This is a genomic window from Oceanobacillus alkalisoli (assembly GCF_021556485.1).
Lineage (GTDB): Bacteria > Bacillota > Bacilli > Bacillales > Amphibacillaceae > Oceanobacillus > Oceanobacillus alkalisoli.
Window position 1 is genome coordinate 1 of the sequence record NZ_JAKGBW010000024.1, and the last position, 53768, is coordinate 53768.

Here is a 53768-nt window from a genome sequence, read left to right on the forward strand (position 1 = left end):
GAATTTTATAATGAAGAACGATACCAAACGAAATTAAACAGCCTAACACCGTTAGAATATCGGTACCAGGCTGCGGCATAGATTTTTATTTTTTTACTGTCCACTTGACAGGGCGCAGTTCACAGAGCATTTGTCCCACTTCCGTTCATCTTTCTTCATTTTCTGCCCATACTTTAAAATCTACCGCCGTCTCCAATTCCCGAAGAATCTTACTATCATGGAATGAAGTAGTCGCTTTAACCGTATAGTATCCCGGAGGAAAATCGCATCTATCTTTAAAATCCTCGATAAACTCCACATGTTGCTCATCCTCAAGTTCAAAAGAAAAGACTCCTTGCTTTAAATACTTCTCCCGATACGCCTCTCCTCCCGCAAGCTCTGTCTCAATTCCAATCTCCTGCACAGCAAACGGAACCACATAATCCCGCACCTGTTCCTTAATCTCAAATAATATCGCTGACGAAGCGTGCGTAATCTTAATCTCTCCTTTTCCGGTATAAGTAATCTCTCCATACAGTTCGATCTTTTCGCCTGCTTCATATTCCTCCTTAGCGCTTACAAGCTGGAATACAAAAGTATCCTCCACTGTTTCATCAAACGTTTGTTTAACTTTATAGTCCTTTACATCTTCATTCGTCACTTCATTTACCGCCCCACAGCCTGCGAGTATAAAAAGGAAGCAGAATAGCACAACTCTCACTTTCATCCAGCAAGCCCTCCTCTGTAAAAATAAAACACGCTACATAATAAGACGTTTACAAAGCGAATTAAGTTTCATTTCCCGCTGCGTTATATAGTAACCAACAACAAACATTTATGTTAAAGTAAGAAGAGATATCTTTTACAAGAAGAAAGGATTTTACAAATGAGTAAAACAGTAGTACTAGCTGAAAAACCTTCTGTCGGCCGTGACATCGCCCGTGTTCTCCAATGTAATAAAAAAGGTAACGGTTACCTGGAAGGTTCCAAATATATTGTAACTTGGGCCCTCGGTCATTTGATTACGCTCGCTGATCCGGAAGTGTATGATGATAAATATAAAACATGGAAACTCGACGATCTTCCAATGCTTCCACCCCATTTGAAATTAGTCGTCATTAAGAAAACTAGTAAACAATTTCAATCCGTTAAAAGCCAGTTGAACCGGAAAGATGTGAAAGACATTGTCGTTGCAACAGATCCAGATATATCTCTATAAATGTATATGTGCATAATAAATAATTCTATCCTTATTGGGATATTAGATAGGTATCTTGTGATAGCCTGATTTGCACATAAATAAAAAATGCACGTAAATCTAGATGGTTAATCTAATTATGTGCATTTTTTATTTTAATTCTAGACCCACTTTAAATCCTATTTATAAAAATGTTCTTTAACATTAATTTGTGTAGTTCGATATCCATATTTTGAGAATTTATATCTAATGTAAAGTGAAACCTGATTATCATGAGTCGACAAAATTATTTGCTGTCTTTCAAAGTCATTCCTTAATAGTTCCACGAAGGATGCCATGTTCATCTCGTCCATTGTTTGTACCGGGTCGTCGATAAGAAGAGTATTAATCCCACTGTTATTATATACTTTGTTTAATGCCAAGGTAAAAGCGAGTACTGTAGCAGTTAATTGCCCCGAACTAAAGCTATGTACTATATCATGATCTGTCTTTTGTGGTGGCACGAATCGTATTGCTTTAATCTTAGATTCTTTGCCCTCTTTGATTTGCTCATGAATAAAAACACCAATTCCACGTTGGTAATTTTGAATTATTTTACCGGTATAAATAAAGAAAGGAATTTCTATTTCTTTAATCATTTTTGAACGATAATTTTCTATTTTATTATTATAAATTTGTATAGCTCTATCAATTGCGTCAAACGCTTTTTTTATTACTTTATATTTCTCTTTTAGATCGTTATATTTTTGATACTGCAAATTTGATTGTAAAAAGTATAAATAGTTTAGATAAGCCTTTTTCAAATTAAACTTTGTAACATCGACTTCTGCTAGTAGCTCATCATTTTTCTCAAATGTGTTATTATATATATCTTTTAGTTCATCATACTTTTCGAAATCAAAGTCGCCTGTACTTTTTAAACTTTCCCTAAGTTTTTCTCTAACTAATTCAATTCTTGTCGGTAAATCATCAAAGGTTTTTAGCTCACTATATGCAATTTCTTCAATGTTAATAGATAAGCTATCGAAAAATTCCTTTGCTTTTGTTTTATTAAAACCTTTTTCAAATCTACTTCTTAAGATTTCGTATTTCTCACTATCAATTAAATTAATAGTAAACGTTTTTATATCTTCAATTAATTTGTCCATTACATTGGTATATAATTCATTAATAAGTTTTGAAGCCTCATTTGAAGCCTCATCTTGTTTTTCTTGAAATAGTTTAGTTTGAATAGATATTTGATTGGTTAATTCAACATTATCTTCCCATTCTTTTCCGCATAGTGGGCAAGAATCATTAGGAACCTCTTGAGCCATAATAAGCCTCTCAAAATTATTTTTTAATTGTTCTCTAGTATTAAGAAGACTAGTAATCATGGTGGACAGTTGATTGGAGTTTTTGTTTAAGTTCCTTATTATTGTTAATTTATCTTTTAACCCTTCCAGAGTTATCGGAAAATCAAAGTATTTATGAAGAACATTCCAATTGATATTTTGATTCAGAATATCCCGTTGTTCAATTAAGGTAAGATAATTATTTAATTTTTTCTTCAGTTCATGCTCTTTCCTGAATTCTTCCATTTTTTCGTAGAAGTGATAAAGCAGTAACGCATCCTTGATTCTCTCATCATTATTGATTAAAGCGTTAACGCTTTCATTAAAATACATAGCTTTAAATGAATCTATATTTCGAATCAAATATTCAAAGGCGTCTATTCGATTGAAATAGACATCCTTCTGGTTGAGGTCTAAGGGTTTAACATCAAGCTGATCCCACGTCTCTTTTTTACTTACTGTTTGTGGAAGAAGTCGGAAATACTCTACTTTATCTTGTTTTTTATTTACCGTATTGAAATCCAAATTCTTTTCTAATTGTTTTATTTCTGTGTCCATTGATCCCAAGTTTCTAGACATTTTATTCTTTGCTTTCACTAATTTCGTTCGCTCGTTCTCTTCCTTTTCAATATTGAAAAGCTTGCTAATCATCTTCATTCTATCGTCTTCATTACGCTTTAAAAAATGAGCACTTTCTTCTTGTTCAATATAGTTATACAATCCATAGGCGTTTTGAAAATCTTCTAATCCTAGAATTTCCTCAACTGATTCAATCTCATTATCCTTTGTTAATTTCTCGTCAATATTATTTAATAAATGTATAGTCGAAGGGAAGACATCAGGTCTTTTTTTAATTCTAGTTAATTCAATATGATTAATTTTTCTCCCTATAATTTTACTTTCTTGAGAATCCTCTTTATTGAGTTTAATTTTAATAATTATTGGGTTATACTGGTTTTTTGCGAATAAATAATCGTCATAACCTTTATTCCCATCAGTGATTTTGATATTCGCTATCCTTCTGATTTCTCCTGTTAAAACCAATTCAATGGCATCAAAAATTGATGTTTTTCCGAATCCGTTTGGTCCATCTAGGACAGTTAAATCCTTATCCTTTAAATCCAGATAGCACTTTTCAATAGATTTAAAGTTTTTAATATATATTTCTTTTATTTTATAGCCCATCCATATTAACCTCCAGTACGTTCAGGATTTCATTCCACTCTATATCTTCATCCCGCATTTCTAGAATCTTATTAACTATATTTTTATCTTCGGCAGTTATCTCACTCTCAATTTCTTTAGAAATGTTAGGAAGTTCCTCCTTATTAACTACCAACTTTAAAAATGGAAGTTTAATATATATTTTTGAAATTAAATCATAAAGTTTTGCATTAGCTGATTCGCCTATATCCCTATCTTCTTTAAAAGAACTAAATAACTGTTTATTAGTTATCATTGTATCTAATTGTTTAATAATATTTTCTTCCGAATTTAATTTTCCTTTCAATATATTACTTTGTTCAATGGTAAAGGGAAGCATATATTTCTTGAAATGAAAGGGATCTTCTTCAAAGTCGTAAATCTTTCGATTAAATTCATCAGTGTACTGTATAACTTTCCTCTCTACAACTAATAGTAGAGAAAGATTCTTATCCACACCGGGATACTCTTGAGTGTAAAGAATTTCATCTAGAATATCATCAAATATTCTTTCTAACTGTTTTAATTCCAATTTTTCTTCCTTTATAGCCATCGTTAAATAAAAATCGAACTTATCTCTTCTTATTCTCTTCGAGAAAAACGCTTGATAATACTCATTAGATCTAACAATCTGATTATCTATTTGGAATCCAGAATCAATAAATATTTTCCTTATAATCTCAATCACCCTAGAGTTCCTCCTTCAACTTTTCAATTTCCAAAAAGTAAATCTTTTTTAAGTCAGTTATAGTACTTTTACGGTCAATTTCTGTAATTACATCTGAACTCCTATCCGACTGAACCCTGGTAATATTTCCTTCGAAAACGTTATTAATAGAGCTATTGATATAGCCATCTATATCAAATAACATATTAAACATTTCATCATTTGTGTTGAGGTTTCTATAAATTTCTCTGCCTAATCTATTATGGGCATTTTTGCCTTTACTATTTATTGTTGAAAGGGCATAAAATTCTCTTCCTGCCTGAATAACGTAAGCAGAGTCAAGATCCGTGGTAACATTTATTTTTTTAGCAAATGAAATAAGAGCGTGTATAAAACTATCGCGTACCCCATCAGGCTGCATGATTCTTCTTAATTCACTAATGTTTATCTCTTTTTTACTTTCAGATATTAAATGAGGGGTTAATTTTCTACATAATAAATAGAAATCCTCTGGCGTGAATTCTTTCAAATTTTTTAAATGTGTCCTCCAAGTTTCATGAGACTCATCATCTTCAACCCCGTAGTCAATACAATACTCATTGAATGCATCAACAATCTCATGAATTAGCAAACTTGAGATTGTTTTGTTATCAAATCGGAAAACGCTCTCATTAAGTAGAATGTCAAGAAACGTCTCAAAACTTACAAGTACTTTTTGAGTCCCAAGCATCTTCAAATGATCTTTATGAATCATTTCTTCGATTAGATTTATGAAGTTTGAATACATGAAGTATTCGTTCTCAACAGTGGCACCAAGTTTTCGAAACTGTAGATCTGTACACTTTATGTAAAATTTCCTTATCTCATCTAGAATCATTTCTTTAATATCATTAATTTTTATAACACGTTCAAACTGAACTGGGCCTGAATTACACGATATTTTTAATTTCTTATAAAAGTCATCAAAATTATCGTCTTCAAATATCAACTGTTTATAAGTCGCCAACTCTTTCTTCTTGTTGGATACATTATAATTTTTTAGTCCTTTACGTAGTTCCTCTTTATCAAATGTTTTAATTTCCACAGCAGTATGCAAGTTTACTTCTTCTACAGTTGGATATTTTGCAAGCTTTCCTAAAAGGTTTATAGTAGCTTCATTATACGAACCAATAGTGTTAGTCTCCGGTTTTGCTTTGACTTGATGTAAAGAGACATGGTTACCGTCCTTAATAATTGAAAAGTCCTCCAGGTATTCTATCTCTAATTCATATTTTTTTATTTCTTCTACCCTTGGATAATAATGATTCAAATATTTTAAGACAGTGTATATTGCAACTTTACCTTGGTATATAAAGCCACTCCAGCTTGAAGATGCTTTATCAATATCGACTTCATCAATTGCATGGCTTTTAATATCTATGCTCACCTTAACGCCTCCTATTACTCCACTCTATTACTCTATGTTTTTTAATTCAAAGATTACTTATAATACCCTCATATACACTTTATCACAGTTAATTGAATGATTCATAAAACTTCTGTTACTAATAGAATTTGATGAAAAAAACAAAAAAGCCCTAAGTATAGGGCTTAAAACAATTACTTCTTCCACTTCGCTAGTGCATCTGCAAAAGGATTATTTTTAAATCCATCATCTTGTTTTTTGATATATTTATTAATTTCCTTTTTCGATACACGAGTATTTTGTGTTTTCTTCTTACGTTTCTGGAAAGTTTCAAGCTTTTCATTATGACCACAAACACATCTGAATGTTTGTCCTTTACCTTCTCCATATAGTTTCAATCGCTTTTTACAATTCGGGCAGCGTGCATTCGTATTTTTATAAATGTTTTTCTTATAATTACAAGACTGATCTTTACAACGTAACATTTTACCGTGTCGATTTTCTATTTCTAACATTAGTTCATCACAACGAGGACACTTTGTTCCTGTTATATTATCATGCTTAAATGTTGCTTCCATATTTTTAATTTGTTGTACAATGTCTTTAGTATATACTTTAATTTCCGTGATAAATTGTTCTTTTTTCAATTGCCCTTTTTCAATTTGGATAAGTTTTTTCTCCCATTCAGCAGTTAGTGCTGGGGATCTTAAATCCTCAGGAGCAAGCTCTAGTAATTGTTTGCCTGTTTTTGTTAAATAAAGGTACTTACCTCGTAACTCCATGTATTGACCATTAATAAGCTTTTCAATAATATCCGCACGAGTCGCAACTGTCCCAATTCCTCCAACGGCTTGAAGTGTTTTAGTGACTTGCTTTTTCACATTCTCCATATATTTTGTTGGATTTTCCATTGCTTTTAGTAAAGTGCCTTCTGTTAATCGTTCTGGTGGAGTTGTTTCACCTTCAGTCATTATACACGTAACATCTAATTTCTCTCCTTTTTGGAGCTCTTTTGCAACTTTTGTTTTCTTTTCCCCATAAATTTCTTTCCACCCAAGTTGTATGGTTGTATTTTCTTTTGTGGAAAACTTTTCACCTTGTACTTCCACAGTTACACGTGTTTCCTCATAGTCAAATGGATCTGATAATACTGCTAAAAAGCGCTTGACGACTAAATCATAAACCTTTCGTTCATTGCTTCCTAAAGCATCCAAATTCACTGGCTCTTCTGTAGGGATAATCGCATGGTGATCACTAACTTCCTTATCATTCACAACAGACTTAGGCAATTGAAACTTTTTGTGTATGATTTTCTTTGCATACGAAGCATATTCACCTACACCACATGCATCAATCCGGTCTTTTAGAGTTGGAATAATATCTGTAGTAATCACGCGTGAGTCCGTTCGCGGATATGTCAATACTTTATGTCGCTCATATAATTGTTGCATCGCACGTAAAGTCTGTTTCCCTGAGAAACCAAAAATACGATTTGCATCCCTTTGCAACTCTGTTAAATCATATAATTGAGGCGCAAATTGTTTCTTTTGCTTTTTCTCCACTATTTGTACAGTAGCTACTTTATCTTTTAGCTTTTGATGGAGTAGTTTTGCTTTTTCCTTTTTGAAAATCCGTGAATTGTTTTTTGCGTCATGCCATCCAAGTGTCATGCCATTTTTTGTTTTTAATTGTAGGCCATAATATTTTTTTGGACGGAAATTTCGAATTTCTTCTTCGCGTTTGGCGATGATTCCAAGTGTTGGTGTTTGTACACGTCCTGCAGATAATTGTGCATTAAATTTAGTTGTTAATGCCCTTGTAGCATTTAAACCAACATACCAATCTGCCTCCGCCCGTGCCACGGCTGCAGCATATAAGTTTTCATATTGTTTCCCTGGTTTTAAATTCTTAAATCCCTCACGAATGGCTTTGTCCGTTACAGAAGAAATCCAAAGTCGTTTAATAGGTTTATTTACTTTAGCATTTTCAATAATCCAACGAGCAACTAATTCTCCCTCACGTGCAGCATCTGTAGCAATAATTATATCCCTAACATCAGAACGATTTAATTGATTCTTAATTAAGTTGAATTGTTTGCTAGTTTTCTTTATAGTCGTTAGCTTTAACTTAGGGGGGATCATCGGTAGTTCGTCTAGTTTCCATGTTTTGTATTTGATATCGTAAGATTCCGGATCAGCAAGAGTAACTAAATGGCCAAGTGCCCAAGTTACGATATATTCATTACTTTCAAAATAACCATTACCTTTTTTATGACAGTTTAGAACCCGAGCAATATCTCTAGCAACGGATGGTTTTTCAGCTAATATAAGACTTTTTTTCATTACTATTTAAACATCCTTTCAGTGAACATCAGCAATAAGTATAGCATAGTTCACATCAGTAACACTTACTATGAGGATTTGATAGATACTGGCCTAAAATTATTCAAAGAACAAATGGAAGATCACAATGTATTATTCCAAAAAGATGATAAAGAAGTTTATATAAAAAAATGTTAGAAAGAATAATTGAAGAAAAGACAGTTAGTCCGTAATTAAGCTTGGAATTTATTAATCATTATGTTTTCTTATATAAAATTTTAAGTCCAGTTCCTCAATTTTATTAGCAATCACTACCCTACCTGAGTTATAGATATCGGAATAATATTCATCGTCTATAATGCTACTTATTAATTCTAACTTTCCCAAAAGCAGATATGTTTTCAGGATGTTAATTTCGTCATATTGATTTTTATAAAAATAGTCAACATTTTGTGCAAATTCCCTCGAAACTTTCCCAAACATTTTATCTAAATTACTTCTATCAATTTTAAAATCAAATATACTTTTGTTGTTCTTATAAAATCTTTGATCTTTAGATATCAGTTCTAAATTACTGTCTAGAATCTTTTTTAAATAATAGTAGTAAGCAACAACTTCTGAACCTCTTTTAAGTGAGGATATCGTATAGGAACTAAATTCTGTTTCATCAAAATAGTATAGGGCATTATAAAAGGTATATAGCTCTTCTATTTCACTTAACATGTCCACATTTAAATACAATTTTGCTTCATTGCTTTCTCTAAAGTATGTTTTCAATTGCTCTGGTATATTCGCTTTGTGAATAAGATCATTCAATTCTTCACTCAACATTATCACCTCAAACTTTTTTAATCTAATGTTATCATAAAACACAGTTTTTGTAGACTATAGTCCGTAGACTGTTCGTCACATTTCTTTGAAAATTGTACCTAAAAGGAATGTGAGATATTGCTATGGATATTGAAAGAGCTTTTGGTGAAGTATTGAGAAAAGAAAGGAAAAATAACTCCCTTTCTCAAGAAGAATTAGCACATTTTAGTGATTTAGACCGCACTTATATAAGTATGCTTGAGAGGGGCAAGAGGCAACCGAGTTTAAAAACAATATTTATGTTAGCATCAACATTAAACACACTGCCTAGTGAGATAATGGTTAAGGTAGAAAGTTTATTGAATAAAAAATATTAAGGTAAAGCATATAATAGTAGAAATAGAAGATTACTGTATTCCATTCTCTACTGTAGCTTTTGATCAAAATTCCCTGACAACCCTAAATTTTACGGTAAATAAAGAGAATCCATTTTGAAAAAAGATTGATCAAAATGGATTCTTCTCCAATAGATTTAAGTTTGGTTTTCATAAAAAAGATTGACTATTTCGGAAAGCGAGTCTTCAACTAAAGTACCATATAGTGGAATAGGAATGAGACTCTATTAGCCGTCTTTGTTGAGACATTATTTACGTACTCATTAGAAGCCCACGCTAGTACTACAGTAATTGGATTCTGCTAATACTTTTTATGCAACTGGCACCCAATATTCAGACCAGTAATTTTCCTTTAAATATTCTTTTCCATTTGACTCGTCTATAGTATCGATTAATTTCCTTAAAATAATAAATTGAGCTGCAACTGAGTTCACCGCGTTTAATAAGTTTCCTTTTGTGACATTTTTAATCCTATCGTGTTTAATAGCTTGGTAATCTTTCCACCACTTCAAATTAGCATAAGGTTTTGTTACATCAATATTTTCAAAAGGGAAAATTACAATGCTATCATCGTTTATAGTACTTATACCAGTAGCAAGACCGTAATCATTGCCTATATACTTTTTAATTATTCGGGCATAATCTTTCATTTTAAAATATTTACCTTCACTTTGAATACCATAATTATAGCAAAGCCGTTTAAACAATGAATCTAGTTCTGAACAAGATATCAATATAATAGATGCAAACTCATCAGAATAAGCATCTTTATTTTTATTAGAATGAGTTACATACTGATTAGTTTTTAATAACATTTTTTCAATGGACAGATAATATTGCCAGTGCATTTCAAATACAGATCTATTCAAAGGTATTATCCTTTCTACATTTAGTGGTACTTTATTCTACCATTAATTGCTGATAAAATTTTGTATCGCTTGATATAATTCTTTTTCAAGCTCCTAGAAACCTTGTCCTACTTGGATAACAATTGGACAACAAATAACGAATCTAGCTTTCGCAAAAACTCTGTTTATCGCGCTAATTTCCCTTTATTCTTTTGTAGTTGATAGTTATATCTAACTCACATTATTTCTTTATAATCAGTTTATGCATAAGAATGTAATCCAGCTAAAATCAAGTTAACCACGATTAGATTGAACAGAATAATACCAAAACCAATTACAGCGAGCCAGCCAGACTTTTCCCCATGCCAGCCTCTTGATAATCGTAAATGTAAGAAGGCAGCATAGAAAAACCAAGTGATGAGAGCCCATACCTCTTTCGGATCCCATCCCCAGAATCTGCCCCAGGCGATTTGAGCCCAGATAGCTGCAAAAACCAAACCGCCTAACGTAAAGATTGGAAAACCAATCGCAACCGACCGGTACATGATTTCATCTAGAAGATCTGCCTTAACCCCCCGTAATAATGGCTGTAGTGCCGCCCCTACCCGCTTTCTCAAAGTTAGTACCGTTAAACCATAGATAATGGTTCCAGTTATCACAGACCATATAACCGTATTAAACTTTCTTCCGGCGTCAGCTCCCTGCATCCATGCCGGTGCCTCAAACCAAGGCTCCCTTACGCCATCCGTTAGTAACTCCCCATTATTCGGAGCTGCAATTGGAGGCAGACGGTATTCCGTTTCTAAAATTTGGGTACCATCCTGGTATTCAAATGTTGCTTCGTAATCCATGATACTGAATATTGTGCTACTCACAATAAAACCAATAAAGAGGAAAATTGAGTATAAAACCAATTCAAGCCAAGTATTTTTCTTCGTGCGCTTTCTTTGGTCAATTTGCTTAATGAGATACATCAAACCGGCAACAAAGCTGATAAATAAGATTCCCTGACCTACCGCTACTGTTGAAACATGGATGTAAAGCCAGTTTGAATTGAGTGTTGGTACGAGTGGTGCCAATTCGGAAGGAAACATGCTTGCATAAGCAATCATTATCATAGCTAAAGGCAAAGCAAATAACCCTAGAAAACTGAGTCGATACATGAAATAGATAATAATGAATGCCAAGACCATTGCCATTCCAAGAAATGTAACAAATTCAAACATATTTCCGAGTGGTGCATGTCCACTTGCCATCCATCTAGTAATAAAATAACCTAATTGGGCTAAAAATCCGATTATCGTTATTGTGATGCCGATTTTACCTGCAATTTCTTTTCCATTCCTTTTACTACGCTTGTCGCGAATTGTTGCTCCAAAAAAAAGCGTCGCAATCAAATACAAAATAAAAGCAACAAAAAGCAGATTGCTACTGAGATTGACTAGATCCAACCAGAACACCCTCCTAAAAAGTTGGTGAGGCTAGAAAAACAGAAAGACTACTTGTCCAGCTCTTGCCTATCTTCCACCATCTTTATATTTGTTTTTTCAATCGCTTTCTCTATATCTTTTGAAAGGCCAAACCAGTTTTTATTCGTATGGGCTGCAAGCAACAGTCCATTATTTTTCGGATGAATCCAAACTCTACGGTGTTGCCAATACATTCCTTGAATCACACCTATCATAAATATTGCGGCGCCAAGTCCGAAGAAGATGAGTGTACGGTCCACTCGTAATGTTAACCCACTGACAAAATGGGTTTCAAAATCCTGTATTCCAATCTTATATTCGTTTTCTCCTGTGGCATCAACATTCCTGCCAATTCCTATGAAACTAACTTCCGGGGACGAAGATTCCGGCGGATATACTAAGAAAACAAAAGCCGGGTTTCTTGGAAAATTAGTTTCGGAAGCTGGTTCACCATCATCGTCTAAATAATAGTCAGGATAATACTGTTCCATCTCTATCCGAAAGCCATTGTCCAATATGTACTCTGATTCTGGTTCAAATAAATCAACGGTAAAGGAGTCGACTGCTGTGGCGTCTTCATCATCGGTTTCATGAATTTTGAAGGTCATGCTGCTAAACTCATTTGGTTGATAACCTGATTGATATAGCGTATATCCGTCAAACTTGGCAGGCTGATTCATTCGAATCGGATATTCCAAGATCTTTTCCAATTCTGATTCAGCACCAGGTAAGCCGGTATTTGTATCTTTATAAATAACAGCATCTGTTTGGAAATTGCTCTCAACCATCCCCGATTGTTCAATCGCATCTTTAAATCGTTCATCTTCCGGATTATGATAATCGACGTAAAATTTTTTATTTTCAATGTAGTATTCCCCTTTTGTTCCTGGAATAACGGTGGTTTCTCCTTCCCGCACCCAGACATATTCATCCGTAAACATGATTGGTGTTGAACGTAAAATTGCTGCCAATAGAATAATAATCAGACCAATATGGTTAACATATGGTCCCCATCTGGAAAACCTGCCCTTCTCAGCAAGAATGTGTCCATTTTGTTCTGTAATTTTATAGCGTTGTTTTCTTAAACGTTCTTTTACTTGTTCAATTTCTGTTTCGGATACTGCCTCTGTTTCACTGTACAAGCGCTGTCTGTTAAGAAATGTCTCGTGCCTTTTCGGCTTCTGAATCTTTAACGCTTTATACAACGGAATAAAACGGTCCAAACTACAAATGACCAATGAAACCCCGATTAATCCTAACAAGAGTAAATACCACCAAGAACTGTACATCTCATGAAATCCAAGTTCGTAGTAAATTTTTCCGATAATGCCGAATTGGGCTTCATAGTAAACCGCTGGATCTCTGGATTCAGCGTTCTGAGGTATAAACTGCTGTTGCGGAAAGAGTGTTCCAATCATGGAAGCAACTAGTGCAATTACAATTAGCCAAACTCCCACTTTGACAGAAGAGAAAAAGCTCCAAACTTTATCGATAATTGACTTTCGATAGGTTTGCGAACGACGTGCAGAGCCTTCATATCGCATATTCAATAATAGTTTCTTATCATTTCCATCAATATGCTGATTACCCTCAATCGGTTTTCCACATGCTTCACAAAGAACCGTTCCCTCCGGGTTTACATGTCCACATTCACATTTAATCTTATTCATTACATCCCCTCACGATCAGCAAATTTCTTTTTTCATTCCTGTGGTACAATATTCTGCAAGTACCCTTCAAGACTTTCCAGTGTTAATGCCCCACTCACATATTCCACAATTTCACCTTCAGAATTTATAAAAAATGTACTTGGAATTGGTCCTACTTTATAAAGGTCTCTAATTTCCCCTGTTGAGTCGTGGGGTATTGGAAATGTCAGATTATATTTATCTATAAACCGGTCTACAACCAGTTCTGTACTATCTAAGCTAACTGCAACAATTTCAACGCCCAGATCTTTATATTTGGGATAAAGTTCTTGCATATATGGCATCTCCGCTTCACACGGTTTACACCAAGTGGCCCAGAAGTTAAGCATAACTCCCTTTCCTTTTAAATCACTTAGCCGGATAGTTTCGGCCTCATTATTTTTATTAATCTGCGTTAATTGGAAATCGGGTGCCTGATCTCCTACTCGATAGACTGTATTATCCGCCTGCAGGTTGGAGACAATTGCAAATACAATTGCACCCAACAAAACTAATAAGATAACTGTCCTATAGATCAACCGGTTTCTTTTTTTATTTCTCTTTTTTTGTTTTTTCTGTTCCAAATTCACCTATTTTCACTCCTCAAATTTTTAAAAAAGGTTAGACACCTAAAATCCTGTAAATCCTCCAAACACAGGAATTAATAATTCAATAATCACTGTCATCCAATCAAAAAATAATACAATACCCATGATAATCATTAAAATACCACCAATTACCATGAAACGGTTTGCATGCTTTTTAAGAAATGTCATCCTATCAAGGAAAAATGACATGATTAAAAACGGAATGGAAAAACCTAAGACATAAAATGCCATATATAATAGTCCCATCCCCGGGTTTGCGACTCCCATTGCAATTACTCCTGCAAGAATTGGTCCAGTGCAAGGAGTCCAGCCGGCAGCAAAGCCCAGTCCAATTAAAACTGAACCCAGATACCCTGAAGGTCTCTTTCGGAATTGAACTTTTCTATCCTTCAGCAAAAAGTTAAAATTCAAGATGCCTGTAAGAACTAGCCCGAAGAACACCAATATAATCGCGCCAAGCTGTCTTAATAGATCCTGATATGCTAGAAAGAATTCTCCGATAAACGAGGTCGATAACCCAATTGCCAAAAAGATAATCGAAAACCCCAATAAAAAAAGAACGGTATGTATTAAAGCCTTTCTTCTTAAAATTCCACGATCGTTCTTCAATTCATCCACAGTCATTCCTGTAATATAGGAAAGAAATGCAGGATAAAGAGGAAGCGAGCAAGGAGATATGAATGATAGTAAACCAGCTCCAAATGCTAGTAATAGCGTAACTTCTCCCAAATAATATTCACCTACTTTTTTTATCATTATGCTTTAGTATAGGCAAACTTTGTGTAGAATTTGTGGAGTTCCAGGATAGTAACCAAACGTTCAAAAAGTGTCCAAAAATAGTTGAATTTATTAGGGATTTATAGCGCTTTGTTGTCTTAAATCCAACCCGTTTATAAACCTTCATAGATTCTACATAATTTCAGTCTAAAATGGATAAATAAAAGAGGTTAATAATAATACAGAAGAAAAACTATATAAATCGTTAATAGAGTATACGTATGGAGGAACAGTTATGGGAAAAAACTATTCTATAAGTGAAGAATCGCATCAAGAAAAAGTCAAAAATACTACTTGTATTTTATCGACAGAATACAAAATTACAATACCAAAATTAATTAGAGAGACATTAAATTTGGTAAATGGCGATGAAGTTATAATTAGCTTGATATCTAAAAAGCTAACTATACGGAAACTATACGAAGATACAGCGGAAAATAAAATGGTTTTAAACGATAGAGGTGCTGTACAGATACCTCAAGAATTTATAAAACTTCAATCTTTAGAAAAGGGGGATGTTTTTAATGTTTACTTGGCTGACAGTAGTATTATCTTAAGGAAAAAGACAAATGATTGATGCTAGGCGTCTCTAGAATCTGAATAGCAACCACATTAAAAAGGAGTGCGGCAGCCTTTTTTAACTATTGTCGAAAATATTATCTAAAATAATAGATATTTGTTGACAGATTTTCTATCCAGATTTCAACCATAGGACTGATAGCGTTTATTCATCAAAAGGTTTCACTAATATGTCATACTTCTATTTATGAAAAGAGAGTATAATGAAATCATTCAAACGAATGTTTGATGGTAAAATAAAAATCACCTACGACTAGTAAGGTATAAGGAGGAGCCATAGATGAGAAATATTAAAGTAATCCTTGCCCTAATTCTTGTCATTTTTCTTGCTGCATGCGGAGGAAAAGAAATTGAGACGAACATGTCGGAAGAAGTAGCCGATTTTGAATTTATGACACAAGATTATGAAAAGTTAGGCTTAAAAGATTTAGAAGGTGAATGGTGGGTTGCTGATTTTGTTTTTACAAAATGTGTAACCGTATGCCTGCCCATGACCACGAATATGTCTCAGTTACAGGATTTACTAGTTGAAGAAGGTCTGAATGATGTTCATTTAGTATCTTTCACAGTAGACCCTGAGAATGATACTCCGGAAGTATTGAAAAATTATGCAGAATCATATGATGCAGATTTAAGCAAATGGAGTTTTTTGACAGGCTATGATTTTGAAACCATCAAAGAACTTTCCGTAGGATCCTTTCGCTCTGAGTTAGAGGAAAACCCTGGAACAGATCAAATAACACATGGTGTTCGGTTCTTTCTAGTTAGTCCTGATGGAGAAGTTATAAAAAACTATTATGGAATTGATATGAAAGAGGTTGAAACCATAGTCGATGACTTAAAGAAAGTTTTATAAAGCTAAGGGAGTTCATATTAATGTCAAAAACTAAATTAATCGTTTTTATTGGTACGTTAATTGTTGTGTTAGTTATTGCCAGCTTGTTTATACCTAAAGAAACAAAGCCATCTCCTGATACGAGAATAATTCTAGAGCATACCTATAAAACCTATATTGCACCTGGTCCCGGGTGTTTTGAAGGATCCAACCCAACACCGACTAACTATCTGCAAGATTCAAGACTGGAAGAAGCGCTAAGATTAAATTATAAACCACATGATTCTTGTACTGAAGAAGCCCTAGAAAGTGAGAAGGATTCACTACTTATTAGTTTATTAAAGGACATTGGAGTTTTAAAGAAAAAGTGGGATAATTGGTGAGTTTGCAATTTCCTATTTATATCTTAAGAAAATGGAGGATTATATATTTATGAAAAAGACATTTATCTATTTATTGGCATTGATTCTTCTCACCCTTACAGCATGTAGTGGAAACGAAGAGGAAAGAGTTGAAGATACTGATGAATTAAAGAGTTTGGAGGTTGATTTTGAAATTCCTGAAACGGCTAAAGCAGGCGAGAAAATCCTACTAAAAGCAACTGTTACATATGGTGATGAAAAAGTAAAAGATGCTGATGATGTCAGTTTTGAATATTGGGAAGAAGATAAGGAAGACGATAGCATAATAATTGAGTCAATAAATAATGGTGACGGAACATATACAGCAGAAATAGCATTGGAAAATGAAGGAGATTTTTCAATATATGCACATACAACAGCAAGAGGCTTGCATACTATGCCCTTAAAGTCCATAACAGTTGACTAATGTGGAAGATTTCTTGTGAATGCAACAATATTCCATAAGCACCTTATCCCCTGTGGAATACTCTTGTATAATAACTGAGTAGAGCAGGAGAGTGGAACGAGATAGAGAGATTGACTTCCTATCCCCAAATTTTTGGTTTTCCACCTTTCCGATTCAGTCTTAAGACAATTCTCCTTTCCTGCTCAACTCATTAAACCGTAAGCCAGACTGCCAACAATTAACTTTGAGTAGAGTTTCAAGTCAAGTATTAATGTCATTTTAAAACATTGGCTGTATTAATGAAACTCAAATTATTAATAATGATATGTTTTGACGACGTTTTTTTGTAAAAACCTAGTACTGTTCACTTAGCTCATCGTGTATGAGTTTAATGTTATACTTCAAAAACTTAATATAAGTGTCCACCTCTTCTCCCGACTGACCAATTTCATCGGAATAAATCGGTTTCTCAGAAATAGGAATGTCACTTTCATTAGAAACTGTTTCCATTGGACGCCTGTCTACGTTGGACTCAATGAAAAGAACAGGAACTTTGTGTTCCTCAAGATAGCCGACAAGCGATTTAATTTGTTCAGGTGAACCGTTTTCCTCCGTATCAATTTCCCAGATGAAAGCTTCTTCTAAACCATAACGTGAAGCCATATACTGGAATGCTCTTTCGCTGGTTACAAGAATACGGTTTTCATCCGGAATGTCTTTAATTTTATCTTCGTATTCTTGAACCACCCCTTCTAACCTACTTATATATTCATCCCCTCTTTTCTTATAATAATCGGTGCGTTCGGGATCCACTTCCACAAAAGCATCACGCATGTCTTCAGCCATTTTGATTCCTACAGCCGGGTCAATAAATGCATGCGGATTAATTTCTTCTTCTGTTCCTTCTTCACCGCTTAAATACATTGGCTCTACACGATTCGTTAAATTGAATACATTTTCTTCCTTCTGACCAACTGAATCAATCATTCTATAAAACCAGCCATTTTTACCTCCTTCAAGGTTTAAACCGTTATAAAAGAGCACATCAGCATCAGTTGCTTTTTTGATATCCTCTGGAAGAGGTTCATATTCGTGAGGATCTGTTCCAGTTGGTACAAGGTTGTGTACGTCAACGGCATCACCACCAATTTCCCTTGCCATATCAGCGATAATCGTGAACGATGTGACAACTTGTAACGATTCGTTCTCACTTCTTGTATTGTTTGTTCCATCTCCCAAATCATTATTTGTCGTTCCACAGGCGGCGAGAACAAACATTGCCATACTTGCAAGAACCCATTTCCATACAATCTTCATTATCTCTATACTCCTTTATTGATATAATAATATTATTCATTCACCGACAAAAAGAGTGACCAATTATTTGTTACTTTTTCAAGTAGTTCTTCGCTTATTATTTTTCAACATGCGCCAAAAAACCCCTTGTTTGGGCGAAAAAGCAAACGCAAGTATAAATAGGACTGTAGCCACTAGCGCAATCACTGGTCCAGATGGCAAGTTATAAATAAAGCTGAAGTACAAACCAATTACTGCTGATAATGCACCAAAGAACGAAGAAAGTACAACCATCATTGATAAACGGTTGGTTAACAAATACGCAGTAGACGCCGGTGTGACCAGCAAGGAAACAACTAGAATAACGCCAACAGTTTGTAGGGAGGCAACTGTAACGAGTGTCAGAAGAACCATAATGCCATAATGTATAAAACGAGTTTTTAGTCCGTAGACCGCTGCCATAGTTTCGTCAAAACTGGAAACGAGCAGTTCCTTGAAAAAGAGAACGACTACAACAATTACGATGCACCCAACTATAATTGTTAGCCACATATCTGAAGTTCGGACTGACAAGACGTTTCCAAACAATATTTGTGTTAAATCGGTTGCACTACGAGCCATAGTAATTAGAATGATTCCTAAGGCAAAAGCAGCCGAAAACATAATTCCAATTGAGGCGTCACTTTTTATGCGACTATGTTGATTTATAAAGCCTATTCCGACGGCGGTCAACACACCAGTTACGACCGCACCGTAAAAATAATTGATGCCGAGCATATAGGAAATTGCTACGCCAGGCAGAACAGCATGAGAGATAGCGTCTCCCATTAATGCCATGCCACGCAAAATAATGAAACTTCCGATCACGCCACATATAATACCGACCATAACAGACGTTATAAGGGCCTTCTGCAAAAATTCATATACAAATATATCCTGCAAAAACGCCATTACACTTGCCCCCCAAAGTTTTCCGTCATTAGAAATGGTGTTTGAAATGCCCTCTGCATAATTTCTGGCTGGAATATTTGGTTAACAGGACCTACCCCAATTAACTCCTTATTAATCAAGATTAGCTCTTCGAAGTAATTTTCCACTTTCATTAAATCATGATGGACAACGAAGACTGTTTTACCTTCATTCCGTAATGATCTAAGAATATTGATAATTACCTTTTCACTTGATACGTCTATCCCAACAAACGGTTCATCAAGGAAAAAATAAGTTGCTTTCTGAGCAAGAGCCCGTGCCAGAAACACTCGTTGCTGTTGACCACCGGACAATTCGCCAATCTGATGATGCGCAAATTTCTCCATTCCAACTTTTGCAAGGCAGGTCATAGCCCACTCTCTGTCCTCTTCTTTTGGACGCCGTAATAGACCAAGCTTCGGATACGTCCCAAGCAATACGGTATCTTTAACAATGATTGGAAAGTTCCAATCTATGTTTGAACGCTGCGGGACATAAGCGATTCTTTTCCGAACAGCATCTAGTGGCTGACTTTCAAACGTCATTTTGCCACTGTCGCGCGGAATGAGGTCGAGTACCGCTTTCATCAGTGTCGACTTCCCCGCTCCGTTTGGACCTAAAATACCGATTAATTTGCCGGTTTCTAATGAGAAATTAACATTTTTTATAACCTTCTTACCATAATAAGAGACATTCAAATTTTCTACGTCTATTGTTGGCCGCATGACTTTTTCCTCCTTATTCATTAATCAGTTTATTTTTTTGCCATTAGGACGTTTTTATAACTTAAGCTATAAAAGTTTACCAAGGGAAACATTGGGGTAAAAAATTAATTCATGGTATGTCGTAACGAACAAAAGTTTATATAATGCAACTTTTTATTTATTATAGTACATGGGAATGTTTTTTGTAAGTCCAAAAGAAGAATTTCCGATTCTAATGCTTCGTGTCTCTAAAAACTGCAGTCCCAAATATTCAATTAAGATTAGTACAGTCAAGGGACTGGGACATAATGAATTTGAGATAGGAAGTTCAGACAAATTTTAACGAAAGGCTCACTTCCCACTCAAGAAGTATAATATGTCTTTTGCGGGTGACTGGTGAGCCTCTATAGGAGATAGGCATCCTGCGAATTCTCACCGAGGCCTTTCTTCCATAAGTCTTCGATTTTTTCAATATCTCATAGAACAGATCGGTCATTATGTCCCAACTCTAATCCGGCTTGTTATTTGAAATTATCACCATATCGTATAGTGTTTTATGAGATTTTGGAGAATGGCTCATACAGAAGTAACAATTTAATGAAAATAAACATCACTTCTAGTTTCATTCCTTGTTCCTTGTAATCGATTATCAATCAGTTAGTTGTTAATAATCGAAGTCCATTGAGTATAACGACCAAAGTACTTCCTTCATGAATAATTACACTGATTGCTATATCTGTAAGTCCCAGAGAACTAACTACAACTAAAAAGGCAACAACTGCCATTGAGAATATTATATTTTGCCAAATTACACGGTTCATTTTCGAGGAAATTTTATGGGATTTCACTAATTTAGATATGTCATTCTGCATTAAAACCAGGTCAGAAACGTCTACCGCAACATCCGTACCATCTCCCATAGCAATACCGACATTTGCATTTACAAGGGCTGGTGCATCATTCACACCATCTCCCACCATTGCCGTCACTCCATATTTTTGTTTTTGTTGATTTATAATATTAGATTTATCTTCAGGCATTACATTAGCAACAACTTCGTCAAGACCTAGCTGCTCGGCAACTGCTTTCCCTGTCATCTCAGAGTCACCGGTAATTAGAGTGGTGTGTATACCAAGTTTCTTAAAGTAATCAATGGTTGCTTTCGCTTGCTCTCTCGGAACATCCATAAGGGCTATCAGCCCAATGACTTCTTCATCTTCTGCTACGTATACAACAGTCTTTCCTTCTGAAGCCCACTCATTGTTTAAATCGATATACTCATCGGAAACATCATCAAAAGAAGTAGGTTTACCTATACGATAATTTTTTCCGTTAAAGTCACCTGTTAGACCTTTCCCAATCTGGTTTGTGACTTCGATATCTATCTTATTTTTTGCTTCAAATTTTTCCAAAATAGCATTTGCTAGTGGGTGATTTGATTCTTTTTCTAGAGCCACTATGATATCGATAATATTTTCTTCATTCACAGAATCAGCAAAATAATAATTTGTTACTTCAGGTTTTCCGTTAGTAAGGGTTCCTGTTTTGTCGAAGGCAATCGCATCTATGTCCGCTAACTGCGATAAGTAAGTACTTCCTTTGGAAAGCACTCCTTGTTTTGCAAGGTTAGATGTTGTTGACAGAGTCACTGAAACAGTACTTGCTGCGAGGGCACAAGGTGAAGCTGCAACTAAAAGGACTAAACCTCTATAAATACTCTGTGACCATGTCCAATCAAGTAAAAAAGGAGCAAGTAACATTACTAATGGTATAACGATCAAAACTAAATTAACATATTTAGGCTCGAACTTTTGTATAACACTTGCAGCTTTTGTTTGATTATCTTGGTTTTGATTAACCAGTTGTAAAATTTTGGAGAAGACCGTATCTTTACTTTCTTTCGTGACTTCCATCGTAAAAGTACCTGTTCCATTAATCGTGCTCCCAAAAACTCCATCTCCCTTAGACTTCTCTTTGGGAATACTTTCCCCATTTATAGAAGATTCATCAATGGAGGTAGTGCCAGATAGTATAATTCCATCAATCGGCACTTGGTCACCATTTAATACCTGAAGATGATCACCAATCTTTAATTCGCTTACATCAACGGTTTGTGTATTTCCGTCAGGCATAATCCGTCTTGCTGTAGTTGGATTCATTTCGAGCAATTTAGTGATTTCTCTTTTACTTCTTCCTTCAGCGTAATCTTCAAGAAAATGGGCACCAGAAAAAATGAGAATTAATAGTGTTCCTTCCCAAAAGTTCCCCATAAGAGAAGCGCCAATTGCTGCTAGCCCCATTAAGATATGAGAGTTGGGGGTGAATCGCCTTTTTATTTTAGTATTTTCAATCGTCTCTCCAATACCTTCAAGGATAATGACATGGTATCCAGCTGCGATTGTAGCTATTGAAAATAATATATTTTTCAGTAATAAATTTCCATTATCTAAAAATAATGCAATTATAGCCAATCCTAAGCCGATAAAATATAAAATAATTGGCATTTTCCCATGGTCATGGTTATGCTCATGGCTGTGACTTTCTTGTGAATGATGCTCTTTAATCTCTCCCATTTTATCACCTTCCTAAAAATCTGATTTATCACCGGATACACCCGCTTAATCTCCGTACTCCCGACCGTCACCTGAAAACCTTTGTATTAGCAAATCCTAATGATGACAAGCATGTTCTATTGTCTGTTTCAGCATATGCATTACATGTTCATCGTCATGTGAGTAATATAATGTTGTACCATCTCTACGATATTTCACTAAACGTAAATTTTTAAGAAAACGCAATTGATGTGATACGGTCGATTGTTTAAGATGTAAGGTTTCCGCAATTCCGTTCACTGAGAGCTCTTTATCGAACAATAAATTAAGTATTCGAATTCTTGTTGGATCACCTAATGCTTTAAAGGTTTGAGATACTATAAATAAAGTTTCTTCATCCAAGTCCCTTCCGTGTATTTCTGACTGCTCCTCTTTATTTTCCATAATAATTCCCCTTTTAATTTCATTATATAAAAATTCAACACTTACAAATTAGTATATGCATATATCAGTATATGCTCATATATTAACTACTTTACAAATGATTGTCAAATAACACATAAATATAACTGAATATTATTCTGTTCTTTACAACATAAACTAAAAATACACCTATTAAAAGGAGTGATTGTATGGCGATGTCGTGGATAATTAGTGCAGTTGCCTCCGCACTAGGTATTAGTGTCGGTGGTGGTATAGCCTGGATAATGAAAGGGTTACAGACAGGATTCAGCTTCATCTATTCGTTGTGTGCCGGACTTATAGTGGGGTTATTATTTCTAGAAATGATTCCAGAAAATATTGAGTTAGGTGGTTTTGTAAATCTCGCTATTGGAAGTTCAATTGGTATCATTTTATTTCAATACATTCATCAATTAATGGATAAAATTACAATTATCACAGCTAGTCACCAAAAGGATATTTTTGTCCGCTCAGGGGTGCTTCTAACTCTAAGTATTGCTATTCACAATTTCCCCGTTGGTATTGCTCTTGGTCCGACGCTAGGTACGGATATGGGAGAGCTGTTATTAACAACATTAGTGTTACATAACATACCAGAAGGAATGATTGTTTTTACTCCTTTGTTTCTTGCAGGATTTGGCATACTTACTTATTTGTTTATCACGGCAATTATTACATTTCCAATTGCTTTAGGGACATTGCTTGGGCAATTATTTAATATAGAATTACCTTCTCTGCTAGCCTTTATGATAAACCTCTCCATTGCTATCATTTTTATGGTTGCAATAAAAGAGATCTTTGGGGAAGCAGTTAGAAATTCAAATTTATTGTATTCCTTTGTATTTGGATTGTTGGGTTTTGGAATTATATATTTATATCTAATTTCAGTATAAAAAGGTTGATTTTGTAGCTATTATCGTCAAAAAACATAATATAAGAAAGATAAAATGAAAATGTAATCATCCAATTTATCTTTCCCTATTATGTTTGACAAAAAGTAGTTTAAGCTTCTGCTTCATTTTTATTCAACAGATTTTTGTGGTCTAATCAGTAACATAAATATTATTATCAGTGTAAATGCCGTTAATGCCAAAAATGGGATTGTAATGAACCCGAACCAATTAATATATTGCGTGTTACAAGGTACACCACTCGCGCAAGGCTTTATTGCCGCAAAACCAGGTACCTTCTGTTGCAGATAGTGGAAAAGCGAGATAAACCAACCTATTATCGCCATTGGAAGCACATATTTCTTCACCAAAAAATCATTATTAAAAGTTGCTATCCCTAGCATAAGTGCCAAAGGATACATTAATATACGCTGATACCAGCATAGCTCACAAGGTATGAATCCTCGTATTTCACTAAAATATAAACTACCTAGGGTTGCGACGACAGAAACAATCCACGAAAAATATAGAAGTAGTTGTTTTCTCTTCAGTGCATTCATAAATCTATTATCCTTCCAATTCTTGATCAATAAGATTCTTGATAGCCTCATAATCAAATGGATCTTCCAGCATGATGTCGTTTATCATAATGCTAGGCGTCAGTTGAACGTTAAACTCTTCTACCAACTCGACGTCCTTATTAACTTTTTCTATTTCAGACTGTTCTTCTAAGGCCAATTCCAATTCCTCTAAATCAATGTTTTGTATTCCATCTGCTACCTCAAGAACCTTTTCAACCGTTACCCATTGGCTATCATGATTTTCACTTGGCTGTTCTGCAAACAAGGCATTATGGAAATCCCAGTAAACTTCAGGGTTTTGTTCCAGGACAGATTCAGCTGCCAAAGAGGCTAATGTCGATTCTTTCCCGTGAAACGGCGTATTAATAAAAGAAAACTTCACTTTCCCGGTTTCGACGTAATCATTTATCAATTGTGGGTAAATTTTTTCTCCCCACGCTTTACATGCCGGGCATTTAAAGTCTCCGAATTCCACTACCGTTACAGGTGCATCATTTTCTCCTAAAACAGGTTGTTCCTTCACTGGTGGTTGTTCCGCATGCGTTTCCCCTACTTCTGAATTATTTTTATTGGTTAATACAACCAAAGCAACTCCTAATAGAATGATTACTGTAGTTATAATTACTACTATTTTCATTGTAGAGTTTTTACTTTTCATAAAGCATCTCTTCCCATCGTAATTTTTAATAAGGCATCCATCAAATTAAATTACATAGATGAATAATTTCTTTATTGAGGCATCTAGTTAACAAACAGTTAAAACTCAAACAGACTAAAATAAAACTAACAATAAGGATCAATAATAGATACAACTTTTCTCCTAACATTTTTATCCACCTTGCTGTAATCCTACCCGTGGAAATATCCTTATTTATTTTTCCTTCCCTTCAAGACTATCACATATAAAACTCCCAAAATTAAACCTGGCAACCCCGTCCAAAAACAGATGTGCACTAAAGTTGTCAAATAATCCTTAATCGACCCCTCACTCCACAATGTTGCGCAAAAGGTCAAACAAGCTATTCCAAAGATGATCAAGGTCAAAGCTAAAGCCCATTCAATTTTTTTCATATTTATCCCTTCTCCACTCTGGGGAAGCTTAACTCAAATCTTGTTCCTTTGTTCTTTTCGCTACTTACGGTCACCGTCCCATGTTGGATCTCCACTAAGTTCTTAACAATTGCTAAACCCAATCCGGTTCCACCATAATCTCTTGAACGTGATTTTTCTACGCGATGGAATCGCTCAAAGATAAGCGGAAGTTCTTCTTCAGGAATCCCAATACCAGTATCCTCAATAACTACATGTACGTTATCTTTATCCCCCCATGCTCTAATGTAAATAGAGCCCTCAGTCGTATATCTTATTGCATTTACAAATAAATTAATAAAAATCTGTTCCATCCGGTTTCCATCCGCAGAAATAATTAAATCGTCCTTATCCATGCCAACAACAAGGTTTAATCCTTTTTTCTCAATTTCTAATTCGATTTTTAAAATGGATGTCTCTAAAATCTCAATGATATTAATTGCTTCCACCTGGAGATTTATCCGGCCTTCCTCCATTTTTGATAAATCAAACAAATCATTAATTAATCTTAGAATGTGATCTGATTCGTTTTCAATAATGTTCAGATATTGCTGTTTCTCTTCTTCGGTTTTATAAAGGTTATTTCTTAATGCATTTGCATATCCTTTCAAATACGTGATAGGCGTTCGTAATTCATGCGAGATATTTGCAAATAGTTCGCTCCGTTTCGTTCGATATTCATTTGTTTCCACCGCTAGATAATTTATTGCTTTGCCTAAAGAACCTAATTCATCATTTGGTAATGTGTTGACACGCACATTCAAATTCCCTCTCGCTATCTCTCTCGTCGCCCGCTCCATTTCCAACAGTGGCAGTGACATTTTTCTAGAAAGGAAAAATGTAATTCCGAGACCTACAAAAAAAGCTCCTACCGCTGATAAGATTAATAAGTCCCTGACTTTGCGAACTGGTTCACGGGCGTTATCTACAGAGGTTAGAACAAAAAAGGCCCCCTCAAAAGTATTGGAGATGATAATAGGGTGACCGTATCCAAGGTAGACATTGTCGTTCTCTCCATCCTCGATATTTTTTTGAATAGGCTCACCTTTTGATAATTGTCCTAGTTCATTTTTCGTTAAGGGAATCGGAATTCCAGTGTGAGCTATCACTTCACCGCTATCATCCGTTATATAGATCTCTTTATTTGTGAAATAAGCTAGATTAATAAACATATTTATCATTGTATCATCATCAAGGGAAGTCATTGAACCCGCATATTTATGAGATAGCTCAGCAATCTCTTCTATCATTTGATTGTAGTAGAAATTGGAAAAGATTTTATCTGCCACAAAACTCAATGGTAATAATACTGCTAAGATTAGACACATCATAATAACGCCTAGCTTCATGACAATTTTACTCATGTTAGGTTTTATCCTCATCTTTATTATAGAATCTGTAACCCACTCCCCAAACTGTTTTTATCGGGTTATAGGGAAGTCCGGCCTTACGAAGTTTTTCACGGATATTTTTGACGTGTGTATCAATTGCTCTAGAATCTCGATATTCATTTACAGACCAGATTAAATCCAATATAATTTCACGAGTAAACACCCTTTTTGGCTGGCTGGCGATCAAATGAAGAATATCAAATTCCTTTGGCGTCAATTCGATTGGTTTATCCTTTACCTTTACCGTTCTACTATCAAATTCAATCGAGAGATCCGCATAATTTAATGTTGAAGTATCTATTTCTTCCTGGTTCATCTTTTGTCGGCGTATCATGGCTACTACTCTGGCAACGAGTTCTTCTGGGGCAAATGGTTTCGTCAAGTAATCATCAGCCCCGATATTCAGTCCATGAACCCGGTCTTTAATATCACTTCGGGCAGTTAACATTAGGATGGGCATATTTTTAGTCGCCCTAACCGTCCTACATACTTCCCAACCGTTAATATCTGGTAACATGATATCCAATATGATTAAGTTGTAATTTTCTTTATTAACCATCTCTAGGGCTTCCTGTCCACTCTTCGCTTCGTCAATATCGACATCCACTCTAGACAAATGAATCTTTATTAAGTTTCTCATATTCCATTCATCATCAACAAGCAAAATTTTATCTTTCATCTGCAAACCTCATTTAATTTTTATGGGTACACCATTAATAGTATAAGCCATATCACATTTATAATAATCGCATTTATTCCAATCAATGGATTCCATTAATATAATGGTTCGGCGTTCTAACGCATATTCATCTATAATAAGCTCAAGCAAAACCAACCAATAGCTTCCTCCAATAATTTTCGTCTACTAATAATTTTGTAGAAAGTGTGAAGGTTTAACTAGATTCAATGAATAAGGTTTTTATTTGAATTAAAAGTTCAAGAAAAAAACCAAGAACTAGAGGATAACTCTAGGTCTTGGTATGTTACATATTTCCTGGTTATTCTTTTACTCGCATTAGTCGCAAACTATTCAATGCTACCAAAATAGTAGCTCCCATATCTGAAAGGATTGCAATCCAAAGCGTTAACCAGCCTGGAATAACTAATAGTAAGGCAATTATTTTAATCCCAATTGCAAACGTGATGTTTGCTTTAATGATATTTAATGTTTTACGACTAAGCCTCACTGCAAATGGTAACTTACTTAAGTCATCCCCCATTAAAGCAATATCAGCAGTTTCGATGGCAGTATCCGTTCCAGCTCCACCCATTGCTATTCCAACAGTAGATGCAGCTAATGCTGGAGCATCATTGACACCATCGCCAATCATGGCCACATTGCCATATTCTGACTTCATTTTTTTAATATAATCTAATTTATCCTCTGGCATCAATTCGGCTTGAATATCTGTTACACCAACACCCGCACCAATTGCCTCTGCAGTACCTTTATTATCACCCGTCAGCATCGTTGTTTGCTTGATTCCTAACTGGTGAAGTTTTTGAACGACACCTTTACTTGTTTCGCGTACTTCATCGGCAACCGCAATCACGCCAAGGATTGTTTGTTTCGTTCCGATAAGCATGGCGGTTTTCCCTTGGTTTTGTAACACTTTTACCTTGTTTTCAAACTCACGGCTAAAGTCAGTTACATTTAATTCTTTAAAAAGCCTTGGACTTCCAATATAATAGACTGTTCCATTTACAGTCCCTTGGATACCTCGTCCTGTAATAGAAGTGAAGTCCTCCACTCTAACATCTGAATAAGAAATATTTTCTTCTTGAGCCTTCTTCATAATTGCTGAAGCAAGCGGATGCTGTGAGCGATATTCTAAAGCTGTGATGATTGAAAATAGCTCTTTTTCTTCCACTTGATCATTTAATACTTTATAATCTGTCACTACTGGTACACCCTTTGTTAGTGTTCCAGTCTTATCAAAAGCAACCGCCTTAACAGAACCCAATTCTTCCAGATAGATACCGCCTTTGACTAATACCCCTTTTTTGGCAGCATTACCAATTGCCGAAACAATGGAGATTGGTGTAGAAATAACCAATGCACAAGGACATCCGACTACAAGAACTGCTAATCCTTGGTATACCCATGTTCCCCAATCTCCGCCAAAGAATAATGGTGGTACGATGGCGACTAGGGCTGCAATAACCATAATAGCCGGGGTATAATATTTTGCGAATTTATCTACAAATGCTTGAGCAGGAGCACGCTCTCCCTGTGCTTCTTCGACAAGATGGATAACTTTAGAGATTGTACTATCTTCCACATATTTTGTTACCTTTACCTCAAGTAAACCTTCTTCATTAAGCGTACCTGCAAACACTTCATCATCTTTCGTCTTAGCAACAGGAACGGATTCACCGGTAATAGCTGCCTGATTAACAGCTGACAAACCATTCACAACGACCCCATCCATGGCGATTTTTTCACCCGGTTTGACTAGCATGATATCCCCAACAACGATATCATCTACATGGATGGTAATTTCTTGTCCATTTCTTCGAATAAGCGCCTCTTTCGGAGCAATCTGCATCAACGATCGAATAGATTGTCTCGCCCTATCCATAGAAAATCTTTCTAGTGCTTCACTAATTGCGAAGAGAATAACAACAATGGCCGCCTCTGCCCACTCACCGATAATCGCTGCTCCAATAACAGCCACGGTCATTAAAGTTTTCATATCGAAATCAAAACGTATCAGGTTTTGAAAACCCACTTTAAATAGGGAATATCCCCCGATTACAATCGAAGCTACAAAGAGTAATATTGTTACAAGGTTATCTTCTCCATTCACAAAATGCGAAAGGTAACCAAAAACAATGAGTAACGAAGCGTATATTAACTCACTGTGTTTCTTGTAAAATGGTATTTTTTCTTCTTTTTGAACTTGATTGTCTTCTCTTGTTTGTTGTACGGTTTGGCTTGCTAACTTTTCAGGGAATACTTTTAGATTCTCAAAGGCCCCAGCTTCTTCTAGCTCTTCTACCGTTGTGTTTCCATACACGTCAATTTTAGAAGCGCCAAAGTTTACATTAGCATCCTGAACCCCTGGAATTTCTTTCACATTCTTTTCAAATTTACCAGCACAGTTTGCGCAAGAAAAACCTTCCACACGATAAATATTCTTATCGTCTGTAGCCACAAAATTGGCTTGCCTTTTTGGTTTTTCTGGCATTACTTTAAGATTTTCAAAGGCACCTGCTTCTTCTAATTCTCCAACGGATGCGTTTCCATACACATCAATTTTAGATGCGCCAAAATTTACCTTAGCGTCCTGTACGCCTGGAATTTTCTTCACGTTCTTTTCAAACTTCCCGGCACAGTTTGCACAAGAGAAACCTTCCACACGGTAGACATGTTTATCCTCAATTGGGGCGGGTTCAACACGTCGTCTTTTAGGTTTTTCCGGCACTACTTTAAGGTTTTCAAAAGCACCAGCCCTTTCTAGCTCTTCAACGGTTGCATTTCCAAACACATCAATTTTAGAAGCGCCAAAATTTACCTTAGCATCCTGTACACCTTGAATCTGTTTAACATTCTTTTCAAACTTCCCTGCACAATTTGCGCAGGAGAAACCTTCTACACGATAAACTTGTTTATCTTCTGATAACTTTTTTGCTGTATTATCCAAGATTCATTACCTCCTGTTGGTGTTCGAAGGCTGTTTCAATGAGGTGTTGAACGTGATCATCATCTAGTGAATAATAGACTAACTTCCCTTCTTTTCGGTACTTTGCTAATCCTAGGTTATTCAACAATCGTAAATGGTGAGATGCTGTAGCATCTGAAGATTCTATTATATTTGCCACGTCACACACACATAACTCTCCTTCTAAAGACAAAACATAAGCAATTTTAACCCTCGTATCATCCGATAATGCCTTAAATATTTTAGCTACTTCCATTGGATTTTGTTTCGCCAAGTCTTTTTTTGCTCTTATTACCTTTTCTTCGTTAATACAGGTAACTTCACATGTATCTTTAGCCATTATACTCCCCCTTATATTCAAATGATCGTTTGTATATAGTAATTAATTTTATTATATTCCAGTTTAAACTAATAGTCAAAGAATTGTTTGATTATAAAATAAATCTCTAATTAAACCAACTTAAAATCAAACTAAAAGTATCATTTTCATACATAATCATAATACCCAAAGCTACAAAGACAAGGGGAACAATAAGCTTTTCAAACTTTTCAACGGTTTCAGAGATACCTTTTACAGCTGCCAATCGTTTGCAAAAATATAATAACACTGTAGCCAAAACATAATAAATAGTAATCGTCACTATTAATTCGACTGTATTTAAGGTAGTGAAATATGGAATATAAACGCCTAGATTATCTCCACCTGCAGCTAACATAATGACTGCTACACTAAGTAGGAAGCTGGAGAACCGATTAGTATCTATAGTTTCCTCTTGACTCTCGCCATCTTCCTCCTTTTCAAACAAAATTTTTAAACCGATGTATATTGGAACCAAACCAAGCAATCCAATCCATTGCTGTGGTATTAGTGCAAGACCAAAAGCTGCCAAAAGACTAATTAAAATTAGTATTGAAAATCCTACATATTGCCCTAAAGCAATATCTCTTACAGCCCTTTTTCTCCTCTTATTTTGAGCGAATAGAACTACTAATATGACAATGTAATCAATACTTGTCGCTATGTAAGATACGATAGCTGATATAATCGTTGTTACCAAAATAAATCGCCCCTATTTACAATTTATATATGCCCGGTAGTAGGCACACTTTATTATTCAAATGTTCCTTTGAATAATATATCTATATACGAACAAAAAAGCTAGTTTCTAATATTAGGAACTAACTTGAAATTTATTAAAACATTATCTTAAAAAAACCTGACCTATTGTATATATTCAACAAGAAAAGGTGCTCCTCCTTTTTCAAGGATTGCACCCGTTAGCACAAGAAGTAACTGTTTACCAATAACTTCCTGTTCTAATTTTTTGCCACACAATTCTTTAAAAAGGTAATAGCTAATCCCATTTATTAATCTGGCTCTACATGGACATGCACATCATACACTTCATAGTCGTTCATCATGACTTCCTCAATGTGTGTAGCTATCTCATGTGCCTCTCTAATATTCAACGTAGAATTAACAAGAATGACAACATCTATTACCTCGTTGTTTCCATAATTTCTACCTTTAATTTCCTTTACTCCTTTACTCCTTTAACTCCGTCCACATTTATGATCACTTCTTGGTAAAGCTGAATTTTGCTTTCATCAAATCCATCTGAAAGCTCATGGGAAGCTCCTTTAAAAATACCCCAAGCCGTTTTGCAAATTAATATCCCTACAATAATTGCAGTCAGCGTATCAATCCAAGCCATATTTAATTGCGAGGCAAATATACCAATCGCTGTGCCTATACTTACCCAAGCATCCGAAAGATTATCTTTTGCGACTGCCATAAGAGCTTTACTTTTAATTTTGTTAGCTAAATTTTTGTTATATCGATAAACAAAATACATAGCAAGTCCTGAAAACACACCTACATAGGCAGCTAAAATATCTGGGGTCTCTTTTCCTCCTTGAAAAATAGAACCAATACCATTAATCAATACTTGCAGACCAACTGCCATCATAATAAAAGAAGCAATCATTGATGCAATGGATTCACTTTTCCAATGTCCATACCGATGATTCTTATCGGGCGGTTTTTGTGCTAACTTGAGTCCTATCAGAACAGCTATCGATGCAATAATATCAGTTGTATTATTTAAACCGTCCGCTTTTAGAGCATCTGAGTCACTTATATATCCAATTACCAACTTTAAAATAGAGAAGAAGATATAAGCAACAATACTAATGATTGCTCCACGTTCTCCTAATTTAAGATTTCCATATTTTTGCTCATCCACGCAGTAATCCTCCCACCGAAGTACTTGTATGAATATCATACAATAGCAAAAACGGGTGGGTCTACAGAAATCTTTTTATATCAATCTATATTAGTAAGCAATGTGCAAGTAAGTTGTCTTCATGAAAACTTTCTATTAATTTTCCTTATTAAAACTTTTTATATTACACTAATGCTGCCCCGTTAGTTTTAAGTGAAAATAATCATAAAATTATGTTGTCACTTATTTATTTTATGAATTCAGTTTACAGTAAAACACTTAATTAAATAAGTCCTTTTACAACGAAACACCCCCTTAGATAAAATCTAAAGGGATAAAACGGTGCAACTTTTTACAAACGGTACGACTTTATTTCAAACCCACTTTTACTTATTTCATTCTTTTAAAGATCAAATTTATCGAGTAACTTCTTCATATTACTTTGCTGTTTATTTTCTCTGGAATCTTTCACTTGTGTTTCATCCCCAGTGATATTTGGAAAGTGTTTAGTTAGATCATCTAGGGAAACATTTTTCTCTTTATGTTCTTCCATATTAATTAGTTTTTCTGTAATGTGATGTTGATTTATTTGGGAGCTTTTTACATCCTTTAAATGTGGATAGATACTTGAAACAACTATATCATTATAGAGTTTCTCATAGTGCTTCGCACGTTTTTCTTGTTTCTTAGCTTCACTTTTTAATGATTCCATTTCGGTAATCGCTTTATCGAATCTTTCTTCTTTTAATTTATAGTCTTTTAGTTCCTTGTAAAAATCATATAACAAAATTTCCAGTTCAAGTAGTTCATTTTTAAGTGCAGGCTTATCATTGCCATACTTTTTAAAGATTAAATCAACACTAGGCAATATTGCATCGATTGACTCTCCTATTGATATGTCCGGAAGGACTGGGTTGTTTAATTCATCAATAAATTCTCTCATTCGACGACTCCATGTGTTTCTTCCCACATTGGTTTCCCTTTCAAGAAAGGAAGGAGTCAGTTTCTTACCATGATGTTTATATTTTGCGTTTAATGCCAACTGCCTTAATTCATCATCTGACCATTCAGCAGGTCGTCCACGACCTTTATTAGTATTTTTTGTCAAACGCCTCAACCTCCATCAAATTCGAGTCAATGATCGTTTTCATATCCATATAAGTTAATAAATTTCTAGATGTTGACTTGAGTAAATCATCATTGCCTCGTATAAATGATTTTGACAGATTAAGCGATAAATCCCTCATTAATTCAATCGATTCCCTAATCTCTTTTTCTAGCTCTATTGAAGAGTCTGCTAGCCAATCCATGGCTTCCTTCTGGTCATTTAATGCTGAGTTAAAAGCAAAATTTGAGCAGTATTTACATGATTCAATACACGTCTCAGGAAAAACAGATTGTTCTTCCATACAATAGCCGAACTTCACTCTACCCACAATCCTATTAAAATCAAATTCATCAGTATTTACTGCTCTACCTCTATCGTAAACATATCTTTTCCAGCCGATAATACCATTGTTCATCTTACTGCTTACATGGCTCTCTAATCTTTTCTGAGCCATACGGTAAACATAGGACTGTGAAAAATGCTCTGCATGTGAATAGTAACTGTATTGACTTCTAATTTCATCATGTCCGGCCATTCGTGCAATTGAGAGCATGTTAAAACCTTGTAGTGCCATGTTAATGATAGCAAAATGTCTAGTGTCAGCAGACTTTATTCTTTCAAGGTCGTACTTTCCATATATTCCTTCAACTATTTCTTCGTAAAAATCTTTTTTTAATAAATCAAAATCTCGTCTGTTAATTCTTTCATTTTTCTTAGGTATCTTTACTTTTCGATACGCAAATAATAATTCTACTGGAAAGAAATATTCTGATTCTGAATCAATAGATTTCAATTGTTGAATAGCGTTTTTAATAAATCTGTATGTCTTTTCATCAATTTCAATAGATTCATACCGATTTTCGCCGCCAGGGGAATTGGCTTTATTCTTTATCCTTGGTACTTTAATTCGATAGGCTGAAAGCTTATTTTCATTAAATTCTAGACAATCCTTTTTTAACGATAAGAACTCTGACGGTCGCATTGGTATAATGTTGGTTAATAACCACCACATCATGATGGGTAAAAACTCTAGTGTTTCATCTGTAGGATACTTTCGAAAATAATCATTTACAACATCGTCAAAAATCATAATATCTTCAAAGTTTGGCAATTCCCTAGTTGTCTTTTTATGCAGTTGTTGATTGTTACAAATATCAATTATTTTATCGGTTTTATTAGTATTATAAAAAGAAACAAATCTTTTTATGTCAATAGACATTTGGTATCCTTGATATGAATACGACTGATTTTGCTTTTCTAAAAGAACTTCTAAATTTTTCAAGTTATTTAATCCATGGCTTTCAAGAATAGCCTTTTTTATTAAGGCTACTTCATTGTATACAGTAATAGGAGTTCTTCCAGATAATAACCTAACAATAGAATACGCTTTTAATGCAAGGTTAAATTCTTGATAGACTTCAATATCAAACTTTATGATAATTAAATGGTCGGATATACTACATGGCAACTCCCAATATATTTGGTCAAATGATCCATATACATGATTGTTCTCAACCAGTTGATTGAACATTTTTTTATATTTATTTAAATCAAAAGTATCATATTTAACATTTTGTTTACTCTCTATTACTTCATTTTCATTAACCGATCCTAGTGCTACTTTTATTTGCATAATACACCTTCTTTCTATCATTCTATTGAAATCTTATGGGCTATAGTTTCTATCTCTTGCCATGTTTCTTTCGTTGGTATATGTGCATTTACTTTTTCATCACCAAATGCGATACGAGCCTCTTTCCAAATTAACAATGCATGCATGAGGAACATTGATTCCTTTTTAATAATCATCTCATTCGTTAAATTCTTTAGGCTATTAATGAGCCTATTTAATTCTTCATTCAATTGAATTAACATTATATTTCCAGGAATTACATATTCGCAGGAAAAACAGTTAGATAATCTTGGGTTTTTACAATTAGGGAAAACGAGACATTGCGCATTTTCATTTTTGGATGGAAGCTTTCCATTTGCCAACTTAGTTATGATCTCTCGAATTTCCTCCTTTGAATACCTTTTTAATTTGGAAATTACAGTTTGCCTTTTCTTGTAGATATTCTGTATAAACGTTTCGATATTATTAGTATTATCTTCTAAATGGATTGGGACTAAGTTATTGTGAGCATACTCTGCCATGTTTTCTAAATGATAAGGAGCGAGATCCTCCCGAATTTTTTCAATAAGATTACTCCTTTCTTCTAAAGTGTCTTGGGCATTTTCAAATTGTGAAACATATAATATTAAGTAATTATATAACCAACCAAAATGTCCTCTTTTAAAAAGATTATATGAAACACGATTGATCGATCCATCTTTATTTGTAGACTGTATATATCTGCTTGTTGAATCGGCTTTTTTATGTGAACGTGAAACCTGGCTCAAATGTAATGCTAGGTCACTATCTTGTCCATCTTCCTCTGTGATAGAATAAAAAAGGTATGTTGCAACGGTTCTGTTCATTTTTAGAGAACTAAATTGAAAATCTGATGCTGACTTCAATCTGTGGAAAAACTTTTTGTGACCAGCTTTTCCTGATGTTTTAATATTATTAAAAACACCTTCTAAAAAAGTCTCTAAAAGCAATTCACTTTCTTCTACTTTCCTGTGCAACTCAGATATTGCTAGTGCATATGCTAGAGGCTCCACTAAATCAGGTGCTACAAGAAATGTTAATAATTCATCAGTTTTACTAGTCCTCTTATTACGAAAATGTAAATACAATTGATTAATAATTAATTGTGAGTCAAAATCCGATAATTTATTTTCAATAAACCAATCCTGTGATGTAATATCAATAGACTCTAAGTCAATAGTGGGTGTATTCATAATTAAATCTTGCCCTCTAATAAAGTCAGTTAATAATAGTATGGTATAAACCCACATATTTGCGTAAGATCTATTGTTAACTGCATACGGTATATGCATTTTCACCATTTTTACATATTGATATAACTCATGGAATAGTTCAGGTGAATAAATATCTTGGTCATTGATTCTGCTTCTATTAGTCGTTACTAAAGCATATTCTACATCTGTATCCATGTTTTTTTGACCGTATACATATCTTAGAAATGGAATAAGCACCTTCTTTTCACCCTTTTTAAAAGGTGATTTTTCATGTAACATGTCTTCAATTCTTTCTGTAGAAATCAAAAATATTTCATTGTTAATTTCGTTAATCATTTTATTGTAAAAACGTTTATATAAGAGCACCCGATCTCTTCGGTAGCTGGCACTGCCATTCATGCTGTTTATTTGTAATAAGCCGTATTCAGTGAATAGTTCTTTAGTTTCGTGTAGATTTTCATCAATCTGAATTGAGTCAATAAATTCCTTCAGTTCGTTATATGCCACTTTAGGGGTAAATTCTATTTTTTTATTTGCTTTCATTCTTTTGCTTTCAAAATCTTTAATGTCTTCCTCAGGTATGAACCAATGCCTACCTGCCTTGAAGGCATTTGGAAATTTATTGTATTTTGTGATTAAAGTACTTATAGAACCTACATGTGCATATCCCAGTCTCTCGGCAGCCTCGTTAACAGTTAAAGTATTTTGTTTAGCCTTAGCTGTTTGTTCTCTCTTTTTTAGATATTCTTCAAAAATTGATTTAGGAACCCACCACCTGCCTCGATATTTGAAAGTGTTTGAAAGGATTCCTTTATTAAATAAATTTGCTGCTTGATGTTTTGTTAGTTTTAACTGCTTTTGTATATCAGAAATACTTAAATGATTTTTTATCTTTGGATCACTTTTTATAGGTATGTATTTCTTATGGTTTTTATTTTTGTTACTAGGTTTTTTATTTTGTTTAAGATAATTTTTCTTCTTACCTACTTCAGCCTTTAGAGTTTCTAAGTCTCTCTTATGTATCCACCACTTACCTTTATATTTAAATGATTTCGGGAGTCTACCATTCTTTAAATAATTTAGGACAGTTGAAACGGATTTGTACCCTAGTATATTAGACGCTTCAATAACATTAACATGGTTTTCAGTGTTGTGTTCTTTCTCATATTTTTCTATATCTCTTATTGGAATCCTCCATCTGGATATATCGTCTTTAAAGGCATTTGGGAAAACACCCTTGCGAATCATTTCAGAAACAAGTGGAGCTGACTTTTTTTCTAACCTTATTGCAGTTTGGGTTGTGTCTAATGTCTCTACCCGTATCTCTTCTATAGATTCTATATCGGTTAACGGAATTCTCCACTTTCCGCGGTATTTAAAGGCATTTGGTAATATAGACCTTTCTATTAATTGGATAACTGAAAAAGTATGATTATAACCAAGCCTATCCATTGCTTGTTTAGTGGTTAAACTGTTGTTCTGAATTTCCATATGTTTATTAATATCACTAAGAGGTATTTTCCATTGTCCACGAAGCTTATATGCGTTTGGAAAGAATTTATTGTGTATTAGATTAATGATAGCTTCTCTGGATTCATAATTTAATAGTTTTGCAGCTTCTTTTGCATTGATGGTTTTATCACTTAATTTCTTTTCAAAACTTTGCACGTCCTTATGAGGAATACACCAGTTTCCTGAGAAATCCTTATAGGCATTTGGAAACTCGTTTTTATTTATCAAATATCTTACGTATGCGATTGAACTAAGATTAAGTTTATTACAAACTTGGTGAACATTTAATGTATTTAATTTTTCTTCTTCAATTATTCTTATATCGACTTCTGGTATCCACCATTTACCGTTGTACTTAAAAGCATTTGGAAATATGGATCTTTTAATTAAGGAAGGGACTCTGCCTTCCTTATACCCTAGACGCTTAGCTGTTTGTTTTATGTCTAGACAATATTTAGTTTTGTTTAACAAAAATTCATAGGCTTGTATATCCTCTAGTGGTATCCTCCACCCCTTACCTGCTTTAAAAGCATTAGGGAATTTACCATTTTTAATCATTGTGCCGATATCATCGCTTCTTTTTATACCTAATCTTTCAGCAACCTGTTTAGTGGTTAAAATTTTTTTCCTGGAAAAATCCATATTTGCTTTCAAATAAATCACTCGTTTCTAGAAATAAGTTTAGGTAAATAATCTTCATGCATATTTGAAAATTTACTTTCAATTTTTTTATGAATTCTTTCTGTAGAAACCATGTATGTTAAAGAAGAATCAATGTTCGAGTCTCCACGAAGATGAGCTATTTCATATGGGTTTTCTGCGTCCTCAGCAATGATGTTTGTGAAGGTTCCACGACCGATATGTGTTGACCACTTCATATACTTAAGATGCTTGGCTATAAGTTTCTGTTCATTATCACCATGATTTTCAAGCAAGTTAATAAAATAATCCTTTGTCTTTTGGAAGTATTGTCGATAACTTCTTTGTGATAAAGCTTTGCCATCCCTGTTTATAAACAATGCATTACTATTATCAATAGGCTTATAAAGTTTTATATGATCTCTGAATAGACTATGCCCCCAATCATTAACTTCGAGTACTCTTTGAGTACGTGCCTTTTTAACAGAGGAGTGTTCCTTCAAATCAGTTCGAAAGTTTTGATTTTGAAGTTTTAATATAAAATCACCTTCCCGCATTCTTCTAGCTACTTGTGTTCTTTTTAAATTCACTACTTCGGAAACTCTAAGACCACCAAAAATCTGGAAGTATAACCCCAAGGCAATAGGTTTAGCGACGGTAATTGCCACTTCCAGTAACAATGGAATGTAACTAATCGGTAATGTGTGTTCAATTTCTTTATTTGTTTTGGTAGGGTACAACGGTTTGAAAGGGGATTCAAAATATGTTCCTAAGTGTGACTCTTTTTTCTCAAAGGCATTCTTGGATACATTGGTAATCACATCGATTTTTACTAACCAGTAATAAAAGTGTGTTAATGTCCTTTCAGCATCTTTTACAGTAGATCTTTTTACACCAGTTAGAGTCAAATCATTTAGATACTGAGTTCCATGTACAATGTTTAAATCACATAATGTTGATATATTTAACTTTTTTCTATTATCGACTAAATAGTTTAGAAACTTAACGACATTATTTGCATGTTTGCGCTGAGTGTTATATTGTTTGTTCTTCCAATTATCAGTGATAAACTGACTAATTGGATGGATAACGTGGATGTCTAAGTCTGTGTTCTTAAGTCCAATGACAGCAAAGTGTTTTTTATCAATGTCTCCATTACTGTGAAACACATAATCAATCCAAATAGAAATTGTACTGAACCTAATGGATTCGTTCTTGTCTAAACTAATAATATTGTTTGCATTCAAACAGTTTTCCTCCCACATTTTATGTGCATTTTATTAATTATTCAATATAGTAGATATGTAATTATGTTAACGATAACAATATTCTAACTTCTGTGCAATAACTATTTGAATTTTTTTCTTATATTCTTTCTACCCCCTAATCCTACAAGATTTATCCCCCTTTATATACCTTTATATATGTGCATTTACATTATGTGCGATATTATGTAGATAAGCTGGACGTGAAGGTGAGCATGTTGCCCGCTGGATCATCGATAAAGCACGAGTCAATAAACCGGTTAAAAGGTTATGGATTTCCTCTGTCACAGATAAAGCAATCCGTGACGGATTCAAGAATCTGCAGCCAGGTGATAAATATATTAATTTATACGACTCCGCGGTTGCTCGCTCTGAAGCAGATTGGTATGTTGGCTTGAACGCAACCCGGGCACTCACAACGAAATTCAATGCTCAGTTATCCACTGGACGGGTGCAGACACCGACACTTGGCATGGTGGCGACGAGAGAAAAAGAAATCAATGAATTTAAACCGAAAACATACTATGGTCTACAGGCGAAAGTTACGGGTGGCGTCACGTATACATGGCGGGATGACAAGAATAATACTCGCATCTTCCAGAAAGAAAAGGCAGACAAACTTTTCCAGTCTTTAAAGGGAGAAACATTAACAATTGACCGAATCGATAAGGCAGCCAAGAAAAAATACGCGCCGCAACTCTATGATTTAACCGAACTGCAGCGTGATGCGAACCGCTTATTCGGATTCTCCGGTAAACAAACCTTATCGATTATGCAAAGTCTTTACGAACGCCATAAAGTTTTGACCTATCCGCGAACCGATTCAAGGGTGATCTCAACGGATATTGTCCCAACCCTGAACGAGCGGCTTGAAGCATGTGGAATCGATCAATACGCAAGCGTTGCCCAGACGATTCTTAGAAAAGGAATTAAAAAACTGCCAAAATCAGTTGTCGATAACGCGAAAGTAAGTGATCACCACGCGATTATTCCTACAGAAGAGCCGGTCTATTTGTCAAATCTCGATGCAAAGGAACGCCGCATTTATGATTTAGTCGTCAAACGGTTCTTAGCTGTCCTAATGGACCCTTATGAATATGAACAAACAACGATTCATGCGAGAATTTCCGAGGAAGCTTTTACAGCAAACGGAAGAATTATTAAAAACCAAGGCTGGAGAACGCTTTACGACCGAAGTTTTGACGAAGATGATTTTGATAATCAGTCTCTTCCAAGTGTAAAACAAGGAGATACATTCACAAACTTCACCCTCAATTTAACGAATGGTGAAACAAAGCCGCCAGAACGATTTACGGAAGGTGCTTTGCTGCAAGCGATGGAAAATCCAGTCCGCTATATGGATGCAGATGAAAAACATTTGGCAGGCACCTTACAAAAATCAGGTGGAATCGGCACGGTCGCAACCCGAGCTGATATTATCGACAAGCTCTTCAACAGTGAATATATGGAGTTAAAGGGCAAACACATTTTCATCACACCAAAGGGTAAACAATTGCTTGATCTCGCTCCAGAAGACTTGCGCTCTCCTGCTTTAACGGCTGAATGGGAACAGAAGTTGAGCCTAATAGCCGACGGAAAACTGAACAAAAATAAATTTATCGCTGAGATCAAAGATTACACGAAAGAAATTATTCAAGAAATCAAAGCAAATGACGCGACATTCAAACATGATAATATTACTGGCACAAAATGTCCGGACTGCGGTAAATTAATGCTTGAAGTGAGAAACAGACACGGGCGCATGCTCGTCTGTCAAGATCGCTCCTGCGGACATAAGAAAAATATCGCCAAACGCACCAATGCCCGCTGTCCGAATTGCCATAAACGGTTGGAACTGCGCGGGGAAGGTGAGGGCCAAATCTTCACCTGTTCTTGCGGACACCGTGAAAAACTTTCTACCTTCAATAAAAGAAAGCAACATGAGAAAAAACATAAAGTATCGAAACGCGATGTCAACAAATACCTTAAAAACCAGGACGACGGCTTTAAAAACAACGCCCTCGCCGAACAGCTCGCAAAACTTAGAGATAAAAAGTAACACAAATGGGACAAAGGCGGAAGCGCCCGTTTAGCAACGTACAAACTGGAGCACTTCGAGGGGGAGATAAAGGAAACATGCCCCTTTAGGGGGTAGACGTGAGTTGGGCCTTGGCTCGTACTTAGTCGGCCTTCCTTTCCTCTTTGAGTTGATGTTGACTTTCACCACAAGGGTATAAGGGCGACTAAGCCTCACAAAGATCAAACGGCTAAGTCTTCTTTATCGATTGAAGAAGTGTGAAGTTTGGGACTGCGCATTGCTCGTCCCACTAAAAGATCTGCTAGTTGCTGGGCGCAGAGCGGACATGGCTAGCGCTAGTAACTTTAGTTATCCACAATTTTTTTATTTTATAGTTACCTATGCAAGGACAAAAGCTCTGACCCCCCATGCCTCGCCGCAACTGGGACAGAGGGTCAGAGCTTTTGTCCCATTAAACCATAAATAAACCCTGTATCGAGTTTTTCCAATACAGGGTTTATTTGAATAACGTATTTATTCACTAGACTCCAGCTTCTCATCTTTATATGCCTCTTTTAAATCGTCTTGCACTGTATTTTTCTCCATCGAAACACCATTTCGGTAAGCCGATCGATTAATAAGTAAAGCACCAAGAGGAGCTGTCATAAAGACAAATAATATCGCCAATAGAATCTTAACATTAAAGATCCCTTCTGGAATAAAATAAATGAAAGCTGCAATCATGAGAGAGATCATTCCAAATGTGGAACTCTTCCCAGCAGCATGAACCCGGCTATACACATCATGCAGCCGTATTACCCCAATCGCACTTAGAAAAGTGAAGAAAGAACCTACGATGAGGAAGAAACTAGTAATGATTTCAGTCGTCGTCAAATACAGCACCCCTTTCAATAAACTTGGACATGGCGACCGTTCCGACAAACGAAAGGATACTTAACACGAGAGCGACTTCAGAATAAGCAATTGTATCCTGCAAGATCATAATAATGCCGATGAAACCGACTAACGTCACACCAAACGCATCAAGTCCGACTATCCGATCACTTACCGTCGGACCAATGAGGATTCGGATTAAAAAGATAAGTAATGAAATCATAATGACGATAAGCACTGTATATACAATAATCGTAAACATTACTTCGTCACCTCCATAATCGCCCGTTCAAAGCTATTATGAATATCTTCTATCATCTCATCCTCATCTGGAACATCGATGGCATGAATATAAATGGTCTTATTATCGGGCGAAAAGTCCATCGAAACCGTTCCCGGTGTAAGCGAGATTAAAGCCGCGAGCAGTGTAATTTCGATCTCCGTATTGAGCTTCGTGCGTACGGCGACAATTCCAGGCTGATGGTCCATCTGCGGCTTTAACACAACTTTCACCATATCGATATTCGCTTTTGTTAGTTCTATGACAAACAAGAAGAATAACTTCACCACAGCCCAAAGCCTTATTTTGCGCAGGTCAACTTTCACCATGAGAAACTTCCTCATCAAGTAAAGAATCAGGATACCAATCAGATAGCCGAATACGAAGCTCGCTGGTGTAAAACTGCTTTGTAAGAACATCCATAGCACTGCGATTAATATATTGAGTAAAATTTGAAATGCCATATTACCTACTCCTTCAGCACAGAGTCAATATAGATTTGTGGGTCCATAATTTGCTCCGCTACCTCTAATGAATATTGGAACATCGGCTCAGCAGCTAGTCCAAGGATGATTGTTAATGCGACAAGCGGTGCGATTGGTGCAAGTAATTTACCAATCTTGATTTTCGCTTGCTCTTCGGTATGTTTCTGTTTACCCCAAAACGCGTAACCAAAGATTTTCATCATCGAGAAGAGGGTTAGTAAACCAACTAATAAAGCTACTCCGGCAATTACATACTGTCCTTCCTGGAAACCAGCAAGTATAATCGGAAACTTACTGAAGAACCCACTAAACGGCGGGATCCCGGCAAGGGAAATAGCACTGATAAAGAAGAGCCAAGCGAGCCATGGATGGGTTTTAAGCAATCCACCCATTTGCTTTAAATCACTTACGCCAGTTACACGCTTAGCCGCTCCTTCAAACAGGAAGAGCGCTGTTTTAACAATCATATGGTGCGCTATGTAATATATCGCTCCCGCAACAGCAAGCGGAGTAAAAATCCCAAGCCCCATCACCATGTAACCGACCTGGCTGATGATGTGATAGGATAAGATTCGCTTAAAATCGAACTGCGAGACGGCTCCAAGTACCCCTAACAACATTGTAAACCCAGCCGCAACGGTAATAATAATTTTATGCGTAAACCCAGCATCATGGTAAAAAATTAACGTAAACACGCGGATAGTTGCATATATTCCAACCTTTGTCAGCAACCCACCGAATAATGCTGCAATTGCTGCAGGCGGTCCGAAGTAGGATTTCGGTAACCAGAAATAAAGCGGGAACAAGGCCCCTTTCGTTGCAAATACAATAAAGAGCATCATCGCAATCGTATTGATCACCCCTGTCTGCTCAAGCTCAGCAATTCGTTCAGACAGATGCGCCATGTTTAGTGTCCCTGTCACCGAATAAAGCCAAGCAATCGCAACAACAAATAATGCAGAGGAGAACACATTGATGATTACGTATTTAAACGACTCACGGAGCTGGTATTTTGTACCACCATGGACAATCAGCCCGTAAGAAGCGAGTAACAACACTTCGAAAAAGACAAACAGGTTGAAAATATCCCCGGTTAAAAATGCACCGTTCACTCCAACAAGCAGAAAGAAGTAAAATGGATAAAAATAAAATCTTTCCCTTTTCGGTGTAATTGTTTTAAAAGCAAAGAATAGACAAGCTGTAGCAATAATAGCCGTCAACAATAGCATCAGAGTCGCAAACATATCAGCGACAAGCACAATTCCAAAAGGTGCTGACCAATTCCCTGCTTCAAGCACGATGATACCATCCATATAAACAAGAACCGTTAAATAGATAGTAAAAAGGAGGAGTGCAATAGATGTTAGTCCACTAATTACACGTTGGAGTTTGTGATGCTTAGCAAATATGAGTAGTATCGCCCCGATAATAAACGGAATGATGATCGGGAGTATAATTATATTATTCATCAGCAGAACCCCTTAATTGATCTAGATCTTCAGTTTTATGTTCTTTATATGTTCGGTATCCCAAGACAAGCAACATCGATGTCACCCCGAATGAAATGACAATCGCTGTCAACACAAGCGCTTGCGGCAAAGGGTCCGTAAAATTCTCCTCTCCAATATTTAAGATTGGCGGTGCACCCCGTTGCAATTCAGACATTGTAATCAAGAGTAGATGCACACCATGTGATATTGTCAATGTACCAAGGATGACCCGTATTAAATTTCTCGATAGCAATAAATAAACACTTACTGTAAAAACAATTCCAATAACGATTGACATTACGATTTCCATTATTCATCATCCCCCGCAATCACTAAAATAATTGACATCGCTGCTCCGACTACAACGAGGTATACTCCTAAGTCAAAGGATAATGCGGTTGTCAATTCCACTTCACCGAAGAATGGAATATGAAAATAATCAAAGAACTGGGTGAGAAATGGATAATCGAATAACATACTTGCAATACCAGTTCCTACCCCAAATAACAAACCGATCCCGATAAGAATCGTGAAATCAAATGGAATTACTTTTTTCATAATTTTTTTATCAAAGGCAAGATACAAAATTAAAAATGCACTTGCCGTCATTAAACCACCAATAAATCCTCCACCCGGGGAGTTATGCCCCGCAAAAAAAAGATAAAAAGAAAAAGCAAAGACGATAATAGTAATATATCGCATGGCTGTTTGGAGCATCATATTGTTTGCCGGGCTTTTCCTCATACGTCTTCACCTTCCTTTAATCTGAGTTTAATAAATGAGATGACCCCGAGTGCGGCAATAGCCAGCACGAGAATCTCAAGCATTGTATCCAATCCACGAAAGTCAACAAGAATAACGTTAACAATGTTGTAACCACCTGCAAGTACTTTCGAGTTTTCAATAAAGTATTCTCGAATCGACGAAAATCCAGTTTCACTACCAAATGCAAAGGCACTAATGGACACTAAGGTAATCATTGCACCAACAGATATCGATACAATCAGATTAACGATTTTCGTAGAGGATTTTATTTTTTCTTTCTTCAGTTTAGGTAAATGAACAAAGACGAGCATGAATAAAATAACGGACACCGTTTCAATGAGCAATTGGGTGAGTGCCAAATCAGGTGCACGGAATATCGTGAACATAATGGCGACAAGATAACCTGCCGCACCTGTTACAATGATTGCTGTCATCCGATTATTGATGAACGGGACAGCGACAATCGATGCAACGAAAGCAATGAGGACAAGCCACATATATGGTTCGACCGGTGATAAATTATCCGTACTCAGCATAAATCCATCGTACTTGAACATCGTATAAAAAATGAGCAGCACCATAAACACACACATATAAACAAAGTAATCCCGTAATCTACCGGTTATTTGCGCTCTTGTAATCACTTGCGAACCTTTAATCAGACCATCATAACCTTGGTCATAGACATAGTTGAAGATATCCTGCTCCGTCTGGTAAAAACCGAACTTAGACCACTTGCTCATCGTACGGTACAGAAGAATCCCGATAAGAAATACACCAATCGTCATCCAGAGTTCCAAATTAAACCCGTGCCAATGCGTGATATATACTTCAAATCGTTCTCCTGCAGATAATATTCCTGGCAGGATGGATTGCATTGCCGGTTCAATAATGGAATATGCCAAGATATGCGGGAACAATCCGAATACAATAACGAGTGTAATTAAAACAATTGGACTGATCAGCATGCCAAATGGTGCTTCACGTACTTTATTGACATTGAGCTTTTCCAATTGGAACTTGCCACGAAATGTTTTAAAAAATAGAATGGCACAATATAGAAACGTGAATATACTCGCAAACCAAGCAATGATCGGAAGGAACATCCCCCACGTATCCAAATTGAAAATTCCGTATTGGGAAGCTTGAACCATCCCTGTAAAAAACAATTCTTTCGACAAGAAACCGTTTAGCGGAGGAATTCCTGCCATCGCAGCAAGGCCGAACAAGGAAATCGTTGCCGTAATCGGCATGAACGTCATCAACCCACCGAGTTTACGAATATCACGCGTTCCCGTTTGATGATCTACAATTCCTGCTGCCATAAATAAACTTCCTTTAAAGGTTGCATGGTTTATTAAATGAAATACCGCAGCAAGAATCGCTGTCGTATAGAGCAGGTTATCACCATCATTAAAGTAATAAGCAGCCGAACCAGCGCCAAGTAGACTCATAATCATTCCAAGCTGACTGACTGTGGAAAATGCCAAAATTGATTTCAAGTCTTTTTGCCGTACTGCTTGAACAGAGCCCCAAATCAATGTAGTAAGCCCTGCCAGTGTAATGATCCAGAACCATGTTGCCCCGCCACCGAAAATTGGAGTTACACGAGCAACGAGATAGATTCCCGCCTTAACCATTGTAGCTGAGTGCAAGTATGCACTGACTGGAGTTGGCGCCTCCATAGCATCGGGCAACCAGATGTGGAATGGAAACTGTGCTGATTTTGTAAATGCACCAAGCAACACGAAGAGCATTGCTGGAATAAACAAGGAGCTTGCCGTGACAAGATCCACATTCGCGATAATTTCCCTAATACTGAACGTCCCAGTCATCACATAAATGAGCGAGAATCCACCAAGCATGCTTAAGCCGCCGAAAACGGTAATAAACATCGACTTTTGTGCTCCATATACCGATTTCTCACGATGGAACCAATAACTGATCAGGAGTGCGGAAGAGATGCTCGTAGCTTCCCAGAATACATAAAGAACAATCAGGTTATCGGATAAGACGACTCCAAGCATCGCACCCATAAATAAGAGAAGATAGACATAAAAGTTATTCAATTTCTCCTTTTTATCTGCTAAATAGTAAATCGAATATAAAACGACAAGCACACCTATACCGGTTATCAATAAGGCAAACAAGAGGCTTAAACCATCCACATATAAGTCAAAGTTTATCCCGAGTGAGGGGACCCAAGGAACATGCTCCGTAACGGTACCCCCGTCCCTTGTTACCGGCAAATAGTTAAAATAATAAATAAAAAGTACGAGCGGCAGAATAAGAACGAACCAACCTGTATGTATTTTTCGGAAATACTTATATAATAATGGAATAAATATTGCTAACAAAAAGGGAGAAATAGTAGCCCAATGTAAGAGTGTCAAATAAATTCCTCCTTTTCTCTAGAAAGCTTTAATAAGTTTTTATCTAGACACCGTATTCTAGTAATTCTAAGATATCGCACTATTCATTTGAGAACGTTCCCTTTAATCCGCTTACTCATACTATTATCCCTACTCACCCTTTCACCTATACCAAATAAAAAAAGAGCCTGAAAAAAGGCATAATTCGCCCTTTGTTGACAGACTCCTCCATGGTGGTGCACTTATCTACTTTTCGATTATTAATAGTTTAACTTACTTTACCAAAAAAATAAAGGTTGAACCGTAAATTTATTCGAAAAACTTTTCTTCACACGCTAAACATATCTCTTTTTGTCGACTAGCAAAGTAAGATGAGTTTGTGCTATGACAGGCTTTGACAAAGTTCTATTTTTGCTTTCCAGTAATCAATTCCCATACAGGTCTTTCGACTATGCCCAGCTCTATGTCATACACAACATTTCCGCGGACGATTGTTTTTGTAACACGGCAGCCAATTTTCCGCCCTTCATAGGCACTATGTTTGTTTTTATAATAAAGATTTTCACGTTCGACTACATATTCGCGGTTCGGATCGATTAAAATAATATCGGCATCCTTCGTAACAGCTAATGCACCCTTATTAGGTAATTGAAATCGTTTGGCCGGATTTGCAGCGATTTGTTTAGCAAATTCATGAACAGGCATGCCACGGTGTTTAACTGCCAAATCAAACATTAAATCAACACTGTTCTGTGCTCCGCTGATTCCGCCCCAGGCTTCAAAGATATTCCCTTCTTTCAGTTCTTCCGTACAAGGCGAGTGGTCAGAAGCAAGCCAGTCGATATTACCAGCCAACAGTTCATCCCACAGCTTTTCTTGATCTCGAGTTCGTCTAAGCGGTGGTTGACACTTGCCCTTGGAACGATTTGCTCTACATCTTCTGCGGTAAGCGCAAAATAATGCGGGCAGGATTCTACCGTCACGTCCATACCACTCTCACGCGCTTTTACAATTCGTTGGATTGCTTCAGAAGAACTGATATGGACAAAGTGAAGCTTACAGCCTGTCTCTTTTGCAAAAAGCAAAGCCCTTTGAACTGCTACCACTTCGGTAAATATCGGCCGGGAATCAACATAATCACCAGACTCGTCCTTCCTTCACGAATCATTTCTACATAACTTGTTGTTCCACCGGCTGCAAGACATGAGTATCGACTATTCCCGGTAAAACAAATTGATTGCTAGCATCAATGATTTCTTCTGTTTCCTCTGTTATATCTTCTGCTATTACAGCAATGGAACCGTCTTTGATTCCGATGTCCACTTGATAAACACCGTCCGTCAATACGACATTTCCATTTTTAATTACGATATCTAGCGCCATTGTCAGTGCTCCTCCTTTTGTTTCTTGGAAAAGCGAATGATACTCCCAAACGCGTGCTTGAGCTTTTGGTTTCCTCTAGCTTAAGCACGCAGGAGCTCTCTGAACTTCCCGCGCTTCCGGTTGATAAGTCAACATCGCCTCACTGCGTTCGGCGTGTTTCCTTTATCTTCCTGCACCGCGATCCAGTTCAGATGCTCCTAAACACGTGCTTTCACTTTTGGTTTGATTTGTGTTCCTGTTTTGCCTTGCATGGCTTGGTCGGCTTGGTCGAGGGAACAGATGATGGCTCGTTGGCCGGTTTGGGCAAATTTGATTGCTGCTTCCATTTTTGGACCCATGCTGCCTGCTGAGAAATGGCCTTCACTTACATATTTATTCGCTTCTTCCAAAGTAACTTCAGTAAGTATCTCTTGTTCAGGTTTCCCGTAATTGATATATACATTATCTACATCGGTTAAAATCATAAACAGATCTGCATTAATTTCTTCTGCTAACTTAAAGGCGCTGCGGTCTTTGTCAATTACAGCATCGATTCCTTCATACGTTCCATCGTCCTGTTTCACAACCGGAACACCGCCACCACCGCTTGCAACGACGATTGTCCCCATCTCTGATAATTGTTGAATGGTGCTAGATCCGATAATCGACTTCGGTTCTGGTGAAGCTACGACTCGTCTCCAACCTCTTCCTGCATCCTCTTTTACCGTCCAGCCTTTGTCAGAAGCCAACTGTTTCGCCTCCTCTTCCGAATAAAAGACACCAATCGGTTTGGAAGGGTCCTCAAAGTCTGGATCAGCACTTGAAACTTCTGTCTGAGTAAGCATGACAGTGACCGGAGTTTCATTATTTAATTTCAGTAATTCATTTCTTAATGCCTGTTCAAGCATATAGCCGATGAATCCTTGAGATTCCGCGCTGCAAATAACTAATGGCATTGCCGGAACAACATGCTTCGCTTCTTCATTTTGCCTTAGAATGTTACCTACTTGGGGACCGTTTCCGTGCGTAACAACAACCGTATGGCCTTGATTAATAATCCTCGCAATAACTTCGGCACTTTTCTGGACATTTTCAAATTGTGTTTCATAAGTTGCTTCCTGCCCTGGTTGTAAGATTGCATTTCCACCTAATGCAATGACAATTCTTTCTCCCATTATGTTTCCTCCTTTACGCCAAGAGACCAAGTAGGATACGAATTTATCTAACAAAATCCGAACTGTGACTCATTGACAACCAATTATTGATTCAACTTTTCACCCTGAGTTTGTTATCAGAGAATTTTCCTTTATGATATAGAATATCATAAATTCCTTTAATGCTTAATCATTTTTTTGATTTTTTAGCTATTGACTGCTAACCAACAATGTGATAGTATTTTAAAAATATTTAAAATCATCCATTACTTTTTTTGAATCTTGGACCTATTTATTAGGCAGGATTCTTTCTGTTTTTTAAGAAGGTAAAAAGATGGGTGGCTAGAAAGGAAGTTTAAAAGATGTGCAAAGATATCGGTAAACATATTCATATCATCCGGGAAGATGAACAGGTTCTCTATACGACAGCATGCCCGAAGTGTTTCGAACAATTATTAAAAAATCCGCAAGTTCTCGAACAACTAAAATCAAAATCATAAGGTGTGTGGAAAATGATATCCGATAATTGGATAAAGAAAGAGAGGTCAATCTGTAGGACCTCTCTTTTTAATGCTTTTACTTAGTTGGTACTTGGCGTAATAATCTCTGTCCGGATGGCTGTTGCGTCTGTATACCGCTCAAGTAATTTGCGATATTCCGCCAACCACTTTTCCAACTCTTCTTGTTCCAGGTGGAAAGCATAGATAACACTTAGGACTTCACGTTTCCCCTCCTGAATCATCGCCCGATTACTGTCGCTCGTTGGATTGCCAAATGCTCCTTCTTCATCAAATAATACGGGCAGGTTTTCAATATTAATGTCAAATTTACCAATCCCATCATAACGTTCTCCAGCTGGTGCCGGACGTAATTCAATTTTCCCGCTTAGTGCCTGATTATCATAAGAACCAATAGAATAACCAGAGCGGATGGAAATTAAATTATTGATTTCCACTACATTATTGATCTTATATAAGCCATTCCCCTTCACAATTCGTCGCAGCATCGCTTCTGATGCATTACGATACTGAGAAGGAGATTTCCCCAACGTTTTATAAGCTTCCCTCGTCTCCTGAATATGCGGAACTTGCGCGATTTCACTCAACTCATAGCGCAAGCCAGTCTCCTCCACCGTCTCATCAAAATAATCGAGCAACCGAGCATCACCCCAGAAATCAAAACCTCCACCATCTCGCCTCCCTTTGGGACAGAGGGTCAGAGTATTTGTCCCATTTTTCCTTCTACTTCATATATTGCCATAACTTTGAGGATGGGGACAAGGGGGGCAGTGTAACTGTCCCACCTGAAACGGGACAAATGCCCTGACCCCTTGTCCCCGCCAATGTTAAGTTTGAATTAATTTTCAGCTGGTTCCGTTGTTAGGAATGGATTGGCATGGTATAGTAATATTTCATTTTAGTATTTGCAGGTGGTGTTATTTGAATGAATAATAGAGAATCAATATTTAAAATCTGGTTAGAAATTTTTCTTGTATCAAGCCGGCTTGGACTCACATCCTTTGGCGGCCCGGTTGCGCATCTAGGTTACTTCCATGAGGAATACATCCGCAGACGGAAATGGATGGATGAAAAAAGTTACGCGGATCTGGTTGCTCTTTGTCAGTTCCTTCCAGGCCCAGCGAGTAGTCAGGTTGGAATCGGAGTCGGCGTCTTGCGTGGAGGTTTTATCGGTGGAATCATATCTTTTCTAGGGTTTACACTGCCTTCTGTTGTCGCACTCATTGTGTTCGCCTCATTCTTGCATACTTTTGGGATAGAAGATGCTGGCTGGATTAATGGATTAAAAATTGTAGCCGTTGTTGTCGTAACGCACGCCATTTTAGGAATGGCAAAAAACTTTACTCCAGATATACAGACAAAAGTAATCGCCTTGTTCGCTTTAATTCTGACATTACTTTTCCATTCCGCATATACGCAAATTGCTGCGATTATTATTGCTGGTCTCGTTGGCTTTATCATTTTCCGAAAAGAAAATACAGGAGAGAAAGAGACAAATATCAATTTCCCGATATCCAAAAGAATGGGAGCTATATGTTTAAGTTTATTTTTCGGTATTCTTTTCCTGCTTCCAGTTGTTCGTGGATTTACTTCAAATCAATGGGTCGAGCTATTTGATGGCTTCTATCGCTCCGGTTCTCTTGTGTTTGGCGGCGGACATGTGGTATTACCACTTCTCGAGCAAGAGTTCGTTCCAACAGGCTGGCTTAGTGAACAGGATTTCCTTGCAGGGTACGGTGCGACACAAGCGGTTCCTGGGCCATTGTTCACATTCGCCGCTTATATTGGCACCGTTATTAGTGGATGGCAGGGTGGACTGTTTGCAACATTTGCGATTTTTTTGCCAGCCTTTCTGCTCATTCTCGGTGCGTTGCCATTTTGGAATTCACTCCGAAAAAATTCAAAAATAAAAGCGGCTTTAATTGGTGTGAATGCTTCTGTGGTAGGTATTCTCCTTTCCGCACTTTACAATCCGATTTGGACAAGCTCTGTTCATGAGCCAGTCGACTTTGCTCTTGTAGCCGTATTATTCAGCATGCTGGCGTATTTCAAACTCCCACCCTGGATTGTCGTCCTCACCGGAGCAATTGGTGGATGGGCCATTAGTTTCCTTTAAGTCTTGTGCGACAATGGGGTCAGAGCAACCGTTCCACTTGAAGTGGGACAAGTGCTCTGTGATATGCTCCCTTTATAGTAGACAGAGAAATAATAAAAGATCTCTACTACTATAAAGGGAGTTTTTATTATGTCTGAGAAAGTAATGAAACACACATTGGATGAAAGGGTTCAAGCTGT

At 36.2% G+C, this 53768-nt stretch carries 48 protein-coding genes and 3 pseudogenes; 10 read left to right on the plus strand and 41 right to left on the minus strand.

Features of this window, described 5'->3' with window-relative positions:
• Positions 1-145: 145 nt before the first annotated feature.
• Entirely contained in the window at positions 146-706 is a 561-nt protein-coding gene (locus LZD48_RS17325; protein WP_235763961.1) for a hypothetical protein, read from the minus strand.
• 159 nt (positions 707-865) lie between these two features.
• Between LZD48_RS17325 and LZD48_RS17330 the strand changes: the two are divergent.
• Positions 866-1180: pseudogene (locus tag LZD48_RS17330) on the plus strand (toprim domain-containing protein); the annotation flags it as partial.
• 176 nt (positions 1181-1356) lie between these two features.
• On the opposite strand, the gene LZD48_RS17335 reads toward LZD48_RS17330, so the two are convergent.
• From LZD48_RS17335 to LZD48_RS17355, 5 genes are all read right to left on the minus strand, one after another.
• A complete protein-coding gene (locus LZD48_RS17335; RefSeq protein ID WP_235763962.1) occupies positions 1357-3696 on the minus strand; it encodes an AAA family ATPase in 2340 nt (779 codons plus the stop codon).
• The gene (locus LZD48_RS17340) at positions 3686-4402 is read right to left on the minus strand and encodes an ABC-three component system middle component 1 (protein WP_235763963.1); all 717 of its coding nucleotides are present in this window, start codon (positions 4400-4402) and stop codon (positions 3686-3688) included. Before LZD48_RS17340 ends, LZD48_RS17335 begins: the two co-directional genes overlap by 11 nt.
• A 1-nt stretch (position 4403) precedes the next feature.
• Complete coding sequence (locus LZD48_RS17345; RefSeq protein WP_235763964.1) at positions 4404-5807, minus strand: ABC-three component system protein; 1404 nt, start codon at positions 5805-5807, stop codon at positions 4404-4406.
• A gap of 173 nt (positions 5808-5980) precedes the next feature.
• On the minus strand, positions 5981-8128 hold the full coding sequence (locus LZD48_RS17350; protein ID WP_235763965.1) for a DNA topoisomerase III: 2148 nt from the start codon (positions 8126-8128) through the stop codon (positions 5981-5983).
• Between the two features lie 228 nt (positions 8129-8356).
• Positions 8357-8935, minus strand: a complete 579-nt coding sequence (locus tag LZD48_RS17355; protein ID WP_235763966.1) for a hypothetical protein — start codon at positions 8933-8935, stop codon at positions 8357-8359.
• Between the two features lie 125 nt (positions 8936-9060).
• Between LZD48_RS17355 and LZD48_RS17360 the strand changes: the two genes are divergently transcribed.
• Positions 9061-9294: a helix-turn-helix domain-containing protein gene (locus LZD48_RS17360; RefSeq protein ID WP_235763967.1), complete on the plus strand. Its 234-nt coding sequence runs from the start codon at positions 9061-9063 to the stop codon at positions 9292-9294.
• 329 nt (positions 9295-9623) lie between these two features.
• On the opposite strand, the gene LZD48_RS17365 is transcribed toward LZD48_RS17360, so the two are convergent.
• The 5 genes from LZD48_RS17365 to LZD48_RS17385 all read right to left on the minus strand — a co-directional run bounded on the left by LZD48_RS17365 (position 9624) and on the right by LZD48_RS17385 (position 14654).
• Positions 9624-10181, minus strand: coding sequence for a hypothetical protein (locus LZD48_RS17365; protein WP_235763968.1), 558 nt, complete (start codon positions 10179-10181; stop codon positions 9624-9626).
• Positions 10182-10420: 239 nt separating this feature from the next.
• Positions 10421-11611, minus strand: coding sequence for a c-type cytochrome biogenesis protein CcsB (ccsB, locus tag LZD48_RS17370; RefSeq protein WP_235763969.1), 1191 nt, complete (start codon positions 11609-11611; stop codon positions 10421-10423).
• Between the two features lie 47 nt (positions 11612-11658).
• Positions 11659-13299 (minus strand): cytochrome c biogenesis protein ResB, encoded by a 1641-nt coding sequence (gene resB, locus LZD48_RS17375; protein WP_235763970.1) that lies wholly within the window; start codon positions 13297-13299, stop codon positions 11659-11661.
• A gap of 32 nt (positions 13300-13331) precedes the next feature.
• Complete coding sequence (resA, locus tag LZD48_RS17380; RefSeq protein WP_235763971.1) at positions 13332-13907, minus strand: thiol-disulfide oxidoreductase ResA; 576 nt, start codon at positions 13905-13907, stop codon at positions 13332-13334.
• Between the two features lie 39 nt (positions 13908-13946).
• Positions 13947-14654 carry a cytochrome c biogenesis CcdA family protein gene (locus LZD48_RS17385; protein ID WP_235763972.1) on the minus strand — a complete coding sequence of 236 codons (708 nt, stop codon included), beginning with the start codon at positions 14652-14654 and terminating at the stop codon, positions 13947-13949.
• 283 nt (positions 14655-14937) lie between these two features.
• Between LZD48_RS17385 and LZD48_RS17390 the strand changes: the two genes are divergently transcribed.
• The 4 genes from LZD48_RS17390 (at position 14938) to LZD48_RS17405 (ending at position 16944) form a co-directional block, all read left to right on the plus strand.
• Entirely contained in the window at positions 14938-15279 is a 342-nt protein-coding gene (locus LZD48_RS17390; RefSeq protein WP_235763973.1) for an AbrB/MazE/SpoVT family DNA-binding domain-containing protein, read from the plus strand.
• Positions 15280-15561: 282 nt separating this feature from the next.
• Positions 15562-16137 (plus strand): SCO family protein, encoded by a 576-nt coding sequence (locus LZD48_RS17395; protein ID WP_235763974.1) that lies wholly within the window; start codon positions 15562-15564, stop codon positions 16135-16137.
• Positions 16138-16157: 20 nt separating this feature from the next.
• Positions 16158-16499 (plus strand): hypothetical protein, encoded by a 342-nt coding sequence (locus LZD48_RS17400; protein WP_235763975.1) that lies wholly within the window; start codon positions 16158-16160, stop codon positions 16497-16499.
• Positions 16500-16548: 49 nt separating this feature from the next.
• Complete coding sequence (locus tag LZD48_RS17405) at positions 16549-16944, plus strand: FixH family protein (protein WP_235763976.1); 396 nt, start codon at positions 16549-16551, stop codon at positions 16942-16944.
• Positions 16945-17277: 333 nt separating this feature from the next.
• On the opposite strand, the gene LZD48_RS17410 is transcribed toward LZD48_RS17405, so the two are convergent.
• From LZD48_RS17410 to LZD48_RS17430, 5 genes are all read right to left on the minus strand, one after another.
• Positions 17278-18240, minus strand: coding sequence for a metal ABC transporter solute-binding protein, Zn/Mn family (locus LZD48_RS17410; RefSeq protein WP_235763977.1), 963 nt, complete (start codon positions 18238-18240; stop codon positions 17278-17280).
• A gap of 78 nt (positions 18241-18318) precedes the next feature.
• The gene (locus LZD48_RS17415; RefSeq protein ID WP_235763978.1) at positions 18319-19170 is read right to left on the minus strand and encodes a metal ABC transporter permease; all 852 of its coding nucleotides are present in this window, start codon (positions 19168-19170) and stop codon (positions 18319-18321) included.
• The gene (locus LZD48_RS17420) at positions 19170-19913 is read right to left on the minus strand and encodes a metal ABC transporter ATP-binding protein (RefSeq protein ID WP_235763979.1); all 744 of its coding nucleotides are present in this window, start codon (positions 19911-19913) and stop codon (positions 19170-19172) included. The genes LZD48_RS17415 and LZD48_RS17420 overlap by 1 nt, the downstream gene beginning before the upstream one ends.
• Positions 19914-20545: 632 nt before the next feature.
• Positions 20546-22465, minus strand: a complete 1920-nt coding sequence (locus tag LZD48_RS17425; protein ID WP_235763980.1) for a heavy metal translocating P-type ATPase — start codon at positions 22463-22465, stop codon at positions 20546-20548.
• A gap of 96 nt (positions 22466-22561) precedes the next feature.
• On the minus strand, positions 22562-22888 hold the full coding sequence (locus tag LZD48_RS17430; RefSeq protein ID WP_235763981.1) for an ArsR/SmtB family transcription factor: 327 nt from the start codon (positions 22886-22888) through the stop codon (positions 22562-22564).
• A gap of 188 nt (positions 22889-23076) precedes the next feature.
• Here LZD48_RS17430 and LZD48_RS17435 point away from each other — a divergent pair, with 188 nt between their 5' ends.
• On the plus strand, positions 23077-23799 hold the full coding sequence (locus LZD48_RS17435) for a ZIP family metal transporter (RefSeq protein WP_235763982.1): 723 nt from the start codon (positions 23077-23079) through the stop codon (positions 23797-23799).
• A gap of 128 nt (positions 23800-23927) precedes the next feature.
• Here the strand turns inward: LZD48_RS17435 and LZD48_RS17440 are convergent, their stop codons facing one another.
• The 13 genes and pseudogenes from LZD48_RS17440 to LZD48_RS17500 all read right to left on the minus strand — a co-directional run bounded on the left by LZD48_RS17440 (position 23928) and on the right by LZD48_RS17500 (position 40118).
• Positions 23928-24356: a disulfide oxidoreductase gene (locus LZD48_RS17440; protein WP_438822774.1), complete on the minus strand. Its 429-nt coding sequence runs from the start codon at positions 24354-24356 to the stop codon at positions 23928-23930.
• 7 nt (positions 24357-24363) lie between these two features.
• The gene (locus LZD48_RS17445) at positions 24364-25035 is read right to left on the minus strand and encodes a DsbA family protein (RefSeq protein ID WP_235763983.1); all 672 of its coding nucleotides are present in this window, start codon (positions 25033-25035) and stop codon (positions 24364-24366) included.
• 209 nt (positions 25036-25244) lie between these two features.
• The gene (locus tag LZD48_RS17450) at positions 25245-25448 is read right to left on the minus strand and encodes a hypothetical protein (RefSeq protein WP_235763984.1); all 204 of its coding nucleotides are present in this window, start codon (positions 25446-25448) and stop codon (positions 25245-25247) included.
• A 2-nt stretch (positions 25449-25450) separates the two neighbouring features.
• The gene (locus LZD48_RS17455) at positions 25451-26830 is read right to left on the minus strand and encodes a sensor histidine kinase (RefSeq protein WP_235763985.1); all 1380 of its coding nucleotides are present in this window, start codon (positions 26828-26830) and stop codon (positions 25451-25453) included.
• 1 nt (position 26831) lies between these two features.
• Positions 26832-27536: a response regulator transcription factor gene (locus LZD48_RS17460; RefSeq protein ID WP_235763986.1), complete on the minus strand. Its 705-nt coding sequence runs from the start codon at positions 27534-27536 to the stop codon at positions 26832-26834.
• Between the two features lie 319 nt (positions 27537-27855).
• On the minus strand, positions 27856-30504 hold the full coding sequence (locus LZD48_RS17465) for a heavy metal translocating P-type ATPase (RefSeq protein ID WP_235763987.1): 2649 nt from the start codon (positions 30502-30504) through the stop codon (positions 27856-27858).
• Entirely contained in the window at positions 30497-30862 is a 366-nt protein-coding gene (locus tag LZD48_RS17470; protein ID WP_235763988.1) for an ArsR/SmtB family transcription factor, read from the minus strand. Before LZD48_RS17470 ends, LZD48_RS17465 begins: the two co-directional genes overlap by 8 nt.
• Before the next feature lie 106 nt (positions 30863-30968).
• A complete protein-coding gene (locus LZD48_RS17475) occupies positions 30969-31580 on the minus strand; it encodes a CadD family cadmium resistance transporter (protein ID WP_235763989.1) in 612 nt (203 codons plus the stop codon).
• Between the two features lie 310 nt (positions 31581-31890).
• A pseudogene (locus tag LZD48_RS17480) lies at positions 31891-32768 on the minus strand (cation diffusion facilitator family transporter).
• Positions 32769-33150: 382 nt separating this feature from the next.
• Complete coding sequence (locus tag LZD48_RS17485; protein WP_235763990.1) at positions 33151-33855, minus strand: hypothetical protein; 705 nt, start codon at positions 33853-33855, stop codon at positions 33151-33153.
• Positions 33839-35488: a site-specific integrase gene (locus tag LZD48_RS17490; RefSeq protein ID WP_235763991.1), complete on the minus strand. Its 1650-nt coding sequence runs from the start codon at positions 35486-35488 to the stop codon at positions 33839-33841. The genes LZD48_RS17485 and LZD48_RS17490 overlap by 17 nt, the downstream gene beginning before the upstream one ends.
• Before the next feature lie 17 nt (positions 35489-35505).
• Positions 35506-38886, minus strand: a complete 3381-nt coding sequence (locus LZD48_RS17495; RefSeq protein ID WP_235763992.1) for a helix-turn-helix domain-containing protein — start codon at positions 38884-38886, stop codon at positions 35506-35508.
• Between the two features lie 5 nt (positions 38887-38891).
• The gene (locus LZD48_RS17500) at positions 38892-40118 is read right to left on the minus strand and encodes a tyrosine-type recombinase/integrase (protein ID WP_310739860.1); all 1227 of its coding nucleotides are present in this window, start codon (positions 40116-40118) and stop codon (positions 38892-38894) included.
• A 214-nt stretch (positions 40119-40332) separates the two neighbouring features.
• Between LZD48_RS17500 and LZD48_RS17505 the strand changes: the two are divergent.
• Positions 40333-42195: pseudogene (locus LZD48_RS17505) on the plus strand (DNA topoisomerase III); the annotation flags it as partial.
• A 492-nt stretch (positions 42196-42687) separates the two neighbouring features.
• On the opposite strand, the gene mnhG reads toward LZD48_RS17505, so the two are convergent.
• The 11 genes from mnhG to arcC form a co-directional block, all read right to left on the minus strand.
• Positions 42688-43056, minus strand: a complete 369-nt coding sequence (gene mnhG / locus LZD48_RS17510) for a monovalent cation/H(+) antiporter subunit G (RefSeq protein ID WP_310739861.1) — start codon at positions 43054-43056, stop codon at positions 42688-42690.
• Positions 43034-43309 carry a Na(+)/H(+) antiporter subunit F1 gene (locus LZD48_RS17515; protein ID WP_235763994.1) on the minus strand — a complete coding sequence of 92 codons (276 nt, stop codon included), beginning with the start codon at positions 43307-43309 and terminating at the stop codon, positions 43034-43036. The genes mnhG and LZD48_RS17515 overlap by 23 nt, the downstream gene beginning before the upstream one ends.
• Positions 43309-43791 (minus strand): Na+/H+ antiporter subunit E, encoded by a 483-nt coding sequence (locus tag LZD48_RS17520; RefSeq protein WP_235763995.1) that lies wholly within the window; start codon positions 43789-43791, stop codon positions 43309-43311. The genes LZD48_RS17515 and LZD48_RS17520 overlap by 1 nt, the downstream gene beginning before the upstream one ends.
• Positions 43792-43796: 5 nt before the next feature.
• On the minus strand, positions 43797-45281 hold the full coding sequence (locus tag LZD48_RS17525; RefSeq protein ID WP_235763996.1) for a Na+/H+ antiporter subunit D: 1485 nt from the start codon (positions 45279-45281) through the stop codon (positions 43797-43799).
• Positions 45274-45612, minus strand: coding sequence for a Na(+)/H(+) antiporter subunit C (locus LZD48_RS17530; RefSeq protein WP_235763997.1), 339 nt, complete (start codon positions 45610-45612; stop codon positions 45274-45276). Before LZD48_RS17530 ends, LZD48_RS17525 begins: the two co-directional genes overlap by 8 nt.
• A complete protein-coding gene (locus tag LZD48_RS17535) occupies positions 45612-46046 on the minus strand; it encodes a Na(+)/H(+) antiporter subunit B (protein WP_235763998.1) in 435 nt (144 codons plus the stop codon). The genes LZD48_RS17530 and LZD48_RS17535 overlap by 1 nt, the downstream gene beginning before the upstream one ends.
• Positions 46043-48460: a Na+/H+ antiporter subunit A gene (locus LZD48_RS17540; RefSeq protein WP_235763999.1), complete on the minus strand. Its 2418-nt coding sequence runs from the start codon at positions 48458-48460 to the stop codon at positions 46043-46045. Before LZD48_RS17540 ends, LZD48_RS17535 begins: the two co-directional genes overlap by 4 nt.
• Before the next feature lie 384 nt (positions 48461-48844).
• Positions 48845-49294 (minus strand): amidohydrolase family protein, encoded by a 450-nt coding sequence (locus tag LZD48_RS18955; RefSeq protein WP_310739862.1) that lies wholly within the window; start codon positions 49292-49294, stop codon positions 48845-48847.
• Positions 49237-49524, minus strand: a complete 288-nt coding sequence (locus LZD48_RS18960; RefSeq protein WP_310739863.1) for a hypothetical protein — start codon at positions 49522-49524, stop codon at positions 49237-49239. Before LZD48_RS18960 ends, LZD48_RS18955 begins: the two co-directional genes overlap by 58 nt.
• A gap of 85 nt (positions 49525-49609) precedes the next feature.
• A complete protein-coding gene (locus tag LZD48_RS18965; RefSeq protein WP_310739864.1) occupies positions 49610-49822 on the minus strand; it encodes a hypothetical protein in 213 nt (70 codons plus the stop codon).
• A gap of 197 nt (positions 49823-50019) precedes the next feature.
• Entirely contained in the window at positions 50020-50976 is a 957-nt protein-coding gene (arcC, locus tag LZD48_RS17550; RefSeq protein ID WP_235764000.1) for a carbamate kinase, read from the minus strand.
• 341 nt (positions 50977-51317) lie between these two features.
• Here arcC and LZD48_RS17555 point away from each other — a divergent pair, with 341 nt between their 5' ends.
• Positions 51318-51455, plus strand: a complete 138-nt coding sequence (locus LZD48_RS17555) for a hypothetical protein (RefSeq protein ID WP_235764001.1) — start codon at positions 51318-51320, stop codon at positions 51453-51455.
• Positions 51456-51535: 80 nt separating this feature from the next.
• Here the strand turns inward: LZD48_RS17555 and LZD48_RS17560 are convergent, their stop codons facing one another.
• On the minus strand, positions 51536-52111 hold the full coding sequence (locus LZD48_RS17560; RefSeq protein WP_235764002.1) for a B3/B4 domain-containing protein: 576 nt from the start codon (positions 52109-52111) through the stop codon (positions 51536-51538).
• A 287-nt stretch (positions 52112-52398) separates the two neighbouring features.
• On the opposite strand from LZD48_RS17560, the gene LZD48_RS17565 reads away from it, so the two are divergent.
• Entirely contained in the window at positions 52399-53589 is a 1191-nt protein-coding gene (locus LZD48_RS17565) for a chromate transporter (protein ID WP_235764003.1), read from the plus strand.
• Positions 53590-53768 lie beyond the last annotated feature (179 nt).

Bases quoted from the DNA above. Each gene is read 5' to 3' on its own strand.
- LZD48_RS17335 (WP_235763962.1), bottom strand. From the start codon at position 3,696: ATGGGCTATAAAATAAAAGAAATATATATTAAAAACTTTAAATCTATT.
- LZD48_RS17520 (WP_235763995.1), bottom strand. From the start codon at position 43,791: ATGGCATTTCAAATTTTACTCAATATATTAATCGCAGTGCTATGGATG.
- LZD48_RS17450 (WP_235763984.1), bottom strand. From the start codon at position 25,448: ATGAAAAAAATTGAATGGGCTTTAGCTTTGACCTTGATCATCTTTGGA.
- LZD48_RS18965 (WP_310739864.1), bottom strand. From the start codon at position 49,822: ATGGCGCTAGATATCGTAATTAAAAATGGAAATGTCGTATTGACGGAC.
- LZD48_RS17350 (WP_235763965.1), bottom strand. From the start codon at position 8,128: ATGAAAAAAAGTCTTATATTAGCTGAAAAACCATCCGTTGCTAGAGAT.
- LZD48_RS17470 (WP_235763988.1), bottom strand. From the start codon at position 30,862: ATGGCTAAAGATACATGTGAAGTTACCTGTATTAACGAAGAAAAGGTA.
- LZD48_RS17565 (WP_235764003.1), top strand. From the start codon at position 52,399: ATGAATAATAGAGAATCAATATTTAAAATCTGGTTAGAAATTTTTCTT.
- LZD48_RS17440 (WP_438822774.1), bottom strand. From the start codon at position 24,356: ATGAATGCACTGAAGAGAAAACAACTACTTCTATATTTTTCGTGGATT.
- LZD48_RS17405 (WP_235763976.1), top strand. From the start codon at position 16,549: ATGAAAAAGACATTTATCTATTTATTGGCATTGATTCTTCTCACCCTT.
- LZD48_RS17525 (WP_235763996.1), bottom strand. From the start codon at position 45,281: ATGAATAATATAATTATACTCCCGATCATCATTCCGTTTATTATCGGG.
- LZD48_RS17435 (WP_235763982.1), top strand. From the start codon at position 23,077: ATGGCGATGTCGTGGATAATTAGTGCAGTTGCCTCCGCACTAGGTATT.
- LZD48_RS17425 (WP_235763980.1), bottom strand. From the start codon at position 22,465: ATGGGAGAGATTAAAGAGCATCATTCACAAGAAAGTCACAGCCATGAG.
- LZD48_RS17390 (WP_235763973.1), top strand. From the start codon at position 14,938: ATGGGAAAAAACTATTCTATAAGTGAAGAATCGCATCAAGAAAAAGTC.
- LZD48_RS17410 (WP_235763977.1), bottom strand. From the start codon at position 18,240: ATGAAGATTGTATGGAAATGGGTTCTTGCAAGTATGGCAATGTTTGTT.
- LZD48_RS17420 (WP_235763979.1), bottom strand. From the start codon at position 19,913: ATGCGGCCAACAATAGACGTAGAAAATTTGAATGTCTCTTATTATGGT.
- LZD48_RS17535 (WP_235763998.1), bottom strand. From the start codon at position 46,046: ATGAGGAAAAGCCCGGCAAACAATATGATGCTCCAAACAGCCATGCGA.
- LZD48_RS17360 (WP_235763967.1), top strand. From the start codon at position 9,061: ATGGATATTGAAAGAGCTTTTGGTGAAGTATTGAGAAAAGAAAGGAAA.
- LZD48_RS17400 (WP_235763975.1), top strand. From the start codon at position 16,158: ATGTCAAAAACTAAATTAATCGTTTTTATTGGTACGTTAATTGTTGTG.
- LZD48_RS17430 (WP_235763981.1), bottom strand. From the start codon at position 22,888: ATGGAAAATAAAGAGGAGCAGTCAGAAATACACGGAAGGGACTTGGAT.
- LZD48_RS17415 (WP_235763978.1), bottom strand. From the start codon at position 19,170: ATGGCGTTTTTGCAGGATATATTTGTATATGAATTTTTGCAGAAGGCC.
- LZD48_RS17530 (WP_235763997.1), bottom strand. From the start codon at position 45,612: ATGGAAATCGTAATGTCAATCGTTATTGGAATTGTTTTTACAGTAAGT.
- LZD48_RS17445 (WP_235763983.1), bottom strand. From the start codon at position 25,035: ATGAAAAGTAAAAACTCTACAATGAAAATAGTAGTAATTATAACTACA.
- LZD48_RS17490 (WP_235763991.1), bottom strand. From the start codon at position 35,488: ATGCAAATAAAAGTAGCACTAGGATCGGTTAATGAAAATGAAGTAATA.
- arcC (WP_235764000.1), bottom strand. From the start codon at position 50,976: ATGGGAGAAAGAATTGTCATTGCATTAGGTGGAAATGCAATCTTACAA.
- LZD48_RS17515 (WP_235763994.1), bottom strand. From the start codon at position 43,309: ATGTTTACGATTATTGTATATACAGTGCTTATCGTCATTATGATTTCA.
- LZD48_RS17460 (WP_235763986.1), bottom strand. From the start codon at position 27,536: ATGAAAGATAAAATTTTGCTTGTTGATGATGAATGGAATATGAGAAAC.
- LZD48_RS17555 (WP_235764001.1), top strand. From the start codon at position 51,318: ATGTGCAAAGATATCGGTAAACATATTCATATCATCCGGGAAGATGAA.
- resB (WP_235763970.1), bottom strand. From the start codon at position 13,299: ATGAATAAGATTAAATGTGAATGTGGACATGTAAACCCGGAGGGAACG.
- LZD48_RS17325 (WP_235763961.1), bottom strand. From the start codon at position 706: ATGAAAGTGAGAGTTGTGCTATTCTGCTTCCTTTTTATACTCGCAGGC.
- LZD48_RS17395 (WP_235763974.1), top strand. From the start codon at position 15,562: ATGAGAAATATTAAAGTAATCCTTGCCCTAATTCTTGTCATTTTTCTT.
- LZD48_RS17455 (WP_235763985.1), bottom strand. From the start codon at position 26,830: ATGAGTAAAATTGTCATGAAGCTAGGCGTTATTATGATGTGTCTAATC.